This window comes from Pseudidiomarina marina, assembly GCF_044807045.1.
Lineage (GTDB): Bacteria > Pseudomonadota > Gammaproteobacteria > Enterobacterales > Alteromonadaceae > Pseudidiomarina > Pseudidiomarina marina.
Genome location: NZ_CP085233.1, coordinates 230,685 through 288,355, shown reverse-complemented (window position 1 = coordinate 288,355; position 57,671 = coordinate 230,685). Strand labels below are relative to the sequence as shown.

57 protein-coding genes (2 of these 57 cut by a window edge) are annotated in these 57,671 nt (G+C 47.4%); 34 read left to right on the top strand and 23 right to left on the bottom strand.

Features of this window, described 5'->3' with window-relative positions; all coding sequences use genetic code 11:
* Window positions 1-313: the start of an amidohydrolase family protein gene (locus LG272_RS01340; RefSeq protein WP_241967983.1), read on the bottom strand. Its footprint begins 1,070 nt before the window's first position; only the first 313 of its 1,383 coding nucleotides appear in the window; it begins with the start codon at window positions 311-313; the stop codon falls past the left edge of the window.
* Between the two features lie 173 nt (window positions 314-486).
* On the opposite strand from LG272_RS01340, the gene LG272_RS01335 reads away from it, so the two are divergent.
* The gene (locus LG272_RS01335) at window positions 487-2,562 is read left to right on the top strand and encodes a S9 family peptidase (protein WP_404409131.1); all 2,076 of its coding nucleotides are present in this window, start codon (window positions 487-489) and stop codon (window positions 2,560-2,562) included.
* A gap of 97 nt (window positions 2,563-2,659) precedes the next feature.
* On the top strand, window positions 2,660-3,160 hold the full coding sequence (locus tag LG272_RS01330; RefSeq protein ID WP_404409129.1) for a TIGR00645 family protein: 501 nt from the start codon (window positions 2,660-2,662) through the stop codon (window positions 3,158-3,160).
* Here LG272_RS01330 and alr read toward each other — a convergent pair.
* Both alr and LG272_RS01320 read right to left on the bottom strand, forming a co-directional pair.
* A complete protein-coding gene (gene alr / locus LG272_RS01325) occupies window positions 3,157-4,266 on the bottom strand; it encodes an alanine racemase (RefSeq protein WP_404409127.1) in 1,110 nt (369 codons plus the stop codon). The genes LG272_RS01330 and alr overlap by 4 nt on opposite strands.
* 64 nt (window positions 4,267-4,330) lie before the next feature.
* Window positions 4,331-5,704 carry a Na+/H+ antiporter NhaC family protein gene (locus tag LG272_RS01320; RefSeq protein ID WP_126759706.1) on the bottom strand — a complete coding sequence of 458 codons (1,374 nt, stop codon included), beginning with the start codon at window positions 5,702-5,704 and terminating at the stop codon, window positions 4,331-4,333.
* A 219-nt stretch (window positions 5,705-5,923) separates the two neighbouring features.
* On the opposite strand from LG272_RS01320, the gene LG272_RS01315 reads away from it, so the two are divergent.
* Genes LG272_RS01315 through LG272_RS01305 form a run of 3 tightly spaced genes read left to right on the top strand, consistent with a single transcriptional unit; the run spans window position 5,924 to window position 9,947 of the window.
* Window positions 5,924-8,029, top strand: coding sequence for a TonB-dependent receptor (locus LG272_RS01315; RefSeq protein WP_404409125.1), 2,106 nt, complete (start codon window positions 5,924-5,926; stop codon window positions 8,027-8,029).
* Entirely contained in the window at window positions 8,011-9,057 is a 1,047-nt protein-coding gene (locus tag LG272_RS01310) for a PepSY domain-containing protein (protein WP_126759704.1), read from the top strand. Before LG272_RS01315 ends, LG272_RS01310 begins: the two co-directional genes overlap by 19 nt.
* Window positions 9,058-9,095: 38 nt before the next feature.
* Window positions 9,096-9,947, top strand: coding sequence for a prephenate dehydratase domain-containing protein (locus LG272_RS01305; protein ID WP_157980816.1), 852 nt, complete (start codon window positions 9,096-9,098; stop codon window positions 9,945-9,947).
* On the opposite strand, the gene dinB is transcribed toward LG272_RS01305, so the two are convergent.
* Window positions 9,917-10,999, bottom strand: coding sequence for a DNA polymerase IV (dinB, locus tag LG272_RS01300; protein ID WP_404409123.1), 1,083 nt, complete (start codon window positions 10,997-10,999; stop codon window positions 9,917-9,919). The two genes, LG272_RS01305 and dinB, sit on opposite strands and share 31 nt — an antisense overlap.
* Window positions 11,000-11,172: 173 nt before the next feature.
* Between dinB and LG272_RS01295 the strand changes: the two genes are divergently transcribed.
* Window positions 11,173-11,520, top strand: a complete 348-nt coding sequence (locus LG272_RS01295; protein ID WP_126759922.1) for a cytochrome c5 family protein — start codon at window positions 11,173-11,175, stop codon at window positions 11,518-11,520.
* Between the two features lie 220 nt (window positions 11,521-11,740).
* Window positions 11,741-14,341: a diguanylate cyclase domain-containing protein gene (locus LG272_RS01290; protein ID WP_404409120.1), complete on the top strand. Its 2,601-nt coding sequence runs from the start codon at window positions 11,741-11,743 to the stop codon at window positions 14,339-14,341.
* A gap of 7 nt (window positions 14,342-14,348) precedes the next feature.
* On the opposite strand, the gene rep is transcribed toward LG272_RS01290, so the two are convergent.
* A complete protein-coding gene (gene rep / locus LG272_RS01285) occupies window positions 14,349-16,361 on the bottom strand; it encodes a DNA helicase Rep (RefSeq protein WP_404409118.1) in 2,013 nt (670 codons plus the stop codon).
* Between the two features lie 141 nt (window positions 16,362-16,502).
* On the opposite strand from rep, the gene LG272_RS01280 reads away from it, so the two are divergent.
* Window positions 16,503-16,754 (top strand): accessory factor UbiK family protein, encoded by a 252-nt coding sequence (locus LG272_RS01280; RefSeq protein ID WP_126759699.1) that lies wholly within the window; start codon window positions 16,503-16,505, stop codon window positions 16,752-16,754.
* A gap of 7 nt (window positions 16,755-16,761) precedes the next feature.
* On the opposite strand, the gene LG272_RS01275 is transcribed toward LG272_RS01280, so the two are convergent.
* Entirely contained in the window at window positions 16,762-17,466 is a 705-nt protein-coding gene (locus LG272_RS01275; RefSeq protein ID WP_404409116.1) for a hypothetical protein, read from the bottom strand.
* 126 nt (window positions 17,467-17,592) lie between these two features.
* Between LG272_RS01275 and LG272_RS01270 the strand changes: the two genes are divergently transcribed.
* The 3 genes from LG272_RS01270 (at window position 17,593) to LG272_RS01260 (ending at window position 20,662) form a co-directional block, all read left to right on the top strand.
* Window positions 17,593-18,333, top strand: coding sequence for a ferredoxin--NADP reductase (locus LG272_RS01270; RefSeq protein WP_404409114.1), 741 nt, complete (start codon window positions 17,593-17,595; stop codon window positions 18,331-18,333).
* Window positions 18,334-18,365: 32 nt separating this feature from the next.
* The gene (locus LG272_RS01265) at window positions 18,366-19,661 is read left to right on the top strand and encodes an NAD(P)/FAD-dependent oxidoreductase (RefSeq protein ID WP_404409112.1); all 1,296 of its coding nucleotides are present in this window, start codon (window positions 18,366-18,368) and stop codon (window positions 19,659-19,661) included.
* 98 nt (window positions 19,662-19,759) lie between these two features.
* Window positions 19,760-20,662: a magnesium chelatase domain-containing protein gene (locus LG272_RS01260; protein ID WP_404409110.1), complete on the top strand. Its 903-nt coding sequence runs from the start codon at window positions 19,760-19,762 to the stop codon at window positions 20,660-20,662.
* Between the two features lie 327 nt (window positions 20,663-20,989).
* Here LG272_RS01260 and LG272_RS01255 read toward each other — a convergent pair whose 3' ends face one another.
* The 3 genes from LG272_RS01255 to LG272_RS01245 all read right to left on the bottom strand — a co-directional run bounded on the left by LG272_RS01255 (window position 20,990) and on the right by LG272_RS01245 (window position 24,172).
* Window positions 20,990-21,745, bottom strand: a complete 756-nt coding sequence (locus tag LG272_RS01255) for a hypothetical protein (RefSeq protein WP_404409108.1) — start codon at window positions 21,743-21,745, stop codon at window positions 20,990-20,992.
* 753 nt (window positions 21,746-22,498) lie between these two features.
* The gene (locus LG272_RS01250; RefSeq protein WP_404409106.1) at window positions 22,499-23,071 is read right to left on the bottom strand and encodes a DUF4377 domain-containing protein; all 573 of its coding nucleotides are present in this window, start codon (window positions 23,069-23,071) and stop codon (window positions 22,499-22,501) included.
* Window positions 23,072-23,086: 15 nt separating this feature from the next.
* A complete protein-coding gene (locus tag LG272_RS01245) occupies window positions 23,087-24,172 on the bottom strand; it encodes a M12 family metallopeptidase (protein WP_404409104.1) in 1,086 nt (361 codons plus the stop codon).
* Between the two features lie 381 nt (window positions 24,173-24,553).
* On the opposite strand from LG272_RS01245, the gene LG272_RS01240 reads away from it, so the two are divergent.
* The 4 genes from LG272_RS01240 to LG272_RS01225 all read left to right on the top strand — a co-directional run bounded on the left by LG272_RS01240 (window position 24,554) and on the right by LG272_RS01225 (window position 30,505).
* Window positions 24,554-25,027 (top strand): RHS repeat domain-containing protein, encoded by a 474-nt coding sequence (locus LG272_RS01240; protein ID WP_404409102.1) that lies wholly within the window; start codon window positions 24,554-24,556, stop codon window positions 25,025-25,027.
* A gap of 20 nt (window positions 25,028-25,047) precedes the next feature.
* Window positions 25,048-29,097, top strand: coding sequence for an RHS repeat domain-containing protein (locus tag LG272_RS01235; RefSeq protein ID WP_404409100.1), 4,050 nt, complete (start codon window positions 25,048-25,050; stop codon window positions 29,095-29,097).
* A 33-nt stretch (window positions 29,098-29,130) separates the two neighbouring features.
* On the top strand, window positions 29,131-29,388 hold the full coding sequence (locus tag LG272_RS01230) for a hypothetical protein (RefSeq protein ID WP_404409098.1): 258 nt from the start codon (window positions 29,131-29,133) through the stop codon (window positions 29,386-29,388).
* A 676-nt stretch (window positions 29,389-30,064) separates the two neighbouring features.
* Window positions 30,065-30,505, top strand: coding sequence for an antitoxin Xre/MbcA/ParS toxin-binding domain-containing protein (locus LG272_RS01225; RefSeq protein WP_404409096.1), 441 nt, complete (start codon window positions 30,065-30,067; stop codon window positions 30,503-30,505).
* Between the two features lie 224 nt (window positions 30,506-30,729).
* On the opposite strand, the gene LG272_RS01220 is transcribed toward LG272_RS01225, so the two are convergent.
* Window positions 30,730-31,227, bottom strand: coding sequence for a hypothetical protein (locus LG272_RS01220; RefSeq protein ID WP_404409094.1), 498 nt, complete (start codon window positions 31,225-31,227; stop codon window positions 30,730-30,732).
* A gap of 194 nt (window positions 31,228-31,421) precedes the next feature.
* Between LG272_RS01220 and LG272_RS01215 the strand changes: the two genes are divergently transcribed.
* Together LG272_RS01215 and LG272_RS01210 are read left to right on the top strand one after the other, a co-directional pair.
* Window positions 31,422-31,838 (top strand): MbcA/ParS/Xre antitoxin family protein, encoded by a 417-nt coding sequence (locus LG272_RS01215; protein ID WP_404409092.1) that lies wholly within the window; start codon window positions 31,422-31,424, stop codon window positions 31,836-31,838.
* 241 nt (window positions 31,839-32,079) lie between these two features.
* Window positions 32,080-33,618 carry a YifB family Mg chelatase-like AAA ATPase gene (locus tag LG272_RS01210; protein ID WP_404409090.1) on the top strand — a complete coding sequence of 513 codons (1,539 nt, stop codon included), beginning with the start codon at window positions 32,080-32,082 and terminating at the stop codon, window positions 33,616-33,618.
* On the opposite strand, the gene ltaE is transcribed toward LG272_RS01210, so the two are convergent.
* Together ltaE and LG272_RS01200 are read right to left on the bottom strand one after the other, a co-directional pair.
* Window positions 33,604-34,626: a low-specificity L-threonine aldolase gene (ltaE, locus tag LG272_RS01205; protein WP_404409088.1), complete on the bottom strand. Its 1,023-nt coding sequence runs from the start codon at window positions 34,624-34,626 to the stop codon at window positions 33,604-33,606. The genes LG272_RS01210 and ltaE overlap by 15 nt on opposite strands.
* A 35-nt stretch (window positions 34,627-34,661) precedes the next feature.
* Window positions 34,662-35,288, bottom strand: coding sequence for a hypothetical protein (locus LG272_RS01200; RefSeq protein WP_404409086.1), 627 nt, complete (start codon window positions 35,286-35,288; stop codon window positions 34,662-34,664).
* Between the two features lie 140 nt (window positions 35,289-35,428).
* Between LG272_RS01200 and LG272_RS01195 the strand changes: the two genes are divergently transcribed.
* The 4 genes from LG272_RS01195 to LG272_RS01180 all read left to right on the top strand — a co-directional run bounded on the left by LG272_RS01195 (window position 35,429) and on the right by LG272_RS01180 (window position 38,327).
* Window positions 35,429-36,400: a PLP-dependent cysteine synthase family protein gene (locus LG272_RS01195; RefSeq protein ID WP_404409084.1), complete on the top strand. Its 972-nt coding sequence runs from the start codon at window positions 35,429-35,431 to the stop codon at window positions 36,398-36,400.
* A gap of 1 nt (window position 36,401) precedes the next feature.
* A complete protein-coding gene (locus LG272_RS01190; RefSeq protein ID WP_130202415.1) occupies window positions 36,402-37,565 on the top strand; it encodes a cystathionine gamma-synthase in 1,164 nt (387 codons plus the stop codon).
* Window positions 37,566-37,656: 91 nt separating this feature from the next.
* Window positions 37,657-37,863 (top strand): hypothetical protein, encoded by a 207-nt coding sequence (locus LG272_RS01185; RefSeq protein WP_404409082.1) that lies wholly within the window; start codon window positions 37,657-37,659, stop codon window positions 37,861-37,863.
* A 35-nt stretch (window positions 37,864-37,898) separates the two neighbouring features.
* Window positions 37,899-38,327 (top strand): VOC family protein, encoded by a 429-nt coding sequence (locus tag LG272_RS01180; protein ID WP_404409080.1) that lies wholly within the window; start codon window positions 37,899-37,901, stop codon window positions 38,325-38,327.
* A gap of 10 nt (window positions 38,328-38,337) precedes the next feature.
* Here the strand turns inward: LG272_RS01180 and LG272_RS01175 are convergent, their stop codons facing one another.
* The gene (locus tag LG272_RS01175) at window positions 38,338-39,273 is read right to left on the bottom strand and encodes a pyridoxal-phosphate dependent enzyme (protein WP_404409078.1); all 936 of its coding nucleotides are present in this window, start codon (window positions 39,271-39,273) and stop codon (window positions 38,338-38,340) included.
* 124 nt (window positions 39,274-39,397) lie between these two features.
* Here LG272_RS01175 and LG272_RS01170 point away from each other — a divergent pair, with 124 nt between their 5' ends.
* Window positions 39,398-40,012 (top strand): YjaG family protein, encoded by a 615-nt coding sequence (locus LG272_RS01170; protein ID WP_404409076.1) that lies wholly within the window; start codon window positions 39,398-39,400, stop codon window positions 40,010-40,012.
* Here the strand turns inward: LG272_RS01170 and LG272_RS01165 are convergent, their stop codons facing one another.
* Both LG272_RS01165 and rsmD read right to left on the bottom strand, forming a co-directional pair.
* Window positions 40,013-40,318: a DUF1145 domain-containing protein gene (locus tag LG272_RS01165; protein WP_404409074.1), complete on the bottom strand. Its 306-nt coding sequence runs from the start codon at window positions 40,316-40,318 to the stop codon at window positions 40,013-40,015.
* A 25-nt stretch (window positions 40,319-40,343) separates the two neighbouring features.
* Window positions 40,344-40,970 (bottom strand): 16S rRNA (guanine(966)-N(2))-methyltransferase RsmD, encoded by a 627-nt coding sequence (rsmD, locus tag LG272_RS01160; RefSeq protein ID WP_404409072.1) that lies wholly within the window; start codon window positions 40,968-40,970, stop codon window positions 40,344-40,346.
* Between the two features lie 87 nt (window positions 40,971-41,057).
* Between rsmD and ftsY the strand changes: the two genes are divergently transcribed.
* The 4 genes from ftsY (at window position 41,058) to rpoH (ending at window position 44,941) form a co-directional block, all read left to right on the top strand.
* Window positions 41,058-42,260 carry a signal recognition particle-docking protein FtsY gene (ftsY, locus tag LG272_RS01155; protein WP_404409070.1) on the top strand — a complete coding sequence of 401 codons (1,203 nt, stop codon included), beginning with the start codon at window positions 41,058-41,060 and terminating at the stop codon, window positions 42,258-42,260.
* Window positions 42,257-42,928: a cell division ATP-binding protein FtsE gene (ftsE, locus tag LG272_RS01150; protein ID WP_126759683.1), complete on the top strand. Its 672-nt coding sequence runs from the start codon at window positions 42,257-42,259 to the stop codon at window positions 42,926-42,928. Before ftsY ends, ftsE begins: the two co-directional genes overlap by 4 nt.
* Window positions 42,929-42,931: 3 nt before the next feature.
* Window positions 42,932-43,912, top strand: a complete 981-nt coding sequence (ftsX, locus tag LG272_RS01145; RefSeq protein ID WP_404409067.1) for a permease-like cell division protein FtsX — start codon at window positions 42,932-42,934, stop codon at window positions 43,910-43,912.
* 162 nt (window positions 43,913-44,074) lie between these two features.
* Complete coding sequence (rpoH, locus tag LG272_RS01140) at window positions 44,075-44,941, top strand: RNA polymerase sigma factor RpoH (RefSeq protein WP_404409065.1); 867 nt, start codon at window positions 44,075-44,077, stop codon at window positions 44,939-44,941.
* Window positions 44,942-45,003: 62 nt separating this feature from the next.
* Here the strand turns inward: rpoH and LG272_RS01135 are convergent, their stop codons facing one another.
* Entirely contained in the window at window positions 45,004-45,567 is a 564-nt protein-coding gene (locus LG272_RS01135; RefSeq protein ID WP_126759680.1) for a DUF4377 domain-containing protein, read from the bottom strand.
* Window positions 45,568-45,804: 237 nt separating this feature from the next.
* Between LG272_RS01135 and LG272_RS01130 the strand changes: the two genes are divergently transcribed.
* On the top strand, window positions 45,805-46,314 hold the full coding sequence (locus LG272_RS01130) for a hypothetical protein (RefSeq protein ID WP_404409063.1): 510 nt from the start codon (window positions 45,805-45,807) through the stop codon (window positions 46,312-46,314).
* Window positions 46,315-46,732: 418 nt separating this feature from the next.
* Here LG272_RS01130 and LG272_RS01125 read toward each other — a convergent pair whose 3' ends face one another.
* From LG272_RS01125 to gpmI, 3 genes are read right to left on the bottom strand one after another with little or no spacing between them, the layout of a single operon-like run.
* Window positions 46,733-47,518 (bottom strand): divergent polysaccharide deacetylase family protein, encoded by a 786-nt coding sequence (locus LG272_RS01125; RefSeq protein ID WP_404409061.1) that lies wholly within the window; start codon window positions 47,516-47,518, stop codon window positions 46,733-46,735.
* Window positions 47,519-48,652 (bottom strand): murein hydrolase activator EnvC, encoded by a 1,134-nt coding sequence (locus tag LG272_RS01120; RefSeq protein ID WP_126759678.1) that lies wholly within the window; start codon window positions 48,650-48,652, stop codon window positions 47,519-47,521.
* Window positions 48,649-50,184, bottom strand: a complete 1,536-nt coding sequence (gene gpmI / locus LG272_RS01115; RefSeq protein ID WP_404409059.1) for a 2,3-bisphosphoglycerate-independent phosphoglycerate mutase — start codon at window positions 50,182-50,184, stop codon at window positions 48,649-48,651. Before gpmI ends, LG272_RS01120 begins: the two co-directional genes overlap by 4 nt.
* Before the next feature lie 170 nt (window positions 50,185-50,354).
* On the opposite strand from gpmI, the gene LG272_RS01110 reads away from it, so the two are divergent.
* The 3 genes from LG272_RS01110 to gpsA are packed head-to-tail and all read left to right on the top strand — an operon-like array spanning window position 50,355 to window position 52,333.
* The gene (locus tag LG272_RS01110) at window positions 50,355-50,783 is read left to right on the top strand and encodes a rhodanese-like domain-containing protein (protein ID WP_126759676.1); all 429 of its coding nucleotides are present in this window, start codon (window positions 50,355-50,357) and stop codon (window positions 50,781-50,783) included.
* A gap of 33 nt (window positions 50,784-50,816) precedes the next feature.
* Window positions 50,817-51,317, top strand: a complete 501-nt coding sequence (gene secB, locus LG272_RS01105; protein ID WP_126759675.1) for a protein-export chaperone SecB — start codon at window positions 50,817-50,819, stop codon at window positions 51,315-51,317.
* 14 nt (window positions 51,318-51,331) lie between these two features.
* Entirely contained in the window at window positions 51,332-52,333 is a 1,002-nt protein-coding gene (gpsA, locus tag LG272_RS01100) for an NAD(P)H-dependent glycerol-3-phosphate dehydrogenase (protein WP_404409057.1), read from the top strand.
* An 8-nt stretch (window positions 52,334-52,341) separates the two neighbouring features.
* Here the strand turns inward: gpsA and slmA are convergent, their stop codons facing one another.
* Both slmA and coaBC read right to left on the bottom strand, forming a co-directional pair.
* Window positions 52,342-52,926: a nucleoid occlusion factor SlmA gene (gene slmA, locus LG272_RS01095; RefSeq protein WP_126759673.1), complete on the bottom strand. Its 585-nt coding sequence runs from the start codon at window positions 52,924-52,926 to the stop codon at window positions 52,342-52,344.
* 43 nt (window positions 52,927-52,969) lie between these two features.
* Window positions 52,970-54,208, bottom strand: coding sequence for a bifunctional phosphopantothenoylcysteine decarboxylase/phosphopantothenate--cysteine ligase CoaBC (coaBC, locus tag LG272_RS01090; protein ID WP_404409054.1), 1,239 nt, complete (start codon window positions 54,206-54,208; stop codon window positions 52,970-52,972).
* Between the two features lie 198 nt (window positions 54,209-54,406).
* Between coaBC and radC the strand changes: the two genes are divergently transcribed.
* From radC to rpmG, 3 genes are all read left to right on the top strand, one after another.
* Entirely contained in the window at window positions 54,407-55,084 is a 678-nt protein-coding gene (gene radC, locus LG272_RS01085) for a DNA repair protein RadC (protein ID WP_126759671.1), read from the top strand.
* 158 nt (window positions 55,085-55,242) lie between these two features.
* Window positions 55,243-55,479, top strand: coding sequence for a 50S ribosomal protein L28 (gene rpmB, locus LG272_RS01080; protein ID WP_092857738.1), 237 nt, complete (start codon window positions 55,243-55,245; stop codon window positions 55,477-55,479).
* A gap of 11 nt (window positions 55,480-55,490) precedes the next feature.
* Complete coding sequence (gene rpmG / locus LG272_RS01075) at window positions 55,491-55,646, top strand: 50S ribosomal protein L33 (RefSeq protein ID WP_092857736.1); 156 nt, start codon at window positions 55,491-55,493, stop codon at window positions 55,644-55,646.
* Between the two features lie 62 nt (window positions 55,647-55,708).
* Here the strand turns inward: rpmG and LG272_RS01070 are convergent, their stop codons facing one another.
* Complete coding sequence (locus LG272_RS01070; RefSeq protein WP_338068858.1) at window positions 55,709-56,368, bottom strand: 2OG-Fe(II) oxygenase; 660 nt, start codon at window positions 56,366-56,368, stop codon at window positions 55,709-55,711.
* Window positions 56,369-56,490: 122 nt separating this feature from the next.
* On the opposite strand from LG272_RS01070, the gene mutM reads away from it, so the two are divergent.
* Window positions 56,491-57,306, top strand: coding sequence for a bifunctional DNA-formamidopyrimidine glycosylase/DNA-(apurinic or apyrimidinic site) lyase (gene mutM / locus LG272_RS01065; RefSeq protein ID WP_404409051.1), 816 nt, complete (start codon window positions 56,491-56,493; stop codon window positions 57,304-57,306).
* Here the strand turns inward: mutM and bioH are convergent.
* A protein-coding gene (bioH, locus tag LG272_RS01060; protein WP_404409049.1) for a pimeloyl-ACP methyl ester esterase BioH crosses the window boundary here: on the bottom strand, window positions 57,303-57,671 show its final stretch. It continues 429 nt past the right edge of the window; only the last 369 of its 798 coding nucleotides appear in the window; the start codon falls outside the window, past its right edge; it ends in the stop codon at window positions 57,303-57,305. The genes mutM and bioH overlap by 4 nt on opposite strands.

The window sequence follows — 57,671 nt, the reverse complement described above, 5'->3', positions numbered from 1 at the left end:
CTGGCGGAACGTGCCCATGCATTTCCGCTAAGCCGGCAAGTATATACTTCCCTGTACCATCAATGTGTTGGTAATTTTCAGGAACGGACAAACTAGCTGTATCACCCACCGCCGTAATACGGTCCCCCTCAACTAGAACCGTTTGATTGCTGCGAATCGAACCATCCGTGCGGGTTAACTCAACAACGCTCACCCCATGAAAAGCATAACCACTTGGCTCAACTGCTTGCGGATTCGCTTCGGATTGAGGTTGGCAAGCACTGACTCCAACCACCAAGAAAAGCATGAAAACAAGAACAATGTAACGTTGCATACAGGGTTACCTTTTCTTAAGAAACTAAAATGTATTGTAGTCAAAACACTTCAATGAACAGGCGTTATTTATCGCATGAACATACAAGCTAATCGGATTTCTACTCGCAACCGCTGCAAAATGCTTTAGTCTGAATCCAATAACTTCACTAGAACAACGAAAAAGGATCATCCATGCGACAATTTATCATTCCAGTGGTGCTGGGTTTGTCAGCACTAACGACACAGCTAATGGTTGCGCCAGCAACTGCGCAAGAAGCGCCTAAAACACTTCAGGCAGAAGATATTTTTGCATTGGAGTGGGCCAATGACGTGCAAATTTCACCAAACGGACGTTATGTGGTGTACGTGCGTCATGGTTTCGACATCATGAAAGATAACACCAAGCGTGCCTTATGGTTGGTGGATACCGAAACGGGGTCACATACGCCGCTATTTGATGACCAGCATTCGTACGGTAATCCGAGCTGGTCGCCGGATGGCTCAAAATTAGCGTTTAGTTCCAACCGCGATGGTCGTAACCAAATTCATGTGTATCACGTTGCCACCAAAACTTCGAGTGCGATTACTGAAGTAACCGAAAGTCCACGACAGTTTTCGTGGTCACCAAATGGTAAGCACTTGGCATTTTTAATGAATGTAGCGGCTGAAAAAACTGAGTATGCGAAAGCGGTGAAAAAGCCAAAGGCGCCAAAAGGTGCGAAGTGGGCGAAGCCGCCAGTGATTGTCGAGCGTACCTATTACCAACGTGATGGAGCCGGCGTGCTTCCTGATACGTACAGCCAAATTTTCGTGGTGCCAAGTGACGGCGGTTCAGCGCGTCAACTAACCAGTGGTGCTTATAGCCACAACGGGCCGTTAGCCTGGGTCGATAACGGGAAGGCGCTCGTATTCAGCGCTAATCGGAACGACGACTGGGAATACCAAGTCAATGAATCTGATTTGTGGAAAGTGGCCGTGCAAGATGGTGCGTTGACCCAAGTCACCGATATGCCAGGGCGTGAATGGTCACCGGTAACCTCACCAAATGGCGAGCAACTAGCATTTTTACATCGCGGTAACGAAGCTATTCCATACCACAATGCCAAGCTACGGATTATGGATCTTGACGACAGCGAGCAACGCGAACTGCTCAGTGATTTCGACCGCTCAATTGATAGCCCGCTGTGGATCAGTAATGACCGCTTAGCTATTCAATATGCGGACCGCGGTCGCTACAAGCTCGCTGAAATTCGCATTAATGGTAACAAGAATGAGTGGGTGGATGACGTCGGTGGTGTCTCGGTAAGTCGTCCGTACATGAGCGGTATGTTTTCAGTTGCCGCCGATGGTGACAAAATTGCCTACACACGTGGCTCAAGCTATCGCCCAGCAGATGTTGCAGTGTTTAAAATTCCACGTCGCGGTAGCGCAAAACCACAAAGCTTTACGGCGTTGAACGATGATGTTTTAGACCATCGTAAGTTGGGTAAAGTGCATGAGTTCACCTACAATTCAAGTTACGACGACACAGAAATTCACGGCTGGTACATTACACCGCCAGATTACGATCCAAACAAAAAGTATCCGTTATTGTTAGAAATTCATGGTGGCCCTCATTTAGCCTATAGCCCTATGTTCGCTGCTGAACAGCAACGCTATGCTGCTGAAGGTTACATTGTCTTCTACAACAACTATCGCGGAAGTACTTCATACGGTGCAGAACATGCACTGAAACTGGATGGTTTCTACTCGTCAGAGCGAGATCACGCAGACCATATGTCGGGCATAGATGCGCTGATTGATAAGGGCATGGTTGATCCGAATAACCTGTTTATTGCGGGTGGTTCAGCGGGCGGTATCGCAACGGCCTATGCCGTTGGTCTCACGGATCGCTTTAATGCTGCGGCAGCGACGAACCCAGTGATTAACTGGATTAGTAAAACACTGACAGCGGATAGCTATTTGGGTCAAATCACCAACCAGTTTCCGGCAATGCCGTGGGAAGACTACGACCATTATTGGAAGCGTTCGCCGTTATCGATGGTGGGTAAAGTAAATACGCCAGTCATGCTGTTCAGTGGCGAAAATGATCGCCGTGTACCGATGTCTGAAATAGAGCAGTTCTACCAAGCATTGCAGTTACGCAAAGTAGATACCGCGATGGTACGTGTTCCGGATGCATCGCACGGGGTAACCGCGCGTCCATCAAATATGATTGCGAAAATTGAACACACGCTGGCGTGGTTCAAGCTTTATCACAAGAAGTAACGTTTAAAAAGTAGCATGTGAACAAAATGGTTGCGGCATTGTATTTTTTGATATGATGTCGCAACTTTTTTTGATTAGTTAAGTGACGGGGCAGAACATGGAACGATTCATTGAAAACCTGATGTACAATTTGCGTTGGTTATTGGCGCCTATTTATCTGGGTTTAAGTCTCGCAGTGTTACTTCTTGGTGTGAAGTTCTTCCAAGAACTTGTGCATGTATTTCCCAACATTCTTGAAATCAAAGAAGTCGATCTCATCCTTCTGACTCTAACGCTTATTGATATCGCATTGGTCGGTGGCTTACTGGTGATGGTGATGTTAAGTGGTTACGAAAACTTTGTCTCCACGCTCAATATCAATAACGACACGGAAAAGTTGGCCTGGTTAGGTAAAATCGATTCAGGCGGTTTGAAGAACAAAGTGGCGGCTTCAATCGTTGCGATTTCTTCCATTCACTTACTCAAAATTTTCATGAATGCACAAAATATCGATCACGACACCATCAAGTGGTACGTGATTATTCACTTAACTTTTGTGGGTTCGGCGTTTGCAATGGGTTACTTAGACAAAGTAACTCGTAAACAAGGTGATTTTTAACGAATTACCCGCGGCACGCGCGCTGAAACATTAGTGAGTAAATCGTAGCTGATGGTACCGGCGTGCTGTGCTACCCGCGCCACGCTTAAGTTAGGCCCCCACAACTCGGCTTCATCGCCTACGGTGATTTCTGCAAAGTCCGTCACGTCGACGGTAATCATATCCATGGAAACTGTGCCGGCGAGCGGTACTTCATGGTCACGTATTACTACCGGTGTACCGTTTTTCGCGTGGCGTGGATAGCCATCGGCATAACCAATTGCAATGGTTGCGATGCGACTTGGACGTTCGGCTTTCCAGGTACTTCCGTACCCAACAGATTCACCTTTAGCAACATCACGTATCGCAATGACGGGTGCAATGAGGCGCATGACCGGTTTTAATGGCTGCGGCAATGGCATTGCCTTTTCCACTGGATTATCGCCGTATAGCAAAATGCCGGTGCGTATCCAATGACCGTTATGTTGCGACATATCAATTGCTGAACTCACAAGAGCAGCCGAAGTGGCAAGACTCATGTCGAGTTTAGATTCGGTTTGCGCGCAGACATCTTCGAACAACTCTAACTGTTTGTTGTTTAATGGGTGAACATGTTTCTCGGCATTGGCAAAATGTGACATTAAGGTGACACTACCTACCTGCGGCGAGGCTTTTAATTCATCATGAACACGCTGTACCTCATTCGGCGCCCAACCAAGTCGGTGCATGCCGGTATCAACCTTGAGCCAAACCGCCAACGGACGCACTAAGCGAGCCATAAAAATAGCGTCAAGTTGCTGTTGTTGATGAACCACAGGTTGAAAGTTGTGATGTGCGCAAACAGGCAATTCAGCATCACTAAAACAGCCTTCAAGTAGAACAATGGGCTGTTGGAATCCAGCGTTACGAATGGTAATAGCTTCATCAATAAAGGCGACCGCAAAAGCATCCACATGCTCACTAATCGCCTCAGCAACAGTCAGAACACCATGACCATAACCGTCGGCTTTAATCACACCGAGTAAGCGGGCATCGCCAGCAAGCTGACGTGCAATTCGTGCATTATGATGCAAGGCATCGCGATCGATCTCGGCGCGGGTAGGGCGAAAGTGCACACCATTAGCCATGGAGAGCGCCTAATATTGTCGCGTTGAGTTCAATCACGCAGTGATACAACATACAACCGTTTCCTTAAATCATCATAAAACTAGCAATAACGTACAAAATAAGTGTCGCCGCACCTGCAGTTAGCGCATATGGTAATTGCGTGCGTACGTGCTCGAGCAAGTCACACCCAGACGCCAGAGCCGATACTGCCGTGGTGTCTGAAATCGGCGAGCAGTGGTCACCAAAAACGCCACCGCCTAGCACCGCCGCCAACAGTAGCGGCGCTGGTAAATCAAGCGCAATAATCATGGGCGCGGCAATAGGGATCAAAATTGCAAACGTTCCCCACGAGGTGCCGGTCGTAAACGATATTAATGCACCAGTTAAAAACAGCATCGGGGCTATTAGGTATAGCGGCAGGAAATCACCGACTAAGTTTGCCAAAAAGATACCGGTACCTAACTCACGCAGGCTGCTACCAAGTGCCAATGAGAGCAGGACGATACTCACCAGAGGTAATAATTCGCTCATGCCCTTAAAGCCGATATCCACCAGCTGTTGGTGACTATTACGTCGGCTCATCAGCAACATGATATAGGCTACCACGCACGCCAAGGCGGTTGCATAGAGCACAGATTTTGAGCCATCACCTTGGGTAATATCACCGTCACCGGTGCCAAACATAAAGGCAACCATGCCAAATACCATCACCGCCAGCGGCACCAACATATAGCGCGCTTTGCTGTTGCTTGGCACATGTTCTGGAATGTCTTGGTGCGGTTGCGGCTGCTGCTCAACGGCGCGCATCGGCCCGTATACTTTGCCTGAAAACGCCGTATAAAACACGATGCTCAGTGTAACGAGTGCGTAAAAATTATATGGGATGGTGGCCCAAAGCGTACTGACTGAGGAGCCGGGCAACCCCTGTTGCTCAATCATGCCAAGCACATAAGCCCCCCAACCGTTAAGTAAAATCAAGATGCATACTGGGGCACTAGTGCTATCAATAAGGTAAGCCAAACGTGCGCGGCTCATGCCGAGTTTTTCAAACAATCCGCGTGATAAAATGCCTGCCGTAAGCACACTCAAATTCGATTCAATAAATACAAACACACCGGTAAACACTGTCATAAGGCTGGCGCTACGCTTGGTTTTTCCTAAACCGCGCGCAAGCAGCGCCTCGACGGTTGCAGCAACGCCGCCGGATTCTCGGATATACGCGAGTAATGCGCCGACCATTAGGCTAAATACTAAAATGCGCGTGTTACTGGCGGAGCCAAATACGGCCACAATACGCTCAATAGTGGCAGTAAAGGTGAGTAAAACTGATTCACCTGCTTGCACAGTCAGCAATAATTCAGACGTCATAATGGCGAGTAGTAGTGCGACAATGACTTCTTTTCGCCAAAATACCACCAAAATGGCGACAAGTGGTGGTAGAACAGACATCCAACTCATAAGAATGGCCTTTTGTTGTTATTGTTCGGCTTTAGTGACAAATGCTGTGACAGCTTGCCTTGCATTACGATGCAATAGTGCCAAGGCTTCATGATTTATGCAATTTCTACCCACGAATTATGACATTGAGCAATAAAACCTCCTAGTGCTATTGCAATTCAAATGCGAATCGTTATCATTAGCACAATCATTTGGGTCGCTCTATTTTTGGGGGAAGTCATGCGCCTTAACGCTCTATCAATCGCTGTAGCTGCAGCATTAATCACCACACCACAGGTTGTCTTCGCACAAGACACTTCGGCAACCGTGAATGAAATCATTCAAGTTTCTGCTACCCGTACCTCGCAACCAGCCAGTAGCATCGCTGCAACGGTTTCGGTGATTGACGGTGATGAAATTCGCGAACAACTAGCTGTTGCCGACTCGTTGTCCGATGTACTTGGTAATTTAGTTCCTGCATTTTCACCATCGCGCCAAAAACTCACCAGTGCAGGTGAGACCTTGCGTGGTCGCGAGCCACTTTATCTAATTGATGGTGTACCGCAGTCAAACCCATTGCGCAATGGCTCGCGAGCAAGCTATACCATTGATCCACTGATGATTGAGCGCGTCGAAATTATTCACGGTGCCAGTGCCATCCAAGGTATGGGAGCAAGCGGCGGTATCATTAATATCGTGACCAAATCGGCAACTGACGGTTCAGAACAAGAAATTGTGGCCGGTTTAACAACCTCGCCGGAAGAGTTTAGCGACGGCTTGAGTTATCGGGCTGGCTATTTAACGCGTCATGTCTCGGGTGATTGGCAAGTTGTTGCTGGCGCACAGTTGCGCAGCACCGGCATGTACGTTGACGGCAACGGCGACTTCATTGGCACCGATGTCACCCAAGGTGATACTCAAGATTCAGAAAGCTTCGATGTATTCACCAAAGTTGGTTACAACATCGACGACCAACAGCACGTTGAATTGATGGTGAACCACTTCAATTTGCAAGGTAACGGCGATTTTTCGCCAGTTGATGGCAACCGTGCTGAGGGTATCGCCGCTATTTCTGTGAAACAGCCAAGTGAAGGTGATCCAGCTGAAAACAAAGTTACCACTGCCACGTTAACCTACAAGAATAAGTCGGTATTAGGCGCTGATTTGAACTGGCAAGTGTTCTTGCAAGATTTCTCAGCACTATACGGTGGCGGTCGCTACGCCACATTCCAAGATCCGGCTTACGGCGATGATATCTTCGATCAATCACGTAACGATTCGAACAAGTTCGGTTCGCGCATAACAATGAACTGGCGTGCATTATCGGACTTGCCCGTTGATTTGAGCGCGGGCGTGGATTATTTGCGTGACACCACCTTCCAAGAGCTCGCGCAAACCAACCGTAAGTGGGTTCCAGAAACAACTTTCGATAATTGGGCACCGTTTGCACAATTACGCTATCAACAGGACGGCCTGACCGTCAGCGGTGGTTTGCGTTACGAATACGGCAAGCTCAATGTCGACGATTTCACCACGCTGTACGCTTATAACAGCACGTTTGTTGAAGGTGGTGAGCCATCATTCAACGAATTACTTCCAAACCTAGGCGTGGTTTATGCGTTTACTGACTCAGTACGTGCGTTTGCGAGTTACTCAGAAGGCTTCAGCATGCCAGACGTTGGGCGCGTGCTACGCGGTATTAATACCCCTGATTTAAGCGTAGATAGCTTTTTAGATCTGCAACCGGTGATCGCCGATAATCGTGAAGTGGGTGTTGAATATCGTGGGCAAGCGATTCGCGCAAGCCTCAGCTATTTCACCTCGGAATCCGACTTAGGCGCACGTTTACAACCAAACGAAGACGGCATTTTCTCGGTTGCGCGAGAGCGCACTGAAATTGATGGTATAGAATTCTCAGCAAGCTATGCACTGTCGAATTCCACCAGCTTTGATTTGAACTATGCCGATACCGACGGTGAGTATGATAGCGACGCTGATAACGTAGTCGACACGCAATTAGGTGGCCGTAACATTGCGCCACGTCGTATGAATGTAAGCTGGCAGCAGCAATGGACCGACATGGTGAATACGCGTCTGCAACTGAACCATTTATTCGACCGCGATATCTACACCGGTGAGCAAGCCATGAATAACTTCGAAGGCTATCAAACCGTTGATTTGCAGATGAACTACGATTCACCAGATTACGGTTTGTTCACGGTGGGTATCGAGAATCTGTTGGATGAGTATTACCTGACCTATTATGCGCAAACCGCGGGTGCAGATCGCACTAACTTTGCTGGTCGTGGCCGCACAGTGAGCATCAATTGGTTCTATCAATTCTAACCAAGCTGCATCGCTGGCTGGGCTTATTCTTTGGTATATGGCTCGTGCTCGTCGCTTTGACGGGCACGTTGCTGTTGTACAAAGTCGAATTGTTGCAGTGGCGCTATCCGCAATTGCAGCTCGAGCAGCTACCGACCGAACAAACCGCCGCCGGTGTTTTTGATCGCTACAACGAAGGCTACGCGTACATGCCGCGCGAGGCGAATCCGTGGCTTGAAATTGTGATGCCATCGGGTGCACGTCATTACTATAATGCGAACGGCGAACAGATACTCGAACGCCCGTACTTAAGTGACCTCGTGGGTTTTATGGTGGAGTTTCATCACCATTTGTTACTCAAAGATTTGGGTAAAGATCTACTTGGTTATATGGGGATAGCTGGGTTAATTCTTCTTACTACCGGCATCATTCGCTGGTGGCCGCGTCATTGGTCTCGGCGGTTACTTGCAATTCGCTGGGTCTGGCCATGGCACCGCAGTTTCGCTGCTACCTTATTTCAGTTACATAAAGTGATTGGTAGCGTTCTATTTGTACCGGTACTCATTGGAATGCTCACGGGTACCGCGATCATGTATGCCGCGGCAGTGAGTGCTGGTTTAACGGCACTAGCGCCCGAGCAACAGCCACAACCGATCACCGCAGAGGAGTGGCAGCAAGTGGCACCGGCACATAATTGGCAGGAGCGTTTCGAGCGCGCGCATCAATTATTGCCAGACCATCAGCCGCAGCTTGTTTCGTTGTCGAACCTGAGTTTGCGTATGACGTTTCCAGGTGAATGGCATCCGAACGGTCGCAGTCATGTGCAATTTGATGCAGGTACTGGCGCGGTCACCAGCGTTTATGATTTACGTTACGACAGCAAAGGCTACCAAGTTAGCCAGATGATTTTCCCAGTACATGTCGCAGCCGTTGGTGGTCTAGCGTGGTTTATTGTGGTGCTTTTAGGTGGTTTAGCTTTAATTATTCTGCCAGTTAGCGGTATATATTTTTGGTGCTGGCGTCAGTACAAAAAACGCTGTAGGTTGTAGAAATTCCTGCAACCTATTTAAGTCGTGAGAAGTTCGCTGTGACCACTAAAATTGCCACGCTTGGCCCCGCCGGCACATTTTCAGAGCTTGCCGCTCGTGATTTTGCCAAACGCTACAGCAGTAGCGACATTGTTTTCTTTCCGACACTTCGACGCACCATTGACGCCCTAGAGCAGGGTGCTGATATTGTCGTGGTGCCAATTGAAAACATTGTTGAAGGCATTGTCTCACCGGTCGTTGATAGCTTTGTTCGCAAGCCATTACAGATTATTGCTGAAGTCGCAATTCCGGTGCGTTTCTCAGTGGTCATGAATCACTCTCAGCCACAGCGATTATTCGCACAGTTTGTCGCACAAGGTCAGTGCAGCGAATGGCTTACGCAGCATGCGCCCGATATTGTGACAACCGCGAGTAATACTGAAGCGCTCGCATTATTGTTGGCAAACAATGAACCGGCAGCGGCGTTAATTCCAGAGCATTTACTTGATTCGGGAAATATCGCGTCACAATCCTTTGCCAAGGTTGTGCATGACGTGACTGATTTTGCCCACAACGTTACTCGCTTTGTCGCGTTGCAAGCGGCGCAACCGCTGGCGTTACCGAATCATGCCAGTGTTTATAAATCTGCGGTGGTCATTGTGGATGATGCCGATCATCCAGGGCTACTTTTGGAACACCTACAAGCGTTTGCGGTGCACCAGGTTAACTTGCTGTCGTTGGTCTCGCGTCCCACTGGACAAAAGTTTGGTCAATATCATTTCTTTATTGAGTTTGAAGGGCATTTACAGCATAGCCGAGTACAAGCGGCACTTAGCGCAATTAAGTTACGTAACCAGGTGATTGAACTCGGTAGCTACACCTACTCAAGCTCCAGCTCAAGCTGCAGCTGATCGTCAGGGTCGGGCAACGCGACGCTGATGCCAACTAAGCGCACACCTCGATGATTACGACGTTCCCAGGCTTCGCGCACTAAATGATAAAACAAACTCGGCGATGCGGTTTGTGCGGTGCGCGACACGGTGGTTTGTTGGAAATCGCTAAACTTTAATTTCACCGTTTGATTTTTAATGTGTGTCTGTTGCCAACGTGATACGCGCAATCGTTTCAACAACTGTGGTAGTAATACCTCATCAACAAATTGCTCAACTTGGCGTAGTTGATGAAAATCGCTGGGAAGTGTTTCTTCGACACCGACGCTTTTACGAATGCGCTCGGTCACCACTTGTCGAGGGTCAATACCTTGGCAGCGTTGATATAACAACCAACCTGCTTTCTCGCCAAGTAATTCTTGTAACCGCTCAATGCTCGCTTGCTGAATATCGCGCCCGAGGAAAAATCCGGCATAATTCAAACGCTCTAAACTTTTGGGGCCAACGCCAGGAATACGCTTAAGCTGTAACTTAGCTAAATAACCAAGTACCTGTTCAGGCGACACAACAAATTGACCGTCGGGCTTATTTTCTTCGCTGGCGATTTTTGCCACCATTTTTTGGTTTGAGATACCCGCGGAAGCAGTGAGCCCCATTCCTCTTAGCGTGTGCCGGATACTCTCCATGGTGATACTGGCGCTGCCCTGATAGCGCGTGTTGTCGGTCAAATCGAGATAGAATTCGTCTATTGATGCCGGCTCGACGATTGGCGTTGCCTCAGCGAGTACCTGAAATACTTGTTTTGATAATTCTCGGTAATAACCGTGATCGGGTTTCACGAAATGGAGCTCTGGACACAATCGCCTCGCATGCGCACCACTCATTGCGCTGCGAACACCATACTGTCTTGCTAAATAATTAGCTGTAGCCACAACCCCGCGCTCACCACCACCGCCTACGGCGAACGGCCGGCTCTTTAAGCTTGGGTCGCGCAGAACCTCGGCGCTAGCAAAGAAAGCATCGAGATCTAAAAGAGCAATTTTACGCGTATTACTTTGTGTGTTATCTGACATAGCACGGAAGTGTTTAACCTTGGACGGAATCTGGCTATAATCGCAACAACGAACCGAGCTAGCAAGCTCATCAGCTTATACAGGAGTCCACTGTGAACGTACTGAAAGTCGTAAAATCAAGCCGTATTTGGGTTGCTGCACTGGCATTAACCGTTGGTAGCGCAAGCGCTGCTATGTTGCCACAACAAAGCAACGATGACATTAAAGAGCGTATTGCTCCAGTTGCAAAAGTGCGTGTTGCTGGCGCAAATGGCTCAGCTAGTGGTGGTGGCGCAGAAAGCGCACGCTCAGGTGAAGATGTCTACAACAAATTTTGTGCAGCGTGTCACACTTCTGGTGTATTGAATGCACCTAAAATTAATGACGCTGCCGATTGGGAAGAACGTTTAGCTCAGGGCATGGATACCGTATTGAAGCATGCGGTTGAAGGCTATAACGCAATGCCTCCAAAAGGTACTTGTAACGATTGTAGCGATGACGAAATTCAAGCCGCAATTGATTATATGACCGCGGAAATTTAAAGAAAAACTTCTTAAATTCACAATAGTTATAATGAAAAAAACCGCTTCGGCGGTTTTTTTGTGTCTGTAATTTAACCAAAACTCTTTTCTAACTTCATGATGAAAGATATACTCGAGCGTTGTTTTTACTAAAAGTTTACATAACTTTTAGCAAAAAGCGCTGTTCTATATGTATGAACGGTCACCAAATCAGAGTAATAAAACGAACAAAAACAATAAGATGCAACAGTCTATCGAGCTTATTAAAAAGCAAAAGGAAATTGCGCGATTGCGTAAGGCTGTTGCACGCCTGCAAGACCTTGCCCTGAAATATCGCGAATCGGAAGTTATTCAAAAAGCACTCTTCAAAATATCGGAACTCGCGTCGTCAGTTACAGACATGCAACAATTTTACCAATCGGTCCACAATATTATTGGTGACCTGATGGTAGCGAAGAACTTCTTCATTTGTTTGTATGACCAAACCGAAGATACGGTTAAATTTGTTTATTTCGTTGATGAATATGATGATATTCCTTCGCTAGAATCGATTCCTGCTGAACTATTAGGCAAAGGGTTGACCGGTTACGTCATGCGAACCGGAAAACCTTTTTTGTACGACGCAGAAGTATTTAAACGTTTGCTAGACAGTGGTGAAATTCGCGACCTTGGGGCAGCGCCTGTCGATTGGCTCGGTGTTCCTCTCCACTCAGATAATCGTGTTATCGGTGCAATGGTTGTGCAGAGCTATACTGAAGATGTGCGTTATAGCGAAGCCGACAAAGAGCTATTTATGTTCGTGTCGCAGCACATTGTCAACGCATTAGAGCGGGTGCGTCAGCGAGAGTTGATGCAGGCGGAAATTGAACACCAAACGGCAAGACTGCGCCAAATTAATGATGATTTAAAATCAGAAATTGCTGAGCGTGAGCGAGCTCAGCAACTCAGTTCGGTATTGTTCTCGATTTCTGAGGTAACGAATACTTCAGATTCCATGAAAAGCTTCTATGAGCAATTACACCGCCAAATTGGGCAGCTCATCAACAACGACAACTTCTTCGTTGCACTATTAGACGACGACAAGAAATTTCTTGAGTTTCCTTATTATGTTGATGCGTTCGACAACAACCTACAGAAAAAACGCCCATTAGCTCGGGGTATGACTGAATACGTTATTCGCCATAAAAAGCCTGTGTTTATTGAGCGCGAAAAATATGCTGAGTTAATTTCGTCGGGCGAGGTTGAAGGTTCAACCAGCTATTATGGTACGCAACCAACGCAATGGCTGGGCTCTCCGCTACTGGTTGATGATGAAGTTATTGGTGTACTGTCAGTGCAAACCTACAGCGACAAAGTGACCTACAAGCAAGATGATCTCGAATTGCTCAACTTCGTTTCGCAGCATGTTGCAGTAGCCATTGAGCGCCGACGTAATGCTGACGAAGTGCGCCGCGTTAATGCCTATTTGGAGCGCAAGGTCGCCGAGCGCACCGAAGAACTGGTAAGTGAGATTGAGCGACGAAAGAAAGTTGAAGAGAAGTTGTTCTATGATGCGCATCATGATGCCCTGACAGGTTTACCAAATCGTTCGATGTTCACCGAGCGCTTGCAGCAAACCTTAAAACATAAGCGCCGCTATCCACATCATAATTTTGCGGTATTGTTTGTTGATCTTGATCGCTTCAAAGACATTAACGATACCCTTGGCCACTCGGCCGGCGATGAATTCCTGCTTGAAGCCAGTCGCCGTATTGGTGAATGTATTCGAGATAACGATACGATTGCGCGTTTAGGCGGCGACGAATTCGTTATTTTGCTTGATATGATCCGTCATATCGAAGATGCCTGTGACATTGCCTCACGCATTATTGAAAAAATGAAACTGCCGTTTGTGTTTGGCGAAAGTGAGCATTACTCAGGTGCCAGTGTTGGAATTGCAGAATGCAAGTCGCGCAATGACTCTGCCGAACGATTGCTACGTGATGCCGATGCGGCCATGTACCAAGCCAAGAGTATGGGACGTGGTCGTTACGTGGTATTCGATGAGAGTATCCACAAAGATTTAGTGGCGTCATTAAACCGAGAAACCGAACTGCGCCATGCACAATTCGATCAAGACTTTATTCTACAGAAGTTTACAGTACACGAACTGGGCAAGAATCAACCGGTTGCGCAAGAGTTATTGTTGCGCTGGCAACGTGATGACAGCTTGTTACCGGCGGACCGTTTCCTAGCAATTGCTGAGAAAACGGGTATGACCATGGCACTTGACCAATGGATGCTCACCCGCTGTTGTGAATTACTTGCTAGTGATGACGAGGCATTACCGGTTTACGTCAGCATTTCCGCGAAACATCTCTTTAAGTTGGCCGATGTAAAAGCCATTCAGGAAATTATTACCGACTCAGGTGTAGCACCAGAGCGTTTAATTCTTGAATTTAGTGAGACTGAGCTACACGACAACTCCAAACGCCAGCTCAGTTGCTTGCGTCAACTTGCCGAATTCGGTGTTGGCTTAGCACTCAATGAATTTGGCCGCAGCGCCGGCGCATTGCAGTACATACTGAATTATCCATTTACTCATGTGAAGCTTGATCCACGCTTTGTTGCCGATATTGCAACCAGTCAGCGCGCTCAAACTATGGTGCGCAACGTGGTGCACCTATGCCGCGATTTAGGAATTGAAATTTCAGCGTCAGGAATTGATACCACGGACCAACAAAAAGCTTTGGTGCATAATGGGGTTAATGTAGGACAGGGTTCATTGTTTGGGGAACCCGAACAGGTAAAGTCACTATCGCAGGACGAGCCGACTCAAGTGCAGTCGGCCGGAACGGCGTAATCTCTTCTTAATCTTCCATGGCTTTGCGAAGTAAAGCTAAACCGCTTGCGCGGGCAGTCTCACGCGCCGCTTCGTTGGCGGCCGCATGTTCTTCCCACTCTAAATCGTCTTGCGGCAGTTCATACAAAAACCGACTCGGTTCGGGTCGCATCACGTCCCCATATTGGCGTCGCTCTTTGGCCATGGTAAATATCAATGACTGTTGCGCTCGCGTAATACCAACATAGGCTAAACGGCGCTCTTCTTCGACCATCCCCTCATCTATGCTGGATTGATGCGGAAGCAGACCTTCCTCCATACCGACCATAAAGACATGCGGAAACTCGAGGCCTTTGGATGCGTGCAACGTCATGAGCTGAACTTGGTCGCCTTGCTCTTCTTCTTCGTTGCGCGAGAGCATATCGCGTAAGCAAAGCTTTGCCACCGCTTGTTCTAGCGTCAAAGGTTCGTTTTCGTCATCGCCTTTGAGCATTTCAGTAACCCAACGCATGAGTTCGCTGACGTTTTTCCAGCGCATCTCAGCCGCGCTGACACTTGGACTGCTTTCATACAGCCATTCTTCGTAGCCGATGAGCTTCAGCAAATCAAATAATGCTGATGCGGCTTCCGGCGTATGATCGCAACGCCTTGCGGCGCGCTTCATGAAATCGACAAAATACTGCACGGACTGATATTCTCGTGCGCCAAGACGAGTCTTCAATGCCTGATGATCGGCCGCTTCAAACAAACTTATGTGAAGTTCATGCGCCAATTCACCGACGCGCTCCACGGTTTGTGGGCCGATACCGCGCTTTGGAATATTGATGATACGGATAAACGCCGTATCGTCGCTTGGGTTCACCAATAAGCGCAAATACGCCATGACATCTTTAACTTCTGCGCGCGCGAAAAAGCTCTGTCCACCGGTCATGCGATACGGAATACGGTTACTCATCAAAGCCTTTTCAAACACACGAGACTGGTGGTTGCCGCGATAAAGTACCGCAAATTGATGATACGGCGTTCGTTCAAGAAAGCGTCGGCGAACAATCTCAGCCACAACGCGCTCAGCCTCATGTTCTTCATTGCGTCCGTAAATAACGCGTAGTGGAACACCGTATTCCATCTCGGAAAATAACTTTTTATCAAATACGTGCGGATTATTCTCAATAAGAATATTCGCCGCTTTTAGAATGCGACCATGCGAGCGATAATTTTGCTCGAGCTTGATGACACGTAACTGCGGGAAATCCTTTTGCAATAACGCCAAGTTTTGCGGTTGAGCGCCACGCCACGAGTAAATTGACTGGTCATCATCGCCCACCACGGTAAAGTTAGCGCGCTCGCCTACAAGTAATCGTACTAACTCGTACTGACTGGTGTTGGTATCTTGATACTCATCGACTAACAAGTAATGGAATTTATTTTGCCAGCGAGTCCGGGCTTGTTCGTTAGTTTTTAACAATAACGTTGGCAATAGAATAAGATCGTCAAAATCTATGGCGTTACACGCTTTCATGTTCTGTTGATAACGGCGATAAAACTCTGCGAACATTTGCTCATCGGCCTGCTGCGCCTGATTCAGAACCTGATCGGGGCTTAGCATCGCATTTTTCCAATTACTGATTTGGCTTTGCAGCAATTTTAGAAGATTCTTATCGCCATCCAGTTCAGGTTCAGTAAGCGCCTTCAGTAGCGCAAAGGAATCTTGATCATCAAACAACGAGAATCCAGCCTTCATATTCAGTTGGCTGACTTCTTTACGAATAATCGTCAGGCCGAGGGTATGAAATGTGGAAACCGTTAAACCACGAGTGTATTGACGGCCAAGCGTTTGGCCTACGCGCTCTTTCATTTCGCGAGCGGCCTTGTTGGTAAAGGTAACCGCCGCAATATGCCGTGCCTGGTACCCACAACGCTGAATTAAGTGCGCAATTTTTTCAGTGATTACGCGCGTTTTTCCGCTACCGGCACCCGCCAATACCAACACCGGCCCTTCGATGGCTTTCACAGCTTCTTGCTGGCGGGGGTTCAATAGCATGAATAAAAAGGCCTTTGACTGATCGGTTCGATGAATGAGCCGCAGATTTTACCGTAAACTCCTGCTAAGCTAAAAGGTAATTACTCTGAATTGACTTTTAGTGGCTAAACATTTCTTACAAAAAGTAAAAACGGAAGCATTATGGACCCGAAAAAAATTGAAGATATTGCGCGTCAAATCAACGAGAGCATACCAGCTGGTGTAAAAGACTTCGCCGGTAACATCGAGCAGCGCGTAAAAACCGTATTGCAACAGCAGCTTGGCAAACTTGATGTGGTTACCCGTGAAGAACTTGATGTGCAACAACAACTTCTGTTGCGTTTGCGTCAGCGCGTTGATCAGCTTGAGCGTGAACTCGAAGCAATGAAACGCGATATCGACGACGAATCGTAACTTCGATTTATTCCGCAGTACGGCACTGCGCCCATGTTGGAGCGGTGCTAATTGTTTCAGTTGGCAGTGGTGGTAGCGCAGCGCTCGCCTTCGCCACTCGCGCTTCATACTCAGACAGACTTAATTCGTTGCGTAATATCTGATTCACGTCGCGATTAATGAAATACGCGAATGTCCCGATGTTATAAAGCGCCGAGTTCTTTTCTTCGCGCACCAATGCCGTCGCGTTGCCATTTAACTGATTCAAACAACAGTCTTCTAATTTATTCACCAATGTTCGGGTAATTGAATCAGGCACCTTCATGTTGTCTGGGTCACTGGCGTAGGCGCGTAGCCCTTCAATTTGTTCATAAGCTTCGGCAGTTACAGCAATGGCTTGCTGAAGTAGCACCGCAGTTTCATGAGCAAGGGCAATATTCAATTCAGATAGAATCGCGCGGCTGTCATCGGCTTCAGAATTCCGAAACATTCGCTCAGAACGATTTAGCTCACGCCACTGCTCATTCAAATAACGCAGTTCTGCGGTATTCACGGGATTGGTTGGTAGCGCCGCTAACTCCTGAGAAAACTCACACACTTTCGCATTGCTATAACGCGCAATGGGGGCTTCCGAAGTCTTCTCTGGTGATTCCGTTTGTGGCTGACAGCTAGCCATGACGACCATACTGGCAACCAGCATAAGCATCTTCAATTTAATTGTATATTGACTCACCAGAATACTCCTCATGTGTACAGTAAGTGTAACACCTGATCTGGCGCAAAAGCACTGTTATGGCTAGAAAAACTAACGTTAAAACCTTACTATGAAGCCAGTGCTCACCAACGCGAGGAGATACCAATGGCACAATGGTTAACCGGAGAAGTCATTGAGAATTATGCGTGGAATCAAGAGCTTTTCAGTTTGCGTGTGCGAACGCAGCCATTCGAATTTATTGCCGGTCAATTTGTGCGCCTCGGTTTACCCCATGAAGGTGGACGCGTGCAGCGCGCCTACTCATTGGTGAATGGTCCTGATGACAACGTGCTGGATTTCTTAGTCAACCGTGTTCATGATGGCTTATTCTCGCCAATGCTGCACGATTTGAAAGCTGGCCAAACCATTGAAGTTTCTCAGCCTCCTAGCGGCTTTTTTACGCTCAATGAAGTGCCTGATGGCGATAGCCTTTGGCTGATTTCTACCGGCACCGGCATTGGCCCTTACTTGTCGATGCTAAGTACCGATATTCCATGGCAGCGTTTCTCTCGCATTCACCTCATTCATGCCGTTCGTTACGGCGCCGATTTAGCCTACCAACGCAAAATTCTCGATTGGGTTGAGGCGCTCCCGGGCCAATTGAATTATCAACCGATTGTGAGTCGTGAGGATTATCCGGGTGCGTTGCGCGGTCGTATTCCCGCATTAATTGAAAGTGGTGATTTACAGCGCGCCGTCAACGATGTGCTCGACGAGCGTGCGCAAGTGATGCTGTGTGGCAACCCTGAAATGATTCGCGACGCCAAAGTTGTACTCAATGACATGGGCTTACCGAAAAACCTGCGTCGTAAACCTGGCAACGTCACTATGGAACATTATTGGTAATTATTGATAGCACTCTTTAAAAGGATAACTACATGTCAGAACACCATATTGTCGTTGTTGGTGGTGGTGCAGGTGGCTTGGAACTGGCCAGTAAATTGGGTCGCAAGTATGGCTCAAGCAGCAGTGTTAAAATCACACTCGTGGATAGGAATTTGACCCATATTTGGAAACCGCTTCTGCATGAAGTGGCCGCAGGGGCATTAGACGCTGATATGGATGGCGTGGATTATCGTGTGCAAGCCGCCGCGGCGGGGTTCCGCTTTCAACCAGGCGAGCTAACCGCAATTGACCGCGAGTCAAAAACTCTGACCTTGGCGCCGATTCGCGATGATGCTGGTCATGAAATTGTTGCGGCGCGTACACTCCAGTATAACCACCTAGTACTTGCCATTGGCTCGGTGACCAATGACTTTGGTACCGCCGGTGCCGCTGAGCACTGCTATTTCCTCGATAGCGTGAAGCAAGCGAAGAAATTTCACCATACCCTCATGAATACCTTTTTGGCGCTACAATCTGAGCGTTACCCACGACCCCTTCGGGTTGGTATTGTCGGAGCCGGTGCCACGGGTGTTGAGTTGGCGGCAGAGCTCCATAAATCAGCAGAGTTGATTCGCAGCTACGGGTTCGATGACTTTGATTTAAAGCAACTTGAAATTGTCTTAATTGAAGCGGGCGAACGTATTTTACCGGCACTCAGCGAGCGCATCGCCGCTGCGGCAAGCCGTGAACTTGCCAAATTAGGCGTTAAAATTTGCGTTAACACCGCCGTTGAAAGCGTCAACAAAGACGGGTTCGTGACGCGCTCTGGCGATTCGATTGAGGCGTCTATCAAAGTTTGGGCGGCAGGGGTACGTGCGCCAGATTTCCTAGCAAACTTTGCCGGATTAGAAACGAATCGTGGTAATCAATTAGTGGTGACAGATGTTCTGCAAACGACTCGCGATGCCTCTATCTTTGCGATAGGCGACTGTGCCTCATTTACCCAAGCGAATGGCAGCAGAGTTCCGCCTCGTGCACAGGCGGCACACCAAATGGCCGATTGCGTGTACGAAAATATCGTGCGCAGTTTAAAAGGTCAGTCACTGAAACGCTTCACCTACAAAGATCATGGGTCACTGGTATCATTGTCGAATTACACGGCTGTGGGCAGCTTGATGGGTAACTTAACCCGCGGCTCCATGATGATTGAAGGCATGATGGCGCGATTCATGTATAAATCGCTGTATCGCATGCACCAAGTTGCCTTGCATGGCTATTTCAAAACCCTGTTATACATGCTGGCGCAGGGCATTAACCGCCGTTTACGGCCACGCCTGAAATTGCATTGACAAATAAGCTCACTCGTACATAACGATACGAGTTTGGGCTAACTTCATCACATCGCTGACCTGCTATAGTTTGGCTAGTAGAGCCAAGGAGGGCAGTGATGGCAGGTAAAGCTGTTTCAATTGCGCGTGTGTTTACGCGCGCAACGCAGGGTATTGAAGCGCCGCAGGTCTCGGTGGAAGTCTGTTTGGCGGGTGGGTTACCGGGTTTCGCGGTGGTTGGTTTGCCACAAGCGGGGGTACGAGAAGCGCGCGACCGGGTGCGTTCGGCGATTCTCGCCAGCGGTTATAGTTTTCCCAAAGCGACAAAAATCACAGTCAACTTAGCGCCGGCCGACTTACCCAAGTACGGTGCGCGATATGACCTTGCTATTGCCATCGGCATTTTGGTGGCTGACGGACAAATCAGCGAACGTGCAGTTGCTGGTCGCGAGTTTTATGGTGAACTAACACTCAATGGCGATTTGCGTGAAGTCACGGGTATTCTTCCTGCAGTATTGGGATGTCGCGACGAAGGTCGTGAAGCGGTTATACCGCTCGACAATGCGGAGGAGGCTGCTGCGTTAACAGTGCAACAATGCGTTGCGGCGATTAGTTTGCGCGATGTGTTTGAGCATTTAACCAGTCCGCCGCCGTTGCCCTACATTAAACCGTCAACCGCAAAACCCCAACTCACGCCCCATGGTGATATCGCCGATGTGATTGGACAAGAGCAAGCTAAGCGAGCGTTGTTACTTGCTGCCAGCGGTGGTCATCATATTCTTTTTGTGGGGCCACCGGGCACTGGCAAAACCATGTTGGCGCAACGCTTACTCGGGTTATTACCACCATTAGATGAACGCGATGGGCTCGATGTGGCCGCCATTCGTTCGGTCAGCGGCACGCTTCGCAGTGCACATTGGCAGCAACGGATACTTCGTGCGCCGCACCACTCCTGCTCGGCGGCGGCGCTTGTCGGTGGGGGCTTGTCAATTCCCATAATAAATGCTAATTTCTCACAATAAGTGCTAACAAATTATTTTGAGTGAACCTTTCTACAGGTCTTATAAAATCAGGGGTAAAAATCTCGACTCTGCGAAAGATCCTTTTAGGATATAAGAATCACTGTGTTTTCGGTGCTATTAATTGGTAAAAGGTTGAGAGAATGTTTTTGTTAGGTCGGATGGTAATTTTCTGGTTGAAGCTCTCCTTTGCTTTGATAATCAATTTAATTATCTGACGAGCAAAGGAGGTCTTCATGGTCTCAATAAGTGTGAGATACTCATTATAAAAATGAGAAATCTTTTCGATTTTTATTTGATAGAAAAATGACTACATAAACTTGTTAATACTCAAATGCAAGCTGCAGCTCCACAGTCTGAACCGCTAGTTAATGGCACCCAAGAAACGGAACTAAACTGTTTTCTAACTTCAACGAATTTCCCTGATTCACTATCAACAATGCGGGCGACGGTTCCTATTGGTTGTGAGCCATTTTGGTTTTCCCAATCCTGCATATCACCAATTATATTTAGTTGATCTATGAATTCCTCCCAAACTTGCTCTTTTACTGCTTCACAAGAACGATCACACTCTATGGTCGGTCCGTCGAAATCATTCACATCAAAATAACTTAGTGCGGGGTCGGTCGGGTAATTAATGTTCTGCTTTGCTGAAACGTATCGATTCAGGCGCAGAGCTAACGTCATTGTCATATCAAAAGTTCGATAAAATTTGCGAAACTTGTCAACATCAACACCGGCTCGAGCAGCCAATAATTCTGTTTCAATTTCATAGCGTTTAGCTACTAACATTAATCGCTGGCTGTCGAGACTCGCGTAAGGTTCTGCTGCGAAATTAATTTTGGCAAGCACTTCATTATCTGAAAGTGAATCAAGTTCTGAGAGGGTAAATTTACGAGATTGAAAGTCTGATATAACTTTAAATGCTTGGTTTAGCTCTTCTCGGGAGAAGCCCACCGTAGATGCCACAAGTAGCATTACTTCTGCACCTGGATCTGGTCTTGGCCTTTCTTTAGCATCCGCAGGAATAGAGCCTAGTAATGACAGTATTGTTATTAGTGATATTGATACACGTCGTAACTTCATTATGGATAATCCTCATCGCCGACATAATTTAGCTCTAATAGCAGTAAATCCAGTTAAAAAAATGTAGTATTTGAGTTGATAGTAAGTGATGTGTATGGGGTTGTCAACTTTCAAAGATATTTTGAATGCGACAACCTTTTTTTTCAGCGAGTTTCTCACAGGATCTGCGAAATCCCACAACTAATGGAATAATGACGAAATAGCTGCAACTAATTAGATTCGAAATAGCAGTACTCACAAGCATCTCAAAAAAGAAGTTTGCGGGAGCGCTTGCATAGCACGCTCAGTATTTAGCTGTTAAAAATGCTAATTTAACTACCCAAATTGATGCTAAAACCTTTAGCAATGATTCTTGTTTTTTGTGTCAACTCCCATAATAAATGCGAATTTTTATCATAAATGCGAATAAATTATTTTGAATTAACAGTCTTTAAAGGTCTATAAATACTGACTTTCAATTGTTCGGCATGGATGAGTAAGTTTTTCTGAATTGAAATTTAGGTACGTATTGCGGATTTTATTGGCTGTGAGATTTTTTTAGAAATTATTGCTGTTATTAAGTTCTTAGTGCGGTACAAAGTTTTGCTTTGCACCGCGTATCATAGACTGCGTTTCTATATTGGTTGCTGCAAGTTTCCGCAGCATTGACGTACTTATTGTTGTGATGTGTAGAAATGAAAAGCCCCCAATAACTGGCGTGTCCAGCTTTGAGGGCTTAATTTAAATCGCTAACTAACTTGAGAGGGACTGCGATTAATTCCACCACACCAGTGTAATAGGAACGTCGCCACCGGTATATTCAAACTCAACACTAACCAAACCACCACTGTCGGCTATGGCAACAAGCCCATCACAGTCAACGTTTTCGGCACACAAGAAATCATACTGGTAAAATGCATATACGCCAGCTGTTTGCTCATTTGCGGTAAATGGATTTCCTTCTAATGTCACTTCGTTGTACACGTAGCTTGTGCCAATTGCGTCGGGTTGTGAACTAATCACTTCGACGAGCTCGATAGATGTCGCACTGCCATCAGCGACATTATCCGTATCGACATCTTTTTCAATAACGCGTAATTCATAAGATGTACCAAATTCATGTTCAAACCCGATAATACTATCGGTAAACATTTCTCGACCACTGCCGGATGTCGCGGTAGCTGCTAATGGCGGCGTGAATTGAATTCCTAATCCATAATAAACAGGTGTTGACTCGACGGATACATTAAATTCTGTTCCTTCGTCAGAATCACTTGACCCCCCGCAACCCAAAAGCGTTGCAGCGATCACGATGGGAAAAATTCTCGATACAATTTTAATTGTCATTATAGTAGACCTCTTTTACATGCAAGGTGAGTAATATTGAATATAGAAGGAGTTTGAAGGCAGCGAACATTCTCCATTGGCATTACATGCCAAGACTCGAACATAGCCAGACGAACTCAAATTAACAGATGTTGAAGTGTCAAATGTTTGTTTAATTTCCATCCAATAATTCGACGAACTAGAACTACTTTCAATTTTGTAAAATTCCGCTCGGTTTATGGCATCCCATTCAAGAAATGCACGCCCTTGACACATTGCGGGATAGCCTGACAGTGTCGGAGATTGCAGTGCTCCGTACATTTCATGTAATGACGCCTTGTCGACGCTTGATAGCTTATTGCTGCCAGTACTTGCGGCCGGATTCGAATTAACTGTAAGCATAGGTTCGCTGGTGTCGTACACGAAACTTGAATTACTCGTGAATCGACCATAATGCATGATGGACTTAAGATCATAACTTCCAATATGAGTCACTGCAGGGTCGCTAAAAGAATATTTATCAAAATTATGATGATGTTCTGGTCTTATATTTGAATAATTTACCGTAATGTAACTATCACGGTCAGCTCTAGTGTGCATGTGATAAAACCCTAAAGCATGCAATATTTCGTGGACAATAACACCCACATGGCTTTCTGCTGTTGTTTGACAATATGAGGCGAGGCTTATTGTCTGCCGACCACCAATCATACCTACTTGTGAACTACATAAATTGTTTGTTGAAGGAACGAATTCGATGTAGTTTGCGTGACCGTTTCGCTGAACAAATTTGACGCCAGAATCAGCTTCAATTTGGTTTATTGCTAATTGAACCGCTGATTGGACTTGACTGGTGTTTGTAAAATACGAGCTAACTGTATAGGGTACAACGCCATTCGGCCATCTAAATGAGTCACTAGAAATAACGACGCTTTGAGGTTCGAAACTTGCACCTTCTAACCCCGAATTTAGAGCTTGTGGCTGAATTAATTCATTGTTTTCATCGATATAGCCAACAAAAATATCTCCTTCAAAATAAGCACTATTCTCTACGACGGTTAAAGAAACTTCTTTTTCTTGTATACCTTGTAACGTCTTAAAGCTAACGTTTGCAGTTATCACTTCCGTTTTTTGTTCTTTTTGTCTTTTGCTACTGCTGGTGAAATAAGACTGGTGATGATTATTACGAAAATAAACTTTATCAAGTATCCCTTTAACATAAATATCCCTTATTCTTCTATTTTGGGGTAGGAAATTACTATTTATCCTGCGCTCGTCATATTAAGTGTACTTGCGCTGAATCTGATGTACCTATAAGCATAATGGCATTAAAAAAAATGTTAAATTAAGTAAGTGCAAAAGTGATAGTTATTGTTATGCAACTTAAAGTCAACACACACAATGTAAATTTACGCAATAAAAAGAAATTTTTCTGGAAATTATCACTGGCTTGTTGTATCAAAGTTTTAAATTGTTAAATATTTTGTGAAGGATCACTTAAGCATGACTGCTTTTCCTCGCTTGCTTACTGTAGCCTTTGCTTACCTACTTTGTTCTTCAGCCATTGCTCAAACGACGGTGACATTAAAATACGATGCTAAAGGTCGATTAATATCAGTTGATAATGGCAGTGCATTTATTGAATACGCCTATGACAAGGCTGGTAACCGTGTCGCCGTTGGCAACGAGCGATTATCAGGCTCAGCGGAGCCGGTTATCACCAGCTTTAATGTCACCAATATTGCGTCGGGATATGGCGAAAATGCGACAGCCAATTGGGCTTCATCCAACACCTCATCATGTGAAATCACGTTTGAAAACCAGTTTCAACAACACCAGGGCCTACCAAGCTCAGGGACACTTGCGCTTTCTATATATATGTCCGGTGCCGTTTTTCTCACATGTACGAACGGCAGTGACAGTGTTCAAGAAAGCGATTACGTTATCCATCAACCCGGCAGTGAAATTACGCCCTAGCCACATAAGGACATGAAGTGATGAAAATATGGATGCAAGGCATTGTTTTTGGCATTTATATCGTTGGTCTAAGCGCGGGTGTTGCTCACGCCGAAGAAGAGCAAGTGAATATCAAACCACTTAATGTGACTCCAGATGTTAACCAGGTGGACTTATTAAGTGGCCGTTTCTTTCCTGAGTTACCGAAACTTGAAATTCCTGCGGCGCCTCGGTTAACCTTTCACACCCTGCAACAATTTGATAGCAAAGTAATAGGCACATTGTACTCGACCAACACCCAGCGGGAAGAATCGTTCTCACTGACCTTTGGTGGCAAAACGTCGGAATACTTCAAGTGTGTTTCTACCGATTGTCAGCCGCAACAAAATACGGGCTCGACATTCACAGGTCGGGTTGGACAATCGCTTTTTCGGTATACCCAGGGGCAAACGGGCATTAAAGTTGCCTACTCCTCGCTTAGCTCATACTTTGATTATTCTGGCGAGCCATTTGCGACCATCAGCGCCCAGTCTACTTATTACGCAACCTCAATTATTTATCCAGACGGTGAAGTGATTACGATAACGTACGACAAAGCGACGTTATCCCAAGTCACGTACCACCGACCAAGCCGGGTGACATCGAATGTCGGTTATGAGCTGGTTTTGTCGTACTTCTCCAATGACATTAATACCGGTGCTTCGGGGTGGAGCAAGCTCAAGCGTGCTTATATTGCCAAATCAAGCGCCCCGTCGGTTGCACTGGCTGAGGCTGATTACAGCGAAACGGGGAAGTTTACCGATTTAGGCGGACAGTTGTGGCAGTTCACCGGGTTTAGTAATGCGCTTGGAGCCAATGATTTTGCGAAAAACTTTACGCTTAAAACGCCGCAAGATGTTCAAAATAATGTAACCGTCACGAGCGCAACCCGCAGTTATGCTGGGATTTCTCATAATAATTTCGTGTCATCGGTTACGCGCAGCGGCCAAACATATCAGTACAACTATACCGTGGCCACTGGCACAGGGTACGAGCCCCGCGAGCAATTCACGAAATTAGTTATCACGGGTCCGGAGAGTTATCTACGCACGTTGGAATATTATGTGTGGGGTGGACTCAATAAGCGCCAACTGGTCAAGTCCGATACAGATGCGTTACGGAATAAAACGCAATACACCTACACGTTGAATAGTCGTATTGATACGGTGACGTTCCCAGAAGGCAACAAAATAAAATTCAGTTATGACCATCACGCGAACATCACGGAGAAGCGGCAAATTGCCAAGCCTGGCTCTGGTTTAGCCGATAAAGTTGAAACGGCGGTTTATCCGACGACATGTTATGCGATTGCATGTTTTCGCCCCATTTATACGGTTGATGCACAGGGCAATCGAACGGACTATACGTTTTCAGATGAGCATGGTGGGCTACTCACGAAAACCGAGCCTGCCGATTTAAACGGTCAGCGACGCTTTACGTCCAACACGTATACACAAATTAATGGTATTTACCGCCTAACCAAGCAGACAGTGTGTGTGGTCGGGCAATGTGGTGGAGCGCAAGCACAAGTTACCCTTTATACGTATTGGGAGAACACAGGCCTCATTAAAATCAAAACCATCACCAATGCGGCGGGCTCTCCGACCCAACAATTTACTTATCATTACGATAATGCGGGTCGTGTTGTTATAGAAGATGGTCCACTAACAGGAACCGATGATGCAACGTATTACTCTTATGATGCGTCCGGCCGTTTAGTCTGGCAAACCGGCGCGAAGAACGCTGCGGGTTATTTCGCTGCAAAACGTCAAAGCTATCCGAGTGCCACAAGACGCTATCAATTAACGGAAACGGGTACGGTGACGTCACGTTCAAGCACGAGCTTGACGCTCGATGTTGCGACCAATGAAGTCTTAAACAGTGTGAACCAAGTCATCCGCAAAGAACTGTCTGCACCAACAACCATTTCGCGATTATGGCAGTACAGCTACGATGGACGCGGACGCCTGACCTGTGAAGCCGTGCGTATGAATAGCGCGGCATTTACACAGCTTCCAAGCTCAGCGTGTACGCTTGGTGTTGAAGGAACGCAAGGCCCTGACCGTATCACTCGCACAGACTACGACCGCAATTCACAGGTTGTTCGGACGGTAAGCGGCCTTGGTAGCGCAGTTGAATCGACTGAGCGAGAAATGACCTATGCGCCAAACGGAACGGTACTATCTGAAAGCGATGGCAAAGGTAACACAACGTCCTATAGTTACGATGGTTATGACCGGTTGTCGCAAATCACATATCCAAATAGCACGTATGAGCAAAAGACGTACGACAGCAACGATAACTTACTGACTCACCGCAAGCGCGATGGCCTCATATTACGCTACACCTACGATGCAAAAGGGCAAACCAAAAGTTTAGTTATTCCCAATGAATCGACTATCTATTACAACTACGATGGATTGGGTCGTGAAACCGAGGTGGTTCGTGGAACACAAACCACGAGTTATAGCTATGATGGTCTAAGTCGACTCGCTCAGTTAACCACCAACGGTCGAACACTGAGCTATCAGTACAATGCTGCGAGTCAGCGTACACGGCTTACCTTCCCTGATGGTTTTTATGTTACCTATCATTATGATAACGCCGGTAACCTGACCGAGATACGACAGCAAGGAAGCACCACGATTTTGGCCAACGCTTATGACCGAATTGGGCGAGTTAAATCCATCAGTCGTGCCGGTGGTGCCAGTTCAACCATAAGCTACGACCGAATGAATCGGTTAACCCAGTACACCCACAGCGGTGTTACCACGAATAATTACACGTATAATCCGGCCAGCCAATTGGCGCAGCGTTCGGTTACGAATGTTAACCACCAAATTCAAGTGCCGACGCTTGCAACGGAATCCTACACCTCAAATAACTTAAACCAATACACCCGCGTCAGTGCTGGTGGCGTCAGTAAGACAGTCAACCATTCAACAGCGGGTAACTTAACTGGGTTTGATGGGTGGAGTTACCAGTACGATAACCAAAACCGGCTGAAGCAAGCCTCGAAGTCCGGCACCACGGTCACACTCACCTATGATGCAACGGGGAAACTCAATAGCACCACGCATAACGGCAGTAAACTGACTTACCTCTATGATGGTGATGAATTAGTGGCTGAATACAATAGCAGCGGTACCTTGCTGCGGCGTTATATTCACGGCACTGGTGTGGATGACCCGTTGATTCGTTACGACGGCACGGGTACCAGCAGTCGCCGTTATTTACACAGTGATGAGCGTGGAACCATCATAGCTGAAACCACCGCCACTGGTGGAATACTCACGAGTCATAAATATGGGCCATATGGCGAGCCGATTAACGGCAGTACCTCACGTTTTCGTTACACAGGTCAAACACTCATTCCTGGTACCCTGCTATACTACTATAAAGCACGGGTATACCATCCGAAGTTAGGTCGGTTCCTGCAAACTGATCCTGTGGGTTATGAAGATGGCATGAACTGGTATGCCTATGTGGGCAATGATCCTATAAATCTAAATGACCCATCAGGCAGAAGTGCTATGGTAGCTGCGTGTGGTGTAGGGCCAAACCCTGTATGTGTTGCTGGGCTTGCGACACTTGCAGGAGCAGCTATTTATTATGGTGTAAGAGGGACACTAGAAGCGATCAATACTCACAACCAGGGGGCAAAAGATGCTGATCTAACTCCAGCACCAGAGGGAGGGATGGACGGTTGGATATATGGCCCAGAAAATGATCCAAAAATTAATAATGATGGAAGCACAGGTCCTAATACGTGGACAACGCCAGATGAATATGGTTCTCAAGATGAAGCGCAGGATAAATTAGACCCCTTTAAGCCCCTCACAGGTAAAAGACCTGTACATATACCGGGAGGCACGCCAATTAAAACAGGAATCACCCCTGGCGGTGAGGGGCCTTACAATGGTTCTGGAGGTGCTAATGAAGTACTTGTTCCGGGAGGGTTGCCTGCGGGGGCGGCAGGTGAATGGAAACCGCTTAATCAAAATAGAAAAGTTACTTGTATTGGGAGTAGAATAAAAAGAAATAGCTGTTGATTAAATACGCGCGACAACGACAAAGGTTAAGAAATGAAGATTTCATATTTAGATCTAGATTTAATAAAACGGGATGGGCCTTTTGATGAGTTCAAACAAGATGTAAGTGTAGTAAGTGTTGAGCTGAAGTCAGGCGAACAATTCCACCAAATATTGCTGATGTATCCCAATGAAATAATTGGAATGAAGGGCATGTCCTCATTGCCTTTTGCTGTTAAAGAGGTAAATAAGGTATTTCAAACGAAAGATGACTTATCAACAAGGGCGGATATGTCGTGGGTATTTCGTTAATCAATAGAGTGAGAAAAATTGAAATTCATCGAAGAGCTCAAACTCGCTACTGAGTAAGCTTATTTTTTGAGGGCCTCCAAGGCTTTCAAAAACCACTAGGGAACCATCTTCTAAAGCATAAACATTATTAACCCAGTTTTCCGTCTGATACCTAATGTCCTGAGTGATGAGTCCTTAACTGTCAACACATACTTCCTTGATTGTATAACGCTGCACCTCGTCTGGAGAGCTCTTGTCCACCCAGTAAGCGCAATTGCCAAATGACTCGAATATCACAGCGCTTAAATCAGGGGGAGTCTTCAGTCATGTAGATGACATCAAACATATCGCTTTCTATGCGGTTAATGTCAAATCCCACAATTAATGCAAAAATCCCGAAATAGCTGAAATTAATTGAATTTAAATGACAGGCTTTAGAGGCCTTTTAAAATAAGGGATTTCGAGCTCTATCGTATGCTGCTAGCAAAAAAATAGTTGGAATTGCTGCTTTAAACCCCCAAATTTATGATAAAAATTTCTAGTGAATATTTTCGCTTTCTGTGCAGGATGCTTAATTATTTTCTGCTCAATCGTCTTAATGCTGATTAGTTGAATGGCTCGATATTTGTCTTAGGATTATTCTGTGCTACGGTTGTTATCCATGGAGTGCATTCCTAACTAGTCATCTGGAGGCTGTATGGAGCTGCGTATATACACGCCGGTAGCAGGGCCTCAAGATATTTGGTCCGAACTTGACCTTCCGACTGAAGACGCTAAGTTGCGCGAGCAGGTTTCCAAAGGTTTTTCGATTAGGCTTTTCAATTCACTGGCTTCCATATTAGAGATGCACCCAAAAGCGATGCGAGAGACTCTGAAAATACCCCTCACAACTTTTAACCGTCGACGAGATACAGGTCGCTTTACGATGAAAGAAAGTGACCGGCTATACAGTCTTATTGAAACTATCTTTCGCGCGACCGATTTATTTGAGGGTGACCGCAGGGCGGCTGTCGAATGGATGAATAAAAAGGCCCCCGGTCTTGGTGATAAACGGCCAATTGATATGCTGGACTGTCATGCGAACACACAGGCTGTTCTCGATCTTATAACCCGCGTTGAATATGGGGTCTACTCCTAAAGCTGTGGTGTTAACACCTGTCGAACCCCACAACTAATACAAAAAACGAAATCGCTTTAATAGTCTCTTTTTAAAACGGACACTCAATAGTTAAGCTCCCTGTACGTTGTGCCGCGCTATTTTTTTGCGATACTGCATTTGAGGATTTGAACACCACGACGAGAAAACTAACCACGCTCTTGTCACGAAAGCCATCAAAAAGTTTGATGGCTTTTTTATACACTTTATCCAATGGTTATGGCGAAGTAATTATCAAGAATTAGTGCGCATCGGTTATCTTCAACACGAACTGTGCACTCGACGCTTGGTATGTGCTGGCTGAGACCGTAAAGGACGTCTTTGGTGAACCATCCCCTTTCAGCAGTAGTTGTTTCAGGATGCTCAATTAGATAAAAATCCAATATGCACCCAAATGGAGTGCGAGATACATCGAGTAGCGTCAAGTATCCTTTTATATACATGAATCTAATGTAATCGATAATGTTTCGCCCGTGTGTTGGCACTCTCATTCGCTGACCATCCATGAGATATTTTGCTTGAGGCAACAATTCGCTAAACATCTTTTCGCGCTCATCGTTACTATTTACTGAGTCGTCAGCTTTCTCAGTTAGTGAAACGCTAGAAAGATACCTACGCTTATCTATGGCAGAAAGGCTAGATGAAAAGCTGTGGGAACTAAGCATGGCTATATCTCCATCTAATTTAATTTCAGCGGTTTTCATATTTTCGTTCTTTAAGCAACTAAACGTGTTGTGAAGCCCCCTCTATCCTGATATCACGACATGGGAAAACAATAGTGGTTTATGCGAGCTGCATGAAATAGCTTTGAAAGGTCACATTAGTGGGTTTAGTTCATTTGTGTTGTAGTATCACTTAATCAGTCTAATCTTGTATCGAGTGTTGAAGGATGAAACCCATGTACGGAAATGCGTTAACGTTCGACCCGACTCAATTCCGAGCTGCCCATGACCAAGCGACACTTGACGACGATAAAGTGGGATTTAAGGCTGCCGTTAATATCCTAGAGTTATGGAAGTTTACTGATGCTGAAAAAGCAATCGTTCTAGGCGATTTTTCCAATGCAACCTTTCGTAGAATTAAGGGCGGTAATTTGGTCCGAAAACTGACGATAGACCGCCGTACTCGGTTTTCATTAATTTTAGGTATTCATAAGGCATTAAGAACGATGTTCATTCAGGACCAGCATCGGCTAGAATGGGTTAAGAACAAAAATCGAGCTTTCAACGATCATTCGCCCAAGGAGTTGATGCTCTCTGGCGCACTTATCGGTCTACATGAGATTCGTCGCTACTTAGATTCCGCGCTAGTGTAAATTTCACCCTCCAGACTCTCTTTAATGTCTTGGAAGAGCGCAGGTAAAATTGCTGTGTTACTGTATGTAGTAGCTTGGCTGTTTTTTATAACGAATAACTTCTTAGCACTCACTGTCTTGCCGATGCCCTCGTTTATAGCGATGAATCATCCAACATCGTACACCACATTATGACATCACCAATACAACCTACTTATCGTTCACTGCTATAGTTTGGCTAGTAGAGCCAAGGAGGGCAGTGATGGCAGGTAAAGCTGTTTCAATTGCGCGTGTGTTTACGCGCGCAACGCAGGGCATTGAGGCGCCGCAGGTCTCGGTGGAAGTTTGTTTGGCAGGCGGGTTGCCGGGCTTTGCTGTGGTTGGGTTGCCACAAGCGGGGGTGCGAGAAGCGCGCGACCGCGTACGTTCGGCGATTCTCGCCAGCGGTTATAGCTTTCCCAAAGCGACAAAAATCACAGTGAACTTAGCGCCGGCGGATTTACCCAAGTACGGTGCGCGATATGACCTTGCTATTGCCATTGGTATTTTGGTGGCTGACGGACAAATCAGCGAACGTGCAGTTGCTGGTCGCGAGTTTTATGGTGAACTAACACTCAATGGCGATTTGCGTGAAGTGACGGGTATTCTTCCTGCAGTGTTACGCTGTCGCGACGAGGGGCGTGAAGCGGTTATTCCGCTCGACAATGCGGAGGAGGCTGCTGCGTTAACAGTGCAACAATGCGTTGCGGCGATTAGTTTGCGCGATGTGTTTGAGCATTTAACCAGCCCGTCGCCGTTGCCATACATTAAACCGTCAACCGAAAAACCCCAACTCACGCCGCATGGTGATATCGCCGATGTGATTGGACAAGAGCAAGCCAAGCGAGCGTTGTTACTTGCGGCAAGTGGCGGTCATCATATTCTGTTTGTCGGGCCGCCAGGTACCGGCAAAACCATGTTGGCTCAACGCTTACTCGGGTTGTTACCACCGCTAGATGAACGCGATGGGCTGGATGTGGCCGCCATTCGTTCGGTCAGCGGCACACTACGAAGTGCCCATTGGCAGCAGCGGATTCTTCGTGCGCCGCACCACTCCTGCTCGGCGGCGGCGCTTGTCGGTGGTGGCTCACCACCGCAACCTGGTGAGATTTCATTAGCGCACCGCTCCTTATTGTTCCTAGACGAACTGCCGGAGTTCGCTCGGCATGTTCTTGATTCATTGCGAGAGCCGCTCGAATCCGGGCATGTCACCATCAGTCGCGCCGGTCATCAGGTAACTTATCCAGCGCAATTTCAATTAATCTGTGCGTTGAATCCATCGCCGTGCGGTCACTTTGACGGCACGTTGGCTAGCGCTCGTGCAACACCTGATCAAATTATGCGTTATTTGGGCAAGCTTTCAGGACCGTTATTAGATCGAATCGACATGCAGGTAGATGTGCCGCGACAGCCCGATGTGTTGAAGCAACAACATCAGCAGGCTGATCCAGTCACACCTGTTTGGCGTGATTATGTGCGTGAGGCGAGAGCGACGCAACTTGAACGTCAGGGCTGTTTGAACAGTGAACTGAAACCAAGCCAACTGGCGGAATTTTGTAAGCTAGATGACGATGACCATCAGTTTTTAGTGGCTGCGATTGAGCAATTTAAACTGTCGCACCGCGCCTATCATCGACTGTTGCGATTAGCCCGTACCATTGCTGATTTAGCTGATGCCGAGATGATTTCTCGAACCCATTTGGCCGAAGCGCTCAGTTTTCGAGCGCTCGACCGTCTGTTACAGCAATTACACGCGAGCTAGGGCTTGCTTAAATAATGTCAATACTTGCTCGACATCGGAACGCGAAATATTCAAATGGGTCACAAGACGCATGCGTTGTGAACGTGCGGTTAAAACGCCGTTTTCGCGTAAGTAATCGCTTACTTTTTGGGCTGCTTCAAGGTTCGCAAAATTCACATACACCATATTGGTTTGCGCTGGTTCAACCTGCAAGTCGGTATGCTGAGTAGCAAGTTCAGCCAAACCATCATGCAGCAACTGCGCATGTGCGTGGTCGTCGGCAAGTCGCTCAATGTGATGATCTAACGCATGATCCATAGCGGCCGCAACAATACCGGCTTGGCGCATGCCGCCACCGACCATTTTGCGCCATCGGTGCGCGCGTTGAATAAACTTTTTGGTGCCGACTAACACGGAGCCAATTGGTGTACCGAGGCCTTTTGAAAAGCAAATGGACACACTATCAAACGGCGCTGATAGCTCAGCTAGTGACAACCCAGTGGCAACACTGGCGTTAAAAATTCGGGCGCCATCAAGGTGCAACTTCAGGCCATGCTTGTCGCATAATCGTCGCGCTTTCAACATGTAATCCTGGGGAATGACGCGGCCTGTATGGGTGTTTTCTAACGACAATAAGCGCGTGATTGGAAAGTGTGGGTCATCGGGTTTGATGCGTTTTTCAACCGCACTCAAATTCAGTGTACCGTCCGCTTCAATTTCAAACGGCTGCGGCACAATACCGCCAAGTACTGCGGCGCCGCCCGCCTCATAACGGTAGGTATGGTACTCTTGCCCAACTAAATACTCGTCGCCGCGTTGGCAGTGACTGAGCAACGCAAGCAAGTTGGTTTGTGTACCGCTGCTGGCAATTAATGCCGCTTCTTTCCCGGCGAGTTTGGCAACCCGTTGTTGCAATGCATTGATGGTTGGGTCATCGCCAAAAACATCGTCACCGACAGGGGCTGCAGCCATGGCGGCGCGCATTGCGGCGGTTGGTTGGGTGACTGTGTCACTACGTAAATCAATCATCGAAGCGAACCCTTCTACTCAATTTGAAATGAAGTTTATTGCTGATAACCCCAAGCTGGCGGGGGGATATCAACTGGCGTACTTAAATCCACATGAACTTCGAAAATGCGACCTGGACGCGATAGCTTATAGCTCATGGTTTTGTCATCGACAAAGCTAATGGTCCAAGTATTAGTCACCGAAACATCAAGGCCATTTTCAATAAACAATGCTTGGCTGGCTTCATCCACTGGGAATGCCTGCATTGTGGCGCTGCCCGCGGCTAACGTTTGTCCACCATACGGTGATACATCGTCGGCGCTACCGTCTTCGTGCAAGTGGTAATGTTGAAAATCGATATAGCCTGGATGCTGTGTTAATACCCAAGTGCGGGAGCGGTCATCGCCGACATGCAATGGCATACGAATGGTATTTTCTTCGCAGTCACGAATATGCACCACTAAGGGTTTGTCCCAAGCTGGGCTTGGCTGGTTGTCTTCAACAATGGTTGCAGCAAAAGCCTGACCGCAATAAGGGCGAAAGGTGTTAATAAAGGTTGTCTGTTCTGCCACATAACCAGTGTTCGAAGTTTGTTCTGCTGGCGCACAAGCGGCTAACATCAAAACGCCAGCGGCGATGGCAGCGCGCTGCGAAGCCGATAAATAATTGTGTAAGTGGTGCATCCAATTTCCTAGTTATGTCATATTCCAAATAGTGCTGATACTTTGCCACAGCTCGCTTTGCTATAAAACAGGGCATCGTGCGATAATAGCCGCCATTGAGCGCAATTTTTAACGAATTCAAAGAAACGGATCAGACAATCATGCATGTTTATCAGAATGTTTTAGAAATGATCGGCAAGACGCCGATGGTTAAGGTCTCAACGATTGATACCGGCCCGTGTGAGCTTTACTTAAAACTAGAGCTCATGAATCCAGGTGGTTCGATTAAAGACCGCATTGCTGTGAGCATGATTGAAGCGGCTGAAAAGTCGGGTGCGCTAAAACCCGGTATGACCATTATTGAAGCGACTGCAGGCAATACTGGTTTAGGGCTTGCGTTGGTTGCTGCCAGCAAGGGCTATCCGTTAAAGATTGTCATGCCAGATAAAATGTCGGCAGAGAAGGTGAATAACCTCAAAGCGATGGGTGCCGAAGTGGTTCGTACTCGCTCAGACGTGCAAAAAGGCCACCCAGAATACTATCAAGATATGGCGGCACGTATGGCCGAAGAGAACGGCTATTTTTACGTGAACCAGTTTGCGAACCCTGCGAACGTTGAAGCGCACTATAAAACGACTGGCCCTGAAATTTGGGAGCAAATGCAAGGTAACCTTGATGCGTTTGTGTGTGGCGTTGGCTCTGGCGGCACGCTGACTGGTATTGGTCGTTATCTGCGCGAGCAAAACGGCGCGGTTGACTTAGTCTTGGCTGACCCAGATGGCTCAATTCTTGAACCGATGATTAACCGTGGTGAAACGGTTGAAGCGGGTAGTTGGTTAGTTGAAGGCATTGGTGAAGACTTCGTGCCAGACATCTGCGATATCCAATTGGCGAACAAGGCGTACGCAATTAGCGATAAAGAAGCGTTTCATACCGCTCGTGAAGTACTAGTGAAAGAAGGCGTGATGGTTGGTTCGTCAAGCGGTACCCTAATTGCCGCAGCGCTGCGCTACTGCCGTGAGCAAACAGAACCAAAACGCGTGGTCACTTTGGCTTGCGATACCGGTAACCGCTACCTTTCAAAACTTTATAACGATGAGTGGATGGCCGCTCAGAATTTGCTGGAGAAGTAATATGGCTGATGCAAAGAACATGAAATTCGCAACGCGCGCCATTCACGGCGGACAATCACCTGAGCCGGCAACCGGCGCTGTTATGCCGCCTATTTTTACCAGCTCAACCTATATTCAAGAAAGCCCAGGCGTGCACAAAGGCTTTGAATACTCGCGTTCACACAACCCAACACGATTTGCTTGGGAACGCGCGGTGGCGAGCCTTGAAGGCGGGAAGCAAGGCTTAGCTTTCGCTTCTGGTATGGCGGCAACGTCAACAATTATGGAGCTGCTGGATAGCGGTGACCACGTCATTGCGATGGATGACCTGTACGGCGGTACCTTCCGTCTATTTGATAAAGTACGCGGTCGCTCGGCCGGCCTCGAATTTTCTTACGTTGATTTGGCTGACTTGAGTGCGGTTGAAGCGGCGATTACGCCAAAAACACGCATGATTTGGATTGAAACGCCAAGCAACCCAATGTTGAAGTTGGTTGATATTGCTGCTGTGGCGGCTATTGCAAAACAGCACAACATGATTGTGGTGGTGGATAACACCTTTGCGACGCCTTACAACCAACGTCCACTCGAAATGGGTGCTGATATTGTCATGCACTCGGCAACCAAATACCTGAACGGCCACTCGGATATGGTTGGCGGTATTGCGGTAGTCGGTGACAACGACGAGCTCGTGGAAAAAATGCTGTTTTTGCAAAACTCCGTTGGTGCGGTTGCTGGACCATTTGATAGCTATTTGGCATTGCGCGGCGTGAAAACTTTGGCGCTACGCATGAAGCATCATAACGAGGCAGCATTGAAGCTGGCGCAATGGCTTGAAGCACATCCACAAGTTGAGAAAGTCATTTACCCAGGCTTGCCAAGTCACCCGCAACATGAGTTGGCGAAAAAGCAGATGAGCGGCTTTGGCGGCATGATTTCGATTTTGCTGAAAGGTGACTTAGACAAGGCGCGCCGCTTCTTAGAAGCGGTTGAAATTTTCGCATTGGCAGAAAGCCTTGGGGGCGTTGAGAGCTTAATCGAACACCCAGCGATTATGACGCATGCGTCCATTCCGAAAGAAAATCGTGAAAAACTCGGCATTTTGGACAACTTTGTTCGAATTTCGGTGGGTATCGAGGATCTTGATGACCTCATTGCGGACTTAGACCGTGCTCTAAGCGCCTGATATTTCAGGCGCATTAACACTCTTTTACAATTTCATGAAGATACGGTAGGCTAATTCCCACAATAAAAACAGAATAGACAAGGAACAAAATATGCCTATTAGCCTGTTTCTTTTACAAGGGTTAGTGGCGGCATTGTTGTTTTATGTGTTGGTCGGGCAGTATCATCGCCAACCGTTGTGGAATATGCTTGCCGTATTACTTTGTGGACTCGTACCGCCGGTCAACTGGATGGTATTAATGGTTGCTGTTGGTGTACGTATGTGGCGCAAATCAACGCCGATGGTGCCAATTAAATAGCTGCATTATTAACTACAATGGAGTTTGCTGTCTCTATGTCTTCATCGTCTTTACGCCCGTTTCATTTGGCCGTGCCAGTACACGATATTGCAAAGGCTCGCGAGTTTTATGGTGAAATTTTAGGGTTGAGTGAAGGCCGTAGCAGCGAACAATGGGTTGACTGGAATTTCTTTGGTCACCAATTTGTCACGCACCTTGCGCCTGAACGCGCTGGCGTTGTACATCGCAACCCAGTGGACGGTCACGACGTGCCAGTCCCACATTTCGGTGTGGTGTTAACAATGGACGATTGGCATGTTTTGGCAGAGAAAGTGAAAGCGGCTGGCATCGCGTTTGTGATTGAGCCGCATATTCGTTTTCAAGGTCAACCGGGCGAACAGGCCACCATGTTTTTCTATGATTTCAGTGGCAATGCGCTGGAATTCAAAGCGTTTAACGACCTCGGTCAGTTGTTCGCGAAATAACGCACCTGCATTACTTAGTTGGCGGTGCAATATTGCCGCCGCTAATAATCACCCCAATACGCTTCCCTTTGAATAGCTTCGAATACCGTTGAATAGCGGCAATGACCGTTGCCGATGAAGGCTCTATCCATTGGTCGGTTAATTCAAACACCAGCTTTTGTGCAGCCAGCGCCTCGCTGTCCGAAACCAACAAAATATCATCCACATTCTTGCGAATGATCGGAAAGGTTTGATCGCCAACACTCGTTAGCAGACCATCGCAAACACTCAATGGTGGCATGGCAGGTTGCAGCACACCTGTACGAAACGACGCTTCACCATCAGCAGCAAGCTCAGGTTCCACACCAAATACCTGCGCTATGCCATGCGCTTTGGCCGCGACCGAAGTGCCGCTTAACAAACCACCACCACCAAGCGGCGCAATCACACAATCAAGCTCCGGTTGCTCTTGCAGTAATTCATAGGTTGCAGTGCCTTGTCCCTGCCAAATATGGGCATGATTATAAGGTGGAATGAATATTCTTCCGGTTGGGCGCTGCGCAGCGACAAAGGCTTCGCGAGCCGCCATTCCAGGATCAATGGTCACTAACTCGGCATCATACTTCGCCATATTCGCGCGTTTCACTGCCGATGCGTTCGCCGCAACACCAACCCGCACCTTGATGCCAAGTTGTTGCCCAGCCGCTGCCAAAGCCGCACCGTGGTTCCCGGATGACACCGTATAGACGCCTTGTGCGCGCTCAGCTTCCGTCAGCTTCAACAGCGCATGGCAGGCACCACGATATTTAAAGGCACCGGTATGCTGCAAGTGCTCGCATTTCAGCCAAACTTGCGCGCCTAACGCGTCATTAAGCTTTAAGCTAACCAGCACGGTGGTGCGTCGAACCATGGGGGCAATTAATTTTGCTGCCGCTTGAATGGAAGAAGAGTCGAGTTGCAAAGTCATAAAGCGTATACTACCTCAAAGCAAAATCGATATTAGCTATTGGATATTCGATATTCGTTAAAAACCTCGATGCTATCCACCTAATATCTAATATCGAATATCTAATATCGAACTTGGGGTTTTTATGGTTTTAAACACGTTTGAGCGCATCCGCGCCCTACCCTTAGCATACCAAACCGTCATGGCCTTATACCTGTGCCAACGCATGGTGCCAAATTACGAACTATTCCACCATGTTACTGGCTTTGGTGATCCAAAACCACTGCAAGGCGCACTCAATGCGTGTTGGGATTGGGCATGGCAAGGGAAAGCAGTGAAAGTCAACTTTTCACGCTGGCAAGAAAAAGTGGATGAGGTGACGCCAAGTGAACATGGTCACGATATGCTCGGCGTGTACCCAGCCATGGATGCGTGTACGGCCATTAGCACCTTACTGCAGGGGCTAATGGATCAAAATAGTGCTGATTTGGTGAGTGTGGCGAAGGTCTCGCAGGCCAGTGTTGCGAAATTTTTGGAGCTCACTGAAGGCGCCGAGATGGATGCGCAAGAGCGTCGAAAACTCTTACGCGAACATGAGCTGGTTCAATACGAAATTGAAGTGCAGCAAGCCATTCTCAATTACCTTGAAACCTTGGCGGCAACGGATATACAGCCAAGCCAAGAATTGGTTCGTCAGGTTCGCGACATGGTCGCTGACGAAGGCGTTTCAAATATCGGTGTAAGTATGGCCGACGAGTAGCTACGACTTGTCGTTCGTCTGTTCCGCTTCAGCTTGGGTGCGTGCCGGTTGTGCGCGCACTATGGCTAACCAACCAATCACGCCAAAAAATATAATTTGCCAATAGTCGCCGCGTCGCCATTGAATGTGTTCTTTGTAAACCGTTGCGAACATCAATAGCTGCAATAAGTGTAGGGCAATCAGCAAGACCATTAAGAAGAGAAAAAACGCGAAGCCTTTGCCCTCGAATGGCGCCACAATATTTGCCAGCATGACGCCCCAAATCACCGCGAAAATCAGTCGTCCCAGCCAAACTGCAATGCCCATGTATGAAATATCCTTGTTAATAAAATTAATTCACGTGATATAAGCGAAACGCAACCTGACCGGCAAATTTCTCACGATGCAGTTGCCACGTTGCCGGTACTTGCGGATGAATCGCGCGCTCAGTTTCTACATACACCCAGCTGCCACGACTCACCCAATTGTTCTGCGCAATAAGCGACAGACAATCGTCAGCCAGCCCCATGCCAAAAGGTGGGTCGACAAAAATCACATCAAAGCTTGCGTCGGGTTGTTGTTGTAAAAAATGCAGGGCGTCGCCACGTTGCACAAGTGCTTGTCCGGTAACCGCAGCAGATAACTTCACCGCATGTTGGGCTAATAAATTAGCCGCTTGCGCGTCTTTCTCAACTAAAATAACTTGTTTGGCACCGCGCGATAAGGCTTCAAAAGCCAGTGCGCCGCTACCGGCAAATAAATCAATGCAACGGCTATCGGTTAACTCAAACTGCAACCAATTAAATAGCGTCTCGCGAACTCTGTCGGTGGTTGGTCGTAAGCCCGGTACATCAGCGATAGCGAGCTTTCGGCCGCGCAATAACCCACCAATAATACGCAGTTCGCCTGCACCTTTGTGCGAACGTTGCTTGGCGTCATGATGGGGAGCGCTTTTCTGCTTGTACGAGCTTCGCGGCATGCTAAAGTAAGCCTTCTTTTATTTGACGTGTTAAACTGTGTGCCATTGTAAACCGAGCAGCAGTGAACTTCCAAAGGTAAAGCAGGCATGGCCAAAGGATCTTTTTTCTCGTTATTTCGCAAAAATAAACCGAACGAAGCCGAATCAGCGTCGGTAGAGAAAGAGCAAGAGCAGCAAGAACAGCAAGAGCAACAGTCGCAAGAGGCCGATCCGATAGCATCAGAGGCGCTTCCAAAAGAGCCGTCAGTAGCCGAGGTGGCTGCGCCTGATGCCGCTGAAATTTGTGCGCAAGTCACCGCTGAATCGAAAGCTGCTGAAGTTGCGAAGCAACCAGAAACACAGTCAAAGCCGAGCTTGTGGAAGCGTTTAACCGCAGGACTACGGAAAACGTCGTCCGCGATTGGCGACGGTTTGTGGGGTATTTTTAAAGACAAGAAAATTGATGATGAGCTGTTTGAGGAGCTCGAAACTCAATTGTTAACAGCCGACATTGGTGTACCGACAACGCTCAAAATTGTCGAGCGTTTGACCGAGCAAGCGAATCGTAAACAATTACAAGATTCGGCCGAGCTGTTTAAACTTTTACAGCAAGATATGACTGAAATTTTGTCACCGGTGGCGCAACCATTAACCATTCCAAACGACCATGAAGGCCCGTTTGTGATTCTCATGGTGGGTGTTAACGGCGTCGGTAAAACCACAACCATCGGTAAGTTAGCCCAGCAATTTAAGCGCGAAGGCAAGTCGGTGATGCTAGCGGCTGGGGATACCTTCCGTGCGGCGGCGGTCGAGCAGTTGCAAGTGTGGGGACAGCGCAATGACATTCCGGTGGTTGCTCAGCATACCGGTGCTGATAGCGCATCGGTAATTTATGATGCTGTTGAAGCAGCTAAAGCGCGCGGTGTTGATGTGTTGATTGCGGATACCGCTGGTCGATTGCAAAATAAAGCACATCTGATGGATGAACTGAAGAAAGTGGTACGGGTGATGCGTAAGCTGGACGAATACGCTCCGCACGAAGTGATGCTGACATTAGATGCCGGCACCGGGCAAAATGCGATTAGCCAAGCAAAACTATTTACTGAAGCAGTTGGCGTGAGTGGTATTACACTAACTAAACTGGACGGTACGGCGAAAGGCGGTGTAATTTTTGCTATTGCCGACCAATTTAATATTCCAATTCGCTACATTGGTGTGGGCGAGGGAATAGACGATTTGCGACCGTTTGATGCGCAAGAGTTTGTTGATGCCTTATTTCAACGCAAACTGAAAGAGACACAACCATCATGATCAAATTTGAGCAGGTGAGTAAAACCTATCCGGGCGGCTTCCAGGCATTGAACAATGTCAGCTTTCACCTGGAACCGGGCGAAATGGCTTTTCTAACCGGTCATTCTGGTGCTGGTAAAAGTACCTTACTCAAGCTCATTAGTATGATGGAGCGGCCAACAGCAGGCCGTGTGATGATCAACGGTCACGATCTCAAGCGTATTCATTCGCGCCAAATTCCATATGCGCGCCGCGACATCGGCATGATTTTTCAAGATCACCGCTTGCTGATGGACAAAACCGTATTTGATAACGTAGCGTTACCGCTATTAATTGAAGGTTACAGCATGCAAGAAGCGCGCAAGCGCGTGCATGCTGCGCTTGAAAAGGTGGGGTTGGGCGACAAAGTACGCCACTACCCAATGATGTTATCGGGCGGTGAACAGCAACGCGTCGGTATTGCCCGTGCAGTTGTGAATAAGCCACCGTTGCTGTTAGCAGATGAGCCAACCGGTAACCTTGATCCAAAATTATCGATGGAAATCATTCGATTATTCGAAGATTTTAACCGTGTTGGGGTGTCAGTTCTGATTGCGACGCACGATTTAGGACTCATTGCTCGCTTGCGTTATCGCACATTGACGTTGCGCGATGGCCGTATGATTAACGACGGTTTGCAGGAGAGCTAAGCCATGAGTTTACTGTTTCGTTCTCGCCAGCAAGGTGCACAACAAGTCAATATTTCGGGCTTTCGCCGTTTTGTCATGTTTTGGGTGCATAATCTGCAGCAAGCCGTTGCCAGTTTGGGCGAGTTAGCGCGATACCCTATGGCCAGCCTGATGACAATGGCGGTGTTGGGTTTGAGTCTGACGCTACCAGCAACCCTTTATGTGGTGGTGAAAAATACCGAAGCTATTGGTGCCGATTGGCAACATGCCTCGGAAATTACGTTGTTTCTGCGCAAAGATTTAAGCCAGCAAGAAGTGTCAACGTTCCATAAGCGCTTAAGCTTATCGAACGATATTGAAAGCGTGCGATGGATAGACAAAAACGAAGCGTTGCAGGAGTTTCGTGAAAACTCTGGGTTCGGTGAAGCGCTTGACGCGCTAACCAATAACCCGTTGCCGGATGTGTTGTTAGTGCTACCGGTCGCCAACAAGCGCGGCACTGTTCAGGCACAACAACTGGCTCAGCAACTGCGTAATGAACGTGAGGTTGAGCAAGTACGACTTGATTTAGATTGGCTGCAGCGCCTCGAGGCCTTATTGAACTTAGTGCGTGATGGTTTGTTAGCACTAGCAGCGTTACTTTGTATTGCGGTGGTGCTGATTGTAGGTAACACCATTCGCCTGAATATTAATAGCAAGCGCGATGAAATTATGGTGATGAAGCTGGTTGGTGCAACCGACGGTTATATCCAACGTCCATTTTTGTATACCGGTGTTTGGTACGGTTTTGTTGGTGGATTGATCGCGTGGCTTGCAACGGCCGTAATGATTTTATGGATTTCTGGCGCCGTTGCTGACATTAGTGAATTGTATGAAAGCCAGTTTGCCTTAGTTGGGCTAACGTTTAATGAAATGTTGGTGTTATGGCTACTGGCAATCGGCTTAGGATTACTTGGTTCCTATATTGCGGTAAGAAAACACGTTCGTACCATTGAACCGCAATAATCTATCCCCATATGGGTAAAATAGGTGATCAAAATTCATCCCAAAGCAGTCATTGTCAGCAGCGTCAATTTTGCTAGAATGAGGGAACTATTAGACCCTAAAGTGGTCTGAGCAGTGTCTGGATAATGTTGTGCAGACACCAGTGAGAGAGGATGTTGTTGCATGAGCTCTGAAATTACTAGTATGGCATTAGCTGTTCCACAGTCGAGTGGCAGCTTAGAGGCGTACATTTCGACAGTGAACCGCATTCCTATGTTATCGGCAGAGGAAGAGCGCGAGCTGGCGACACGCTTGCAGGAACAGGACGACTTAGAAGCTGCACGTCAGTTGATCATGTCGCACCTGCGCTTTGTCGTACATGTTGCCCGCAGCTACTCAGGCTATGGTCTACCTCAAGCCGACTTAATTCAAGAAGGTAATATTGGTCTCATGAAAGCGGTTCGTCGTTTCGACCCTGCGGTTGGCGTACGCTTAGTATCGTTTGCGGTACATTGGATCAAAGCTGAAATTCATGAGTATGTGCTGAAAAACTGGCGCATGGTCAAAATTGCAACCACCAAAGCGCAACGTAAATTGTTTTTCAACTTGCGCAAAATGAAGAAGCGCTTAGGTTGGTTTACTCAAGAAGAAGTGAACACGGTTGCTGAAACTTTAGGTGTAAGCACCAACGAAGTACTGGAAATGGAAGCGCGAATGAGTGCTCATGATCAGGCGTTCGAGTTGAGCTCTGACGATGATGATGCGAAAGAGGGGAGCACCTACTCGCCAGCACAATATCTTGAGGACAAACGCTCAGACTTAGCTGAAGAAGTGGAAAATGAGCAGTGGGAAAACCACACGCAACGCCGCTTATTGTCAGCCATCAATACACTCGATGAGCGCAGCCAAGATATCGTACGTGCACGTTGGTTAGACGAAGAAAATAAAACCACGCTACAAGAACTCGCTGATAAATATCAGGTTTCTGCTGAGCGGGTACGTCAGCTCGAAGCGAATGCCATGAAAAAACTACGCATGGCAATGTCTTAAAGAAAACACGCTAACACAAAAACGCCGGCTTCATCGCCGGCGTTTTTTTATGGGCTTGGTAATTAGTTCCACCACACCAGTGTAATAGGCACTTCGCCACCAGTATATTCAAACTCAACACTGACTAAACCACCACTGTCGGCTATTGCAACAAGGCCATCACAGTCGACGTTCTCAGCACATAAAAATTCATACTGATAAAACGCATATACGCCAGCAGTTTCTTCGTTCGCGGTAAATGGATTGCCTTCTAATGTTACTTCGTTGTACACGTAACTTGTGCCAATTTCGTCGGGCTCTGAACTGATGATTTCAACAAGTTCGATAGATGTGGCACTGCTATCGGCGACATTATCCGTATCGACATCTTTTTCAACAACCCGAAGCTCATACGATGTGCCAAATTCATGTTCGAAACCAACAATACTATCAGCAAACATTTCACGACCACTGTCAGATGTCGCGATTGCGGCCAAAGCTGGTGTGAATTGAATGCCTAATCCATAATAGACCGGCGCCGACTCAACCGAGACATTAAACTCAGTCCCTTCGTTAGAGTCACTCGAACCGCCACAACCCATTAAAGTTGCCGTCATTAGAATGGGAAAAATAGTTTTAATTTTCATTTGGGTAGATATCCTTTCTGTTTAAAATCCGTTTAAAATCCGTTTAAACTCGTAGAAATCGATTCACAGCCAGTAAACCGATCAATTGAGGTAACTTGTTGATAAAATTTTGCTTTCAGTTACAAAGACCATAATTCCAATTATTCAACTTCGAGTCAACAAGTACAATGTAAAGGCAATTATCTAGATAAAGCTAATTTTAATAATAGCGATAGACATTAATATTGCTCGATTTTGATGCAAGTATCGCGCGATGACGAGGGTGCAAGTTCAATCAATATGACAAGAATTCGGAATCTATTGGCAAGTAATTCTGGAGTAATCTACCGTCAATTCTCAATGCTATTGAGATTCGCGGGGGCACTGCTGCTCGCGCTAATTATAAGCGCCATCGCATTTTTGTATCTAAGCACTATCGATTTCACTGCTGAACACGGTGAAGCATATGGATTAAATATAGGAATGCCTCAGCAAGAAGTGTTCGATAGTTTGCCAAAGGTACTAAATCTCGTTGGTGTTGAAGATTTACGTGAGCCTCTAGTGTTGCAGATATACACAGCCAAGGGCGCTGTACCAAACACGGTTGAATTCGCTTTAAATGAACTAGATTATTCACTTCTAGCGGGCGCCACTCGCTGGACAATCTATATTGATTCAAATTATTTTTTTGACAGTTTCACTTTAGACTTTTGCGAACAAGAACTCTGTCGAATTAAAAGATACAGACAATTTTTAGAATTTCCGTAACTTTGAGTAGCTGTGATGACTTGGAATCAAGAACGTACAAAATTTTATACTGAAATTCCTACGAAGCTAATAATCTTCTCGTTCTTTTCTGTAGGTGTGTACAACATGTACTTTTTCTACAGGAATTTTTTGTTAAATCATGACGATTCACCTCGATTCATCCTAATCACGAAATCGATCTTGTATCCGATATTTTGTTTTCGATTGTTGAAAAAGGCGAGTGAGTATTCCGGTGAGAAGCTAAATCCTCTTATCAAAAGCGTACTTTTGTGGACAACTCTAATCATATTTGTCTACGCGGGTGGATTATTCGAAGGTCATTTGAAGTTTCTAGCCTTCGCTACTTTTATTCCGCTACTGGGTATTAATATGCAATTCAAACGAGCTAACTCTATCTAATCACGATTGATTAACTTATTTATGGCTTAATCGCTTTGTGTTCGGTGAGTTGAATCGTTTCCGTATCGGGGCGTTGAGCTAAGGATGAGGCGACTACAAGTTTGACGCCATAATGACGTTCAATATCGGGCAGAACTTCTTTTAGAAACTCAAGTGTGGAACGGTGCGGATGAGCAATAGCGATAGCTTCGCCGTGTTTGTGAGCATGACGAATCAGATCTTTCCAGCGCAACGCAATTTCGGCAGGTTCTGGATTGTTGTCTAGAAAAACGTGACGTCGTGCAACCGGAATACCGAACTCGCGGGCGACAGTCTCTGCCTGCGTAGCCGCAGTTGTGCGGCTGTCGAGAAAATAAAAGTTACGCAACGCAAGCTGTTCCATCACCCACTGCATCGGTTCAATCAACGCCGTTAAACGACTGCCCATATGATTATTCATACCAACGGCCTGCGGTAACTGAATAAACGCTTGCTCCATGAGCAGAATAGTTTCAGCTTTATCATCTTCGGACGACAGCATACCAGCACCGGCGTCGGCATTCGCCGATGCCTGCATAGGCATGTGAATAATCACTTCCTTACCGTTTTGTTGTGCGGTTTGCGCAATGCGCTCGGCATACGGTGTGTGTGGCAACATGGCAAGCGTTAGCGGGCCTGGAAGTTGGGCAAACTGCTGCTGGAATCGGCTATTACCAAGATCATCAATCACAATCGCAATACGTGGTAATACCTTCTCCTCCGCCACGGTAGCAGGAGCGATTAGGAGTACTGCTGCAATGATCACAATTTTAAATAACGTAGTCATTTAGCGACACCAATTGACAGGGTTTACCGCATCACCTTTTACACGAATTTCAAAATATACCGCAGGATCTTCACGACCACCACTCTGACCAACTAAGGCTATCGTTTCATTAGCTCTGACAACGTCACCTTCGGCCGGTAAAATCGTCTGGTTATGCCCGTATAGACTCATATAACCGTCGCCGTGGTCAAGCACAATCACTAAACCGTAGCCGCGTAACCAGTTGGCAAATAGTACGCGACCATCGGCAATTGCCTTGACCGGTTCGCCCGCATCCGCTTTAATCACCACACCTTTCCAGGTGACGCCACCACTGCGTTGACGGCCAAATAAACGTTCAACTTTACCATCGGTCGGCCAGCTCATTTTGCCTTTACGTTCCGTCAAACCAGCCAGGCGAGGCTCATCGCGCTGTGCCGCTCGAATTGCTGCAAGCACTTGTTCCAAAGCTTCTTGGTTGTCGCGTAATTCTTGAATACGTTTTTGGTCTGCCGATTGTTCACGTTGCAACCGCTTAACTAATTGTTGCTGGTCGGTCTGTTGGGCTTTCAAAACACCTTGTTGCTGACGTTGTTGCTGTTGGCGTTGCGCCAGTTGCTGTTGCTGATCGGCAACGTCGGCTTGTACCTGAGCCAGTTGCTCTTGGGTGATTCGAATATCATCGAGCTCTTGCAATCGTGCTCGATTAAAATAGCCATAATAGCCAAGCAATCGTTCGAATTTGGCTGGTTCTTGCTGTTTTAAAATGAGCTTTAAGTAATCGTGCTCACCCATGCGATAAGCCATATCGAGCTGCTTTTCGAGCAACTTGCGCTGTTTATTGAGCTGTGCGGTGAGTTCTTGTTCTTGTTGCTGAAGGTCGTTAATACGACCTCGAATGTCGGCTAGGCGTTGTTGTGTTGCGTTTAATTCGTTCGCGACGGTTGCCATTTGTTGTTCTAATTGGCGAAGTTCTCGCTCAGTAATACTTAGGCGCTCAGCGCGTTGCCCAATGGCGGCTTCGCGCTTTTTTAGTTCCTCAGCTATTTGCGCCAACTGGGCTTCAGTTGCCGCCTGCTCTTGTGCACTTGGCTGTTGTCCCCAGCTAGCTGGCGACAACAATAGAATCATGAGTGCAACAAGTGCGCGCTTCACGAAGTTAACGTCACAATTGGTGAGCCAGTCATTTCGGCCGGCTGCTCAAGACCGAGCAAGTGCAACATGGTGGGTGCAACATCAGACAAAGTACCACCTTCGCGTGCTGTGGCGTCGCGACCGAAGTAAATAAATGGCACGAGCTCGCTGGTGTGTGCCGTGTGAGACTGACCGGTAGTGTGATCTTGCATTTGTTCGGCGTTACCATGGTCTGCAGTAATCAGACATTCGCCGCCAACCTCTTGCAAAGCTTCGATAACACGAGCAATGGAGCGATCAACAGCCTCAACGGCTTTCACTGCCGCGTCAAAATTACCGGTGTGGCCAACCATATCGCCATTCGGGTAATTACAAATAATCACGTCAAATTGACGCTGACGAATCGCTTCAACAAGAGCGTCGGTTAATTGCTCTGAACTCATTTCTGGCTGTAAATCGTAGGTCGCGACATTTGGCGATGGAATAAGAACGCGTTTCTCACCATCAAATTCTTCTTCACGACCGCCACTGAAGAAGAACGTCACGTGGGCATACTTCTCGGTTTCAGAAATGCGGAGTTGACTATAGTCATTCTTGGCGAGCCATTCACCAAGCACGTTGGTGAGACTTTCTGGCGGATACGCAATCGGGCCTTTTAAGTCAGCCGCATATTCGGTGAGCATGACAAAGGCTGATAATTGCGGCACGTGACCACGATCAAATCCATCGAAGTCAGCGTCTAAAAATGCATGGCTCAGTTCACGCGCTCTGTCGGCACGGAAGTTCATAAAGAACACGCTATCGCCATCTTGTATTGGTGCGGCGTCACCAATCAATGTTGGCTTCACGAATTCATCGCTTTCATCACGTTCGTAGGCGTTTGCCAATGCGATACTGGCGCTATCGGCTAGGTATGGCGCTTGCCCCTGCACCAATGCTTTCCAGGCTTGCTCGACACGGTCCCAGCGCTTATCGCGGTCCATGGCAAAATAACGACCACAAAGCGTGGCAAAGCGACCCACACCAAGCTGCATAAATTGCTTTTCAAACCGTTCGATGGTTGCGGCTGCCGAGCGCGGTGGGGTGTCACGGCCGTCAAGAAAGCCATGTACATAGATATGTTTTGCGCCACGTTGAGCAGCAAGTTCGACCATGGCTAATAAATGATCTTCATGGCTGTGTACACCACCTGGCGACAACAAGCCCATGATATGCACTGCTTTACCTGCAGATACAGCCGCATCGACGCCTTCAGTTAACGCCGAATTTGTGAAGAAATTGCCATCGGCAATCGCTTTACTAATGCGGGTGAAATCTTGATAAACCACTCGGCCAGCACCTAAATTGACGTGACCGACCTCTGAGTTGCCCATTTGACCGTCAGGTAATCCAACCGCCATGCCTGAACCATCAATCAACGTATGTGGTCGAGTGGCCCAAAGTTTATCCATGGTGGGCGTATGGGCTGCGGCAATGGCGTTATCTTCAGCGGCTTCACGATGACCCCAACCATCTAAAATCAATAGGGCTAACGGTGTATGTGGCTTGGCCATGACATCCTCAGTGGTTTTTTAGTAAATTCAAAAAATTGAACTTATTTTATGCGATTTTGTAGCGTAACGCATCCTTTCTAACCTGCGTTTCGTGGCAAATTTTACTGGCAACGTGCGTTGCAGTCGGTATACTCTGTGCCTTGTTTTTTTCAATTGGAGTAGGCAACCCCATGGATCAACTTCTCGCTTTCGCGATGGACCACTACTTTATGAGCCTGTTGTGGGTCATCCTTCTGATCGCGATAATTGTCAGTTATGTGAAAGGCGCAACCTCAAAAGTTAAATTGTTAGAGCCACAGCAAGCCACTTTGTTGGTCAACCGAAACGACGGTGTGTTTGTTGATATTCGTTCAGTGGACGAGTACCGTAAAGGCCACATTCAAGACGCACTTCATGTCACTGCCGACAAGATTCGAAAAAATGAGGTGCAGCCTCTTGAGAAATTCAAATCTGCCCCCATCGTGGTTGTATGTGCAACAGGAATGACTGCTCGTTCAGCAGCAGCTTCGCTTAGCAAAGCTGGGTTTGAGAATGTTGCCGTACTTCAAGGTGGAATCTCAGCCTGGCAGGGCGCCAGTTTCCCACTGGTTAAAAAATAATAAGTGTAACTTTCAGTAATAGGACGTATTAAAATGGCTGACGAACAGCAAGTAAACGGCGCCGCTCAAGACGAAGCGCAACAGCAACAAGCTTTCCAAATTCAACGCATTTATACCAAAGACGTTTCTTTTGAAGCGCCGAATGCACCAGAAGTTTTCCGTCAAGAATGGAAACCTGAACTGAGCTTAGATTTGAACGTGAAAAACACCAAAATTGACGACGGTGTTTATGAAGTTGTTCTTAAAGTAACGGCAACCAACAAAATTGGTGAGACGGTTGCATTTATTGGCGAAGTTCATCAAGCAGGTATCTTCTCAGTTTCTGATGCAATTGAAGAAGGTCAACGTGCTCATTTGTTAGGCGCTTTCTGCCCGAACATTTTGTTCCCATATGCACGTGAGTGTTTATCAAGCTTAGTTAGCCGTGCAACGTTCCCACAATTGAACTTAGCGCCAGTTAACTTTGATGCGGTATTCGCACAACACGTTCAACAACAGCAACAGCAGCAACAAGCTGCCCAAGCTGACGCGTAATATCAGCGCAATCTATGCGTAATTCGCAAGTAACAGTGCTAGGCGCCGGTTCCTATGGAACTGCCCTAGCACTTTGTTTTGCTCGTAAGGGCACACATACCTGTTTGTGGGGCCGTGACGTCGAACAAATCGAAGTCATGGCGAAAACCCGCGAGAACACGCGTTACCTTCCTGGTATTCAACTTCCTGACACGCTGCATGTGACTGCCGATTTAGCGGAAGCTGTTGCTGACTGCAAGAATATTGTGGTGGTGGTGCCGAGCAGTGCATTTGCACAGGTATTAAAAGATATGCAACCTAGCTTGTTGCCAGATGCGCGCGTGGCATGGGCAACCAAAGGTTTAGAGCCAGAAACGGGTCGCTTACTATTTGAGGTGGCGCAGGAAATTCTTGGTGATTCACACGCGCTAGCGGTGTTGTCTGGGCCGACCTTTGCGATGGAAATGGCCAAAGGGTTACCTACGGCAATTTCGATGTCATCTACCGACCCGCAGTTTGTTGAAGAGCTCTCTGAACTACTGCATTGCGACCGCAGCTTCCGTGTTTATACCAATGACGATTTTATTGGCGTACAGCTTGGCGGCGCTGTTAAAAACGTGATTGCGATTGGCGCAGGTATGGCCGATGGTATCGGGTTTGGGGCAAACGCACGTACGGCATTAATTACGCGTGGTTTAGCAGAGCTAACGCGGCTTGGCTTAAAACTCGGCGCGAAGCCAGAAACCTTTACCGGCATGGCCGGCTTAGGGGATTTGATTCTCACTTGTACCGATAACCAATCGCGAAACCGTCGCTTTGGTCTTGCTTTAGGGCAGGGGAAGTCGGTTGAGCAAGCGATGAAAGAAATTGGCCAAGCAGTCGAGGGTTATCGCAATACACGCGAAGTAGTTGCATTAGCGAAGCGGCATGGCGTGGAAATGCCAATTTGTGAGCAACTTTACGATGTCCTATATGGTGACACCACGCCTCAGCAAGCTGCAATTAACTTGCTGAGCCGGGCACGCACTTCTGAATAACCGTCTAGTTAGCTGAGTAACTGTTGAGCGATGGTTTGCCATTGCTCATCAAAGTGCTCAGTTGGTGAACGTTTGAACTCTGAGCGAACGAACTGGGTGATTTTACCATCGGCATAGGCCATCACTAAGTTCGCTAACATCCCTTCATCTAAACCGCCTCTCACTTGCTCGCGTAAACGGCGTTCGCGCAATACTTGCTTCAGGTTGGCTTCTACTTTCTCGAAAATGCCAAGTACGCGGCCGCGCAAGCGCTCGTGTTCACCAAGCAATGCATCACCAGTAAGAATTCGAGTGATACCAGGGTTACGAGCAACGAAGGTCAACACCAAGCGAACAATCATTTCACAGCGGGTGACAGTATCTTTTTCGTTCTCAAGAATTTGATTAATGCGCGACAAAATGGCGTCTTCGGTGAAATCAATTAACCCTTCAAACATCTTCGCTTTTGACGGAAAGTGACGATACAGCGCGGCTTCCGATACGCCCACCTCGCTGGCTAAACGAGCCGTGGTAATGCGTTGTCCAGGGCCGGTTTCTAGCATGGTTGCTAAGGCTGCTAATATTTCTTGTTTTCGATCTTGTTTCGCGGCCACGCAAAACTCCTTCTGTTTGTCGTTGATCGTTATTAGTTAGTCGTTATTGGTTGTTCGATAGAAGCTTTGCTGCTTGTTGCAGAATTTGTTGGGCGATGGTTGATTTGCTGGCGCGTGCAAGCGCTTGCTGCTGCACGTTATTGTTCATATCACGCCAGAATAGAATCATCGCGTTGTCGTCACTATTGAAGCCGATACTACTGTCGCTTACGTCGTTGGCGGCAATCATGTTGAGCTTTTTGCGCGCTAACTTATCTTGGGCATAGTGTGCAACATTGTTTGTTTCTGCGGCAAAACCGATGGTAAATGGTGCTTTGGTGCGCGCTGCTACATCCGCAAGAATATCCGGATTACGTACCAGCGTTATTTGCATACCATCATTTGATTTTTTGATTTTGCTATCGGCTACTTGCTCGGGTCGATAGTCGGCAACGGCCGCACAGCCAATAAATACATCCGCATTGTCGACTGCCTGCATCGCTGCGGTATGCATTTGCTCGGCACTCACCACATCTACTCGCGTCACGCCGGTCGGCGTTGCTAAGTTCACGGGGCCAGCAATCAGGGTTACTTGCGCACCCATGGCTTGTGCTGCTGCCGCGAGTGCAAATCCCATTTTCCCAGAGCTGTGATTACTTAAGTAGCGCACTGGGTCGATGGCTTCGCGCGTCGGGCCAGCGGTAACCACAATATGCTTGCCGGCTAGTTCACGGTTTTGCGGAAGCAACAAACTGCAGATAACCTCACGTAATTCGAGAGGTTCTGGCATACGACCAGCACCGACGTCGCCACATGCCTGCGCGCCACTTGCCGGAGTAACGACGTTCACACCACGTTGGCGTAGCAAGTCGCAATTAGCTTGCACTGCAGCATGCGCCCACATTTGTTGATTCATGGCCGGTGCGACGGCAACAGGCGCAGCAGTCGCTAAACATAACGTGCTAAGTAGATCGCTAGCGTGCCCATGAGCAAGTTGCGCTAATGTATTCGCTGATGCTGGGGCAATGAATACCAGCTCGGCCCATTTCGCCAATTCAATGTGGCCCATGGCGGCTTCAGCCGCAGGATCAAGCAAATCGTGATGCACTGGGTTGCCAGATACCGCTTGTAGCGTCAGCGGTGTAATAAACGCCTGACCACCTTGGGTCAGTACACAGCGCACATCGGCGCCGTAATCTTTTAATCGGCGTACTAAATCTGGAGTTTTATACGCAGCAATGCCACCGCTTATACCTAGCAGAATGCGGCGACCAAGTAACGGCTGATTGGGGCTTGTACTCATAGTAAGTCCTTACCTTTAAACTCTTTTTACACTACCACGAATACGAAAATTGCGCGATATACAAATTTTCGCCAACTCAACATTCAGTGATTGCCGCACAACCGAGCGAATAGAATCGTAATTCGCAGAAGAGCTAGTTTGGCTGTGCTAATTTATCGGTTCAAATAATCGGTTCATTTCAAAGATCAAGGAGCGATCATGGCGAGTGTGAAGGATTGGCCTGTAGCGGAACGACCGCGTGAGAAGATGGCTGAATTAGGTGTCGCGACCTTAACCGACGCTGAATTGTTGGCTATTTTATTGGGCACTGGTATTCGCGGCAAAGATGTAGTGGCGTATTCCCGCGATCTGCTTAGTGAGTTCGATGGTCTGGGTGGTATGTTAGCGGCGAGCGCTGAAACCTTGATGGAGCAACCTGGGTTGGGGCCTGCCCGCGTCATGCAACTCCAAGTGGTGATGGAGATATCGCGACGCTATTTGGCTTGGCAGTTACGTCGTGACGATGGTTTTACCCAACCCGCCATGGTGAGAGACTATTTAACCGCGCAACTACGACACCAGCAACGTGAAATTTTTGTGGTGTTGTTACTCGATAGCCAACACCGTTTATTAAAATACGTGGAATTATTCCAAGGCACCATCAATGCGGCGCCGGTCTATCCGCGGGAAATTATTAAATTAGTCATGCAACATAACGCAGCTGCCGTTATTCTCGCCCATAATCATCCATCAGGAGTAGCTGAACCAAGTCAGGCTGATCAACGGGTAACCGAGCGACTCAAGCGGGCCTTAAGTATGATCGACGTTGCCTTGCTGGATCACTTCGTTATTGGTGCTGGAACACCAGTTTCATTTGCCGAACGCGGACTCTTGTAGTAAAGTAGCGCCGCCGTTTACAGGATCAGAAAGATCAAAAAATATCAGCGATCACTTGATTGCCGGGCCGATTTGCTGTATAAAATGCGCCCTCGGATTCAAGGCAAGGCCGCGATGGGCGACAGGCGAGCTTGAAGCAATTTTGGAGTAAATAAACGATGTCACAAGTATGTCAAGTTACAGGAAAGCGTCCGGTTACCGGTAATAACCGTTCTCACGCGCGCAATGCGACCAAGCGTCGTTTCCTGCCGAACCTGCAATCTCACCGCTTCTGGGTAGAATCAGAAAAGCGTTGGGTTAAGTTGCGTATCTCTACTAAGGGTATGCGTATTGTTGATAAAAATGGTATCGACGCGGTGCTCGCAGATTTGCGCGCTCGTGGCGAGAAAGTGTAAGGAGCTAAACCATGCGTGATAAGATCCGTCTAGTTTCTTCTGCCGGTACTGGTTACTTCTACACTACCGACAAGAACAAGCGCAACATGCCAGAAAAAATGGAAATCAAAAAATACGATCCAGTGGTTCGTAAGCACGTGGTTTTCAAAGAAGCTAAAATTAAGTAAGCTTCTTCTGAGCACAAAAAACCCAGCTTGGCTGGGTTTTTTTGTGCCTGAAATTCCAAACCTTAACGCGTCGGATCAATCACCCCGTTGATACTCGTGTTGTGTCGATACCAACCGGTTATACTGAAGCGATCACGATTGCCAGCTAATACTTCATGCACAAAGACGTCGCTTAAAAATACAACTAATTTGCCTGCTTCTGGGAGTATGGTTTCGAGTACGTTACCACGCTCACCATACATTACCAGTTGACCACCATCGGCTTCCTGCCATTCTGGGTTTAAATAAAATACGGTGGTAAGAATACGATTACTGCGTCCTTTGAATGCATCAAGATGTTTACGGTAAAACGCACCGGGTGGATAGTGGGCTAAATGGCACTCGTAATCGAATAAGCCCATGAACAATTCACGATTCACTTGCAGGCGTAAATCGTCCATCATGGTTAAGTAAGCGCGCTCAAGCTCAATATCACGCTGCAACCAACGAATTTTATCTTGGCGTACGGCAGTGTTGGTGGTGTATTGATCGGCTCGACCAATACCAGCTTGTTGCCAATCAGACGCTTGCAACGATTGCGCATAATCAAACAAACGCTGACAATAGGGCGCTTCTAGAAAGTTCGGCACCACCACATAACCGCGCTCCGCGAGTTGATCAAAATCAATGGCGGAGGTACGAAATGCGTTGGCGTCAAGCTGTACAGGAGCCAAAATTGTCAATGCCGTTAAACTCCAAGATGCGTTGTTGCGTATCGATATCGTTGTCGCTGAAACTGCGGCAAGCAAACGTTGCGCGAATATAATGTAGCCAATGAATAAACACAAGCCACTGTGGATAGAGTATGCCTGAATTACCTGAAGTTGAAGTGAGTCGACGTGGCGTAGCGCCACACCTTGAGAATCAAGAAATTAGTCACGTCATTGTTCGTGATCATCGCCTGCGTTGGCCGGTATCGGCAGAATTAGAGCAGTTGGGCGGGGCGCATATTAGCCAGGTGGAGCGCCGTGCGAAGTATTTAATTCTGCACACTTCAAAAGGTTATGTGATCGTGCATTTAGGCATGTCCGGTGCATTGCGCGTGGTGCCGGCAGAGACCCCACCGGTTAAGCATGACCACGTTGATCTGGTGCTGACGTCGGGCTTCTGTTTACGCTTTAACGACCCACGTCGGTTTGGCTGCTGGCTCTATTCGAAAGAGCATCCGAGTTTAGCGCACCCGCTACTCTGTGAACTCGGCCCTGAGCCATTAACCGACGTCTTTGATGCCGACTATTTGTTTGCGGCTTCGCGTGGTCGCCAGCAGTCGATAAAAACCTTTATTATGGATAACCACGTGGTGGTTGGCGTGGGGAATATTTACGCTAATGAATCACTATTCAAAGCCGGCATCCATCCGAAACGCGCCGCAGGCAAAGTCAGCAAACAGCGTTATCAAAAGCTTGTTCCGATTATTAAGGCAACGCTTGCCAAAGCGATTGAACAAGGCGGCACCACCTTGCAAGACTTCACCCAAGTGGATGGGCAGCCGGGCTACTTTAAGCAGGAGCTGATGGTGTATGGGCGTGGTGGCAAATTATGTATGGCGTGTTCTGGTCGATTAAAAGAAATACGGCTCGGACAACGTAGCACGGTTTATTGCCCGAGCTGTCAGCGCTAAGGCATATGTCGTTGTAGGAATGGCACTAAGTGCGCAATAAAGCCCTCCGGATCGCTGATAAACGGTGCGTGACTGCATTTGGGGGCGACATAGCACTCACTCTCAGGTAGCCACTCACTAACGCGCTCAGCGACTGTTTTGGGCACGAGCGCGTCGAGTTTTCCATACATGCGCAAGCAGGGTACCTTTAATTCGGGCAGGCGCGAGCGGAGATCGACGCTCGCCAACATATCTAAACCGGCATCCAAAACCGCCACTGATGCCATCGGTTTAGCAAACAACCATTCTTTAATTTGTTTGACGTCTTCGCGGGCATGCGGTGAGCCCAGCGATTGCAGCGCCAAAAACCGTTCGACCGTGCGCTT

Bases quoted from the DNA above. Each gene is read 5' to 3' on its own strand.
- LG272_RS01335 (WP_404409131.1), top strand. From the start codon at position 487: ATGCGACAATTTATCATTCCAGTGGTGCTGGGTTTGTCAGCACTAACG.
- LG272_RS01330 (WP_404409129.1), top strand. From the start codon at position 2,660: ATGGAACGATTCATTGAAAACCTGATGTACAATTTGCGTTGGTTATTG.
- alr (WP_404409127.1), bottom strand. From the start codon at position 4,266: ATGGCTAATGGTGTGCACTTTCGCCCTACCCGCGCCGAGATCGATCGC.
- LG272_RS01320 (WP_126759706.1), bottom strand. From the start codon at position 5,704: ATGAGTTGGATGTCTGTTCTACCACCACTTGTCGCCATTTTGGTGGTA.
- LG272_RS01315 (WP_404409125.1), top strand. From the start codon at position 5,924: ATGCGCCTTAACGCTCTATCAATCGCTGTAGCTGCAGCATTAATCACC.
- dinB (WP_404409123.1), bottom strand. From the start codon at position 10,999: ATGTCAGATAACACACAAAGTAATACGCGTAAAATTGCTCTTTTAGAT.
- LG272_RS01295 (WP_126759922.1), top strand. From the start codon at position 11,173: ATGTTGCCACAACAAAGCAACGATGACATTAAAGAGCGTATTGCTCCA.
- LG272_RS01290 (WP_404409120.1), top strand. From the start codon at position 11,741: ATGCAACAGTCTATCGAGCTTATTAAAAAGCAAAAGGAAATTGCGCGA.
- rep (WP_404409118.1), bottom strand. From the start codon at position 16,361: ATGCTATTGAACCCCCGCCAGCAAGAAGCTGTGAAAGCCATCGAAGGG.
- LG272_RS01280 (WP_126759699.1), top strand. From the start codon at position 16,503: ATGGACCCGAAAAAAATTGAAGATATTGCGCGTCAAATCAACGAGAGC.
- LG272_RS01270 (WP_404409114.1), top strand. From the start codon at position 17,593: ATGGCACAATGGTTAACCGGAGAAGTCATTGAGAATTATGCGTGGAAT.
- LG272_RS01265 (WP_404409112.1), top strand. From the start codon at position 18,366: ATGTCAGAACACCATATTGTCGTTGTTGGTGGTGGTGCAGGTGGCTTG.
- LG272_RS01260 (WP_404409110.1), top strand. From the start codon at position 19,760: ATGGCAGGTAAAGCTGTTTCAATTGCGCGTGTGTTTACGCGCGCAACG.
- LG272_RS01255 (WP_404409108.1), bottom strand. From the start codon at position 21,745: ATGAAGTTACGACGTGTATCAATATCACTAATAACAATACTGTCATTA.
- LG272_RS01250 (WP_404409106.1), bottom strand. From the start codon at position 23,071: ATGACAATTAAAATTGTATCGAGAATTTTTCCCATCGTGATCGCTGCA.
- LG272_RS01240 (WP_404409102.1), top strand. From the start codon at position 24,554: ATGACTGCTTTTCCTCGCTTGCTTACTGTAGCCTTTGCTTACCTACTT.
- LG272_RS01235 (WP_404409100.1), top strand. From the start codon at position 25,048: ATGAAAATATGGATGCAAGGCATTGTTTTTGGCATTTATATCGTTGGT.
- LG272_RS01230 (WP_404409098.1), top strand. From the start codon at position 29,131: ATGAAGATTTCATATTTAGATCTAGATTTAATAAAACGGGATGGGCCT.
- LG272_RS01225 (WP_404409096.1), top strand. From the start codon at position 30,065: ATGGAGCTGCGTATATACACGCCGGTAGCAGGGCCTCAAGATATTTGG.
- LG272_RS01220 (WP_404409094.1), bottom strand. From the start codon at position 31,227: ATGAAAACCGCTGAAATTAAATTAGATGGAGATATAGCCATGCTTAGT.
- LG272_RS01215 (WP_404409092.1), top strand. From the start codon at position 31,422: ATGTACGGAAATGCGTTAACGTTCGACCCGACTCAATTCCGAGCTGCC.
- LG272_RS01210 (WP_404409090.1), top strand. From the start codon at position 32,080: ATGGCAGGTAAAGCTGTTTCAATTGCGCGTGTGTTTACGCGCGCAACG.
- ltaE (WP_404409088.1), bottom strand. From the start codon at position 34,626: ATGATTGATTTACGTAGTGACACAGTCACCCAACCAACCGCCGCAATG.
- LG272_RS01200 (WP_404409086.1), bottom strand. From the start codon at position 35,288: ATGCACCACTTACACAATTATTTATCGGCTTCGCAGCGCGCTGCCATC.
- LG272_RS01195 (WP_404409084.1), top strand. From the start codon at position 35,429: ATGCATGTTTATCAGAATGTTTTAGAAATGATCGGCAAGACGCCGATG.
- LG272_RS01190 (WP_130202415.1), top strand. From the start codon at position 36,402: ATGGCTGATGCAAAGAACATGAAATTCGCAACGCGCGCCATTCACGGC.
- LG272_RS01185 (WP_404409082.1), top strand. From the start codon at position 37,657: ATGCCTATTAGCCTGTTTCTTTTACAAGGGTTAGTGGCGGCATTGTTG.
- LG272_RS01180 (WP_404409080.1), top strand. From the start codon at position 37,899: ATGTCTTCATCGTCTTTACGCCCGTTTCATTTGGCCGTGCCAGTACAC.
- LG272_RS01175 (WP_404409078.1), bottom strand. From the start codon at position 39,273: ATGACTTTGCAACTCGACTCTTCTTCCATTCAAGCGGCAGCAAAATTA.
- LG272_RS01170 (WP_404409076.1), top strand. From the start codon at position 39,398: ATGGTTTTAAACACGTTTGAGCGCATCCGCGCCCTACCCTTAGCATAC.
- LG272_RS01165 (WP_404409074.1), bottom strand. From the start codon at position 40,318: ATGGGCATTGCAGTTTGGCTGGGACGACTGATTTTCGCGGTGATTTGG.
- rsmD (WP_404409072.1), bottom strand. From the start codon at position 40,970: ATGCCGCGAAGCTCGTACAAGCAGAAAAGCGCTCCCCATCATGACGCC.
- ftsY (WP_404409070.1), top strand. From the start codon at position 41,058: ATGGCCAAAGGATCTTTTTTCTCGTTATTTCGCAAAAATAAACCGAAC.
- ftsE (WP_126759683.1), top strand. From the start codon at position 42,257: ATGATCAAATTTGAGCAGGTGAGTAAAACCTATCCGGGCGGCTTCCAG.
- ftsX (WP_404409067.1), top strand. From the start codon at position 42,932: ATGAGTTTACTGTTTCGTTCTCGCCAGCAAGGTGCACAACAAGTCAAT.
- rpoH (WP_404409065.1), top strand. From the start codon at position 44,075: ATGAGCTCTGAAATTACTAGTATGGCATTAGCTGTTCCACAGTCGAGT.
- LG272_RS01135 (WP_126759680.1), bottom strand. From the start codon at position 45,567: ATGAAAATTAAAACTATTTTTCCCATTCTAATGACGGCAACTTTAATG.
- LG272_RS01130 (WP_404409063.1), top strand. From the start codon at position 45,805: ATGCAAGTATCGCGCGATGACGAGGGTGCAAGTTCAATCAATATGACA.
- LG272_RS01125 (WP_404409061.1), bottom strand. From the start codon at position 47,518: ATGACTACGTTATTTAAAATTGTGATCATTGCAGCAGTACTCCTAATC.
- gpmI (WP_404409059.1), bottom strand. From the start codon at position 50,184: ATGGCCAAGCCACATACACCGTTAGCCCTATTGATTTTAGATGGTTGG.
- LG272_RS01110 (WP_126759676.1), top strand. From the start codon at position 50,355: ATGGATCAACTTCTCGCTTTCGCGATGGACCACTACTTTATGAGCCTG.
- secB (WP_126759675.1), top strand. From the start codon at position 50,817: ATGGCTGACGAACAGCAAGTAAACGGCGCCGCTCAAGACGAAGCGCAA.
- gpsA (WP_404409057.1), top strand. From the start codon at position 51,332: ATGCGTAATTCGCAAGTAACAGTGCTAGGCGCCGGTTCCTATGGAACT.
- coaBC (WP_404409054.1), bottom strand. From the start codon at position 54,208: ATGAGTACAAGCCCCAATCAGCCGTTACTTGGTCGCCGCATTCTGCTA.
- radC (WP_126759671.1), top strand. From the start codon at position 54,407: ATGGCGAGTGTGAAGGATTGGCCTGTAGCGGAACGACCGCGTGAGAAG.
- rpmB (WP_092857738.1), top strand. From the start codon at position 55,243: ATGTCACAAGTATGTCAAGTTACAGGAAAGCGTCCGGTTACCGGTAAT.
- rpmG (WP_092857736.1), top strand. From the start codon at position 55,491: ATGCGTGATAAGATCCGTCTAGTTTCTTCTGCCGGTACTGGTTACTTC.
- mutM (WP_404409051.1), top strand. From the start codon at position 56,491: ATGCCTGAATTACCTGAAGTTGAAGTGAGTCGACGTGGCGTAGCGCCA.